This is a genomic window from Agrobacterium sp. ICMP 6402, from assembly GCF_009498615.1.
Lineage (GTDB): Bacteria > Pseudomonadota > Alphaproteobacteria > Rhizobiales > Rhizobiaceae > Agrobacterium > Agrobacterium burrii.
In genome coordinates, this window is sequence record NZ_QSNV01000001.1 from 638,185 (window position 1) to 694,888 (window position 56,704).

Here is a 56,704-nt window from a genome sequence, read left to right on the forward strand (position 1 = left end):
CAGACCGTTCTCCCGGCGTCTGGCCCAGGCGGCGATGGCGATATCGGGGCCGATACCGGCTGGATCTCCCTGTGTCAGGGCAAGCGGCAGGGATGCATGTGTCACGGAAAGACCCGGCTTTCGTATCAGTATCAGGTGTTGACGATCTGCGCCTTCTTGCGCAGCTCATCCATATATTTCTTTTCGTTCGGGTTTTCGCCGTCCTTGGCCTTCATCAGGTCTTCGGACTTGAACACCATCTCCGCCGCATAGTCGTCGGAAACCTGACGCTGCTTGCAGATGGCCAGATATTCGACACCCTTTTCGGTCACGCGGGTGCCGGTGGTGCCGCCTTCCTTGGTTTTTTCCACCAAAGCCTTCCAGTCTTCCGGAAGTTCAGGCGCGAGAATGCGGCCAAGATCCTTGATCGCCACGTCGCGCATGGTTGCTGCGAAGGTCATGGCCTGGTCGCAGCCGGGATAACGCTTGCGCGAGGCTTCAGCCTCGGACTTGCGCTTGCCGGTAATGGAATTGCGTTTGGATTCCGGGATGACGAAAATGACCTGCTGGAGGAAATATTCCGTCGTGACCGGCTTGTCGCCGCGTTCCTTCAGGCGGGTGACGAGATCCTGGTTCGACATCTTGCCACGCGCACCGTAACGGGCGTTGACGAGGCGCGGCCAGCTCATCTGCACGGCGATGAAGGCTTTGAAATGGTCAGCGCCGACGCCCGCCTGTGCGAGCACCTTCGACAATTGATCCGGTTTCATCTTGTTGTTGCCGGCAAAACGCGCAAAAGCGGCATCGACCTCATCGGTGCTGACCGACATTTTCACACGGCCGATTTCCTCGCGTTTCAGCGCCTCATCGACCAGCTGCTCGCGCGCCTTTTCGTTTAGATTGCCGGACTGGCGCTGCAGCTTCAGGAAGGCGACGCGTTTGGCGATATCGTCATTGGTGATGGGTGTCTTGTTGACGACGATCTTGACCGTGGCGTCGGCGAAAGCCTGGCCGGTATAGGGCACGGCGGCCATGGGAACGGCAAATATCGCAAAGGCGAAAGCAGCGCCACGCAAAGCCGTCTTTCCGAAATTCATCATGTCCTTCTCCCTTTCGTCGGGCAGGGGCCTGTCTCCCTGTCCCGCCAGTCTGTTCTGCCTGACGGTGGAAATTTCGCATTCCCCGGCCTGTCAGACCTGCATTTGCGCGTCCGCGCCGCGATTTTGCCACGTATATATCATCGCGATCCGCAGGACGGCAATGTCTCGGTTTGTTGAAAGAAAACCCGATAGGGGTTTATACCCGGCCGACACTGGCGTGTTGTTGCGGCGAAACCGTGACTTTTACTGGCCGAACGGCAAAAAGGCGGGTCACGATGCTGCGTGACCCGCCTTTAAACTCAGTAATTATTCGGCTTCCAGCCGATATCCATATCGGCCCAGTCCTGGTTGGCGGAACCAATGCTGACATCACCGAGCGTGCGGAACGCCAGACGGGCGTTGATCGACCAGTCATTGGCGGCCTGCCGAGTGGAATTGATGTTGCCCTCGTTGGAATAGCTGACTGTCAAGATCGTGCATTCGTCCTGGTAGGCAATGCCGACGCGGCGCTCGGCGGCAAATTTTCCGTTCAGATCATAATTGATCGAGCCGAACAGCGACCAGTTGTCGTCCATACGCAGCATGCCGGAAGCCTGAACGATGTCGCGGTCTCCGGTATAACCGTATTTTGGCTGCGCCTTGAGTTGGGTATAGCTGACCTTGCCGGTGATGCGGCGGTCAGAATAGCTGAGGCCGGTCTCAGACCGGTTGATGTCGAAATCGTCCTTGTCGAGACGCAGGCTAGACGACAGCGAAAGGCCGATCGGCGCATCGAAGGCAGCCATGGCGACGTAATCCGACCGGTCGGACTCCAGACCTGAGTCAGCACCGACATTAGCCAGATCATAGGATGCGAAGGAGTTCTCGCCCGCCAGATGGAAAGACTGGCCGACAACGGCGCGAACGCCGTAGCCGTTGTCGAAGGTGCCGTTATAACGGAAGCCGAGATTGGCACGGGTGCCGCCTTCGATCCGGTCGAAACCGGAAAACTTGTCGCGTTCGAACAGATTGGTCGCGTCGAATACGAATGCCTGCGCATCTTCGTTGGGGAGACGGCCGGAATATTGTTCGTTCGGACGCACAAAAATCTGCGCGATCGGTTCGATCACGTGGCTGCTGTTGAGCGCCGTGAAGAGCCACGGATAACGCACTTCCAGACCGCCGGTGACCATACCGCGAAACGCCACGTCGTCATGCATCATGCCTTCGTAGGCGTAGGACGTACCGCCCGATGTAAAGCTTGAGGGCGACATGTCCGTCCACAGCGCATCGCCGCGCGCGGCCAGAATTGGCGTGATCTGCAGGCCGCTATCCATCGTGAAGGTGCGCTTCCACTCGGCCTCGGTGGAGAGACGGGTATAGTCGCCCTTGAGCCCGTTGAAACGCGAGTAGCCTCCAAGCGCGTAAGCGTCCTGTTCCAGGCGGGTGATACTGGTCAAATTAGTGGTCAGCGACAGTTCGCCGCCATAGATCGGATCCGGCACGAAATAACGATAGTCAACGACTGGATGGACGATGGCCTGCCGACGTTCCTCGGCTTCATTATTGTCCGTGTCCTGAACGTTGAAATAATAGCCGCGTGCATCGAAACTGTTCCGCGCGCTCTCACCGCTCAGGTAAATCTGATTGGTCTGAACGCTACCCTTGTAACCTGCGAGATTATAGGTGCGTGAAAAGTTATTATCGGTCTGCACCATGGCATCCCAGCCGAAGGCCCAGCGGGGATTGATTGTGAAATCACCCTTGCTGGCGATCATGCCGCGATTGTCGTTGAGCGCGTCGCTGGTTCCGGCTGTGAAAGTATCGGACTTCTGCTGGCTGATGCCGGCGATCGTCATCGTGTGCATGCCGGTTTCGAAACGCTGGCGCAGTTCAGCCTGCAGAAGCAGACCCTGCGTCGTATAATAGGTCGGCGTAACCGTCACATCCGCTGTGTCGGAGAGAACCTGGAAATAGGGTACGCCGATGCCGAAACCGAGATTGTCGGTAATGCTCATCTGCGGGAACAGGAAGCCGGACTTCCGCTTCACCGTATTGTCGGGAACCGTCAGGAACGGCACATAGGCGACCGAGTAGCCGAAAAGCTGCAGGCGGGCTTTTTCCAGCCGGATCGTATGGGTCTTGCCGTCCTGGACGACGCGCTCGGCCTTGACCTGCCAGAGCGGCGCCTTTTCAGGCTTTGCGGCGCAGGGCAGACAGGCGGTGTAGACGCCGTTGTTAAGGACCATCAGGTCGCCTTCGAGGCGTTCGGCACTTTCACCCGCGATGCGGGTATTATCAGGGGTCTCGACGCGCAGTGCGTTGACGAAGCCCTGACCGAAATCGTCGGTAACGTCCATTTCGTCGGCATAGATTTTGTTGCCGCCGGGCTCGATCAGCTCGATATTGCCATGCGCGATCACGCGGCCGCTCTGCTGATTATATTCAACTTGCTGGGCCACCATGCGGTAGCCCGAATATTTCATGCGAACCACGCCCTTCGCGATGACGCGCTGGGAGTCGCGATTATAGGTCAGTTCATTTGCTGTAAGCAGGAGTTTCGAATCGTCTTGGCTTGCAGACGCAAGCATCCCGCCCTGGCCAAAAGCGACCGGGCTTGATGCCAAATACGCGCACACAGCGGCACCCGTCAGAAGGGCCGTCCAAAGCCGCCTGATATTCCCGCGGTCATATACCGCCACTAGCCGTCCTCCTGATGAAGCAGAATGGTTGCCCCCAAAGCCAACGCCACGACGACTGGAACCCAGACCGCGACGGTGGGAGGGACAACACCACCACTCCCGAATGCCCTTACGAGCACGGTTACTACATAAAGCACGAAGCCGGAAACGATTCCACCCAGAATCACGGAGCGCGATTGGGCGAAGCGGCTGAACTTTAATGAAACGGTCGCGGCGATCAAGGTCATCGCAACCAGAAGCAGGGGCGTCGATAGCAGGAAATGATACTGCGTCTCAAGCGCTTTTGAAGACAGTCCAAAAGACTTTGCAACTTCGATCTTGTGAGAAAGATCAAAGAAAGCAACGGTTTCCGTCTGAGTCATACGTTCTTGCACGAATTCCCGTCTCAGATTGGTACTGATCCGCGTGCTCTCTTGCCGAACTGGCACATGTCCGGCGCGCGTTTCCGTCACGCCGTTAAGAAGCCAGTAACCATCTTCCAACTTTGCCGACTTGGCATCCTGCCGCGAGACGATGTTTCCGTCCTTGTCGAGGTGGATCAGAACCACGTCGAGCAGCATCGTTCCGTTGTCCTCGAAGCTCTTGGCGCCGATGATCGTGTCCTGGCCGCCGCTCGCCTGACGCATCCATGGAATGATCTGCTGCTGGCGCCCTCCATTGGCTTCGTTGCGCCATCCCGCTTCCATAGCCAGCGACCGGTTCTGGCCCCATGCGGCGATGGGGTTCAAAACGACGACGGACAGAATGCCGAGAAGGACGGATCCGAGGACGAAGGGAAGGATGAATTGCCAGGCGGAAACACCTGCTGCGCGCGTGACGACCAGTTCGTAACGTCGATTGAGCGAAATCAGTGTCGTCATGCCCACGAAAAGGGCGATGAAGGGAACGGTCTGCTGCAGGATCAGCGGCAGGCGAAGTGCTGTCAGGCCAAGTGCGCCCGGAACGGAATAGCCCGGCACGCTGGACATGCGCCGCGCCGTCTCGCTGAAATCCGCGAGATAGATGATCGACGATACGCCAAGCACGAACCACACGGCCGTCATTAGATATCGTTTGAGGAAATACCGGGCGAGGGTGTTGAAAATCATGCGTTGCCGCTCCCCGAATTGCGTGCCAGCCGGCTGGAGAACAGACGGCGCATCCGGCTCGCCGCATCCGCGATAATCTTCGGCATCTTCGGTTTGCGACCGGTCACCAGAATGAAGGCGGCCGCAGCGCCGCTGAGACCCGGCACGGCATAGACCAGCGGAATGAAGGCCGCGCTCTGCTTGACCTGATTGGTGACGTAAAAACCGAGCCAGCGCAGCATGAAGGCCGTCACCAGCGCGGCGACCATCGGGTGCATGCGCGCCTCGCGATGCGAACGGGCATCGGCGGCGATGACCAGCGAGATCAGCGCGAAGGCAAAGGCAAACATCCAGTCCGACAGGCGCTTGTGCAGCTCGCTGCGGAAGTTTTCCGGCGACCGCTTGTAGCTCGCATTGTTTTCATCTGGCGACAGAAGGAAGCCGAGGCTGGCATCGCCCGGAGACAGCGAGGGTTCGGAATCCTGCTTTTCCGACATGGTCGAAAGGTCGAAGGCATAGGACAGGAACTTGACGATCGACACTTTGCCATCTGGCGTCTTCTGCTGCACTTCGCCGTCGCGCATGGTCAGCGACGTGCCGCTTTCATCGATCATGCCTTCCTTGGCATAATAGATGAGATCGAAATTCGGATCGCGCCGGTCGGCGACGAAAAGGCCCTTGAGGATGCGGCCCTGTCTTTGGGCGATCTGCACATAGAGACCATCCTGAATGGTACGGAAGGTCTTTTCTTCGATCACCGAGGACAGGAGGTCGGCATAGGCCGCGGCCACCATCTGCCGGGCGGAGTTACGCGCCGGCGGCTCGATGAAATTGGTGATGGTGAAGGAAAGCGCGCTGAGAACAGCGGCCAGAATGAGAACCGGGCGAAACATCACCGAACGCGGCGATCCGGCCGCATCGATGATCGCAAGCTCGGAGTCATTGTTCATCGCCGTGAATGTCTGGGTGATGCCGATGACGAGGGCGAAAGGCAAAACAACGGGGATCAGCGTCGGCAGGATCAGGGTCGCGAGCGCCATGAAGGAGCCCATCGACTGACCGGTGTCGGTGACGAGATTGATTCTCTGGAGAACCTGGATGGTCCAGATGATGGCGAGCACCGGCAACAGCGCGACCAGAAACATCTGCGTTGTCCGCCGCAGGATATAGTTCTCGAGAAGCTTCATACGGCCCTGTTCGACATTGTTTTCCCGTGCGATTGCCCGCCGGATTTCCGCTTATCTAATCGCATCGTTTGCAATTGGCTATTCCGGCGTGCTCACAAATATGTTTTGCACGACGATTTTTCCATCGCCTGTGTCTTTTTGTGGAACAAGCTGTCGGTTTCATGACGTAATCGGCCCATCCGCAAAAATGTCATTCCTTTAACGAATGTGGACCTTTAAGGAATGTCTGCCTTTAAACAATGCAGGCCTTAAAAAATGTAGGGTTGCGCCGGGGGCTGAAAAGGCCATGATCGTGCGCATCATGAAATTTGACCATGAAGAGCAGGAAAACATGTCCGCCAAATTCGATATTTCTTTCGCCAATTCCGCTTCGCTTGAAAACTCTCTGGCCGTTGTGCTGCAAGCCTTCGGTGAGGCGCAGGCTGCCGCCGGTGCTTCCGAGGCCGATCCGGGTGGAGTGATCGAGAGAGCGGCGAAGATTGCGGGATTTGCTGCCAAATCCATGACGACACTCGATGTGATCGCGCCGCAGGGCTCGAGCGCCGACCGATTGCTCATCATCGGCCTTGGCAAGCCGGCGAAACTTGTTGCGCATGACTGGCTGCGTGCCGGCGGCACTGCCGCCGCCAATTTCCGCAAGGCCGACAAGGTCGCCATCTATCTCGACGCTCCGGGCGTCGAAATCAGCGCGCAGGCCGCTGCGGATTTCGCACTGGGCCTTCTGCTGCGCGCCTATAGCTTCGATGCCTACAAGACCAAGAAAAAATCCGATGACGAAAAGACACCGAAGAAAGTCGATGTCGTCATCGTCACCGCTGCTCATCAGGAAGCGGAAAAGGCCTTTGCCGTCTCCGAAGCCGTTGCGGGCGGCGTTCTTCTGGCGCGCGACCTTGTCAACCTGCCGCCGAACGTTCTCGGCCCTGTCGAATTCGCTGAAAAGGCGGAAGAGCTGCGCAAGCTGGGTGTCGATGTCGAGATTCTCGGCGAAAAAGACTTGAAGAAGCTGGGCATGAACGCGCTTCTCGGCGTGGCGCAGGGCTCGGCCCGTCCGCCCCGGCTTGCCGTCATGCAGTGGAATGGTGGTTCCAAGAAGGATGAACCCATTGCTTTCGTCGGCAAGGGCGTCGTTTTTGATACCGGCGGTATTTCGCTGAAGCCCGGCCTCAACATGGAGGACATGAAGGGCGACATGGGTGGCGCCGCAGCCGTCACAGGCCTCATGCATGTGCTTGCGGCCCGCAAGGCGAAGGCAAATGTCATCGGTGTCATCGGTCTCGTGGAAAACATGCCCGATGGCAACGCCCAGCGTCCGGGCGACATCGTCACTTCCATGTCCGGCCAGACCATCGAGATCATCAATACCGATGCCGAAGGCCGCCTGGTTCTGGCGGATGCGCTCTGGTACACCAAGGAACGTTTCAACCCGAAATTCATGATCAACCTCGCCACCCTCACGGGTGCGATAACGGTTGCGCTCGGCAATCTTCAGGCCGGCCTTTTCTGCAATGACGACGAGCTTGCAACGCGTCTTGCCCAGGCCGGTGATGTGACGGCCGAAAAACTGTGGCGCATGCCGCTCGGCAAGGACTACGACAAGATCATCGATTCCAAATTCGCCGACATGAAGAACAGCTCGGGCCGTCTGGCCGGTTCCGTCACGGCCGCACAGTTCCTGAAGCGCTTCGTGGGTGAAACGCCGTGGGCGCATCTCGATATCGCCGGCACAGCGATGGGATCGCCCATGACCGAGATCAACCAGTCCTGGGGATCGGGTTACGGCGTGCGGCTTTTGAACGAACTCGTTCGCGCCCACTACGAAGATTGATGCGAGCGGAGTTCGAAGTCTGCGGATGACTGAAATTCTGTTCTACCATCTGACGGAATCGAAGCTCGAGGATTCGTTGCCGCCTTTGCTCGAAAAATCGCTGGAACGCGGCTGGAAGGTCGCGATCCAGACGGTGGACGAGGCTCGCCGCGATTTCCTCGACACGCATCTGTGGACCTTTCGTGACGACAGTTTTCTGCCGCACGCCACCGATACATCTTCGGCACCGCAAAGCCAGCCGATTCTCCTGACAGCCTCGGACGTCAACGACAATGGGGCAAATGTCCGCTTTCTGGTGGACGGCGCCGAACCGCCGGCGGTGGAGGCCTATGAGCGCATCGTCTTCATGTTCGACGGATACGATGCCTACCAGCTCGAAATGGCGCGAAACCACTGGAAAAGGCTGAAGACCGAAGGTCATGCGCTGACCTATTGGCAACAGTCGCCGGAGGGGCGCTGGCAGAAAAAGGCGTAGTCGCCGGCACGGCAGGCCGGCTTCTCTCCGCCTTCCGCAAACCTTTAGATGTCGATGGCCAGGAGGTCGCAGCGCGCCCCAGCATCGGTGGCGCGATTGCCCCGCAGACGGGTGCGGATCGCGCGACGCTGTTATGCCGCGTCGATGAGGCAAGCCAAAAAATCAGGGCGCGGCCGTTTTGTCAGCCGCGCCCTCTGAGAAGTTCTGAAAACGACCGTATTGTCAGTCGTAGAAGGAATCCACGAATTTGTGGCGGCCAAGCAGGAAGGCGTCGGCCACATGGGTTAGTGGCGCCAGATCCACATCGGAGCGGCCGGCCTTGATGATTTCCGCGAAACGCTCGTAAAGGGCGGGATATTCCCGCTCCGGCTCGGAGAGCTTCTCTTCGCCGTTGATGGAGAGCTTGGCGCCGCCTTCCGATAGCACCATTTGTCCGCCGGCCGTTTCGGCGACGATATCCCAGCTCTGCTTGCCGGTCTGGCGCCAGTCGAACTCGGCCCGCAAAGGCATTTTCGTCACGTCGGAAAAATGCAGGTCGGCAGCGATCGGCGCGTCGCGGTTTTCCGGGAATTCCAGCGTCGCCTTGGTCAGGAACAGCGCGCGGGGCAGGATATGGGTGATGATGGAAAGGGCGTTGATGCCGGGGTCGAAGACGCCAAGGCCACCCGCCTGCCAGATCCACGCCTGGTTCGGGTGCCAGTGGCGCACATCCTCTTTCCAGATCACATGCACGCTGTCGATTGTCGTTGAAGCCAGAAATGCCTTGGCTGCTTCCACAGCCGGCGCGTAACGCGAATGCCAGCTTGCAAACAGCGAAAGCCCCTTCGAATCCGCTAAGCGCGCGAGATCCTGCACTTCAGAAAGCGTAGCACCCGGCGGCTTTTCAAGGAAAACATGCTTGCCGGCATTCAGAGCCGCATAGGCTGCCTCGTAACGAAACTGCGGCGGCATGCACAGGGACACGGCCTCGATCTGCGGAACCGCTTCCAGCATTGCCTCGATAGTGCCATAGGAGGCGACGCCATCCACGGTGCCATGACGGCTCGCTGTGGCGATCAATTCGAAATCCGGATTGCCCGCGATGGCTGGAAGGTGCTGGTCGCGAACGATTTTGCCGACGCCGACGATGGCAAGCTTGGTGGCTGACATGGAGAGGTACCCGTGTGCGTGCTTCATGAGATAAAGTGTGACTTTACAAGTTTTTAGCAGAAACGGCCGAAGGGGCAAGGTGATCGTCCCGATCGGGAATGGCTTTTTTGATGAACAACATCACAAAATAAAATATCGAATATGCTGTTTCGGAATAAAGTAGTATTTAGGATATGAAATAATATTTTGAGTTTAAATCGTAAAATTCGTTTTTCAATATTTTTTAATGGTAGTTTTGTAGTTGTTTTTCATCGATATTAGGTTGCGAATTTTATTTTTTCTTATGGGTGTTTTGAAGAGCGTTTGGATGATATTTTTACTTAAAGAGGACCGGTCTTCTGGGTTCATTCGCAAAGTCAATGAAAGCAACCATCGGTTCAATACATATGGATTAATTTTCGGAATGGTTGTCTATAATCTGTACCTGTTTGTCGATACGAACTGGGTGCCGGAGATTATCTGGCTGGATGTTGTCGTCCGGTTGTTTGTTGTCACACCGCTCCTGTTCCTTTATTTCCCGGCGCGGCATTATGCAGTGCTGCTGCGTCCGGATGCGATTGCGCATGAAGTCCTTCACGGGTTGGGATGTATGCTGGTCGTCGCATCGCTGATGTTCGTCTATGCCAATGCGCGCACCGCGTCGGCAAGCGAATATTACATGGGTGTCATCACTGTCATACTCTATATGAACACGGTGCATCGCAAGCCGCTTCCTCTCGCTGTCATGGGAACGGTCGGCTGCTTGGTCGTCTTCATCATCGGCATGCAATATGTGACGGTGACGAGCGAGGCGGCGAAGCTGCCGGCGATCCTGTGTTCGGTCGGGATCAGCGCCGTCTCGCTGTTTGCGGCCTATCGCATCGAGCAGGTGGAGCGGCGGGACTATCTGGCCTCGCTGCGCGAAAAGATGCTGCTTCAACAAATTCAAAGCGCCAATCGGGACCTGCAGCAGCTTTCCAATACCGACCAGCTGACAGGCATTTGCAACCGCCGCAGCTTTGACGAGGCGGCACGCGAGATTTCCGCCAGCAGCAAGCCTCGGGCGCTCATTCTTCTCGATGTCGACTATTTCAAGAACTACAATGATTCAGAAGGGCATGTGGCTGGCGATGACTGCCTGCGCGAGATTGCCGGCAGGCTGCGCGCCGCCCTGCGCAGGGATGATGGTGACAGGAGTTTCGTTGCGCGTTATGGCGGCGAGGAATTTGTGGTCCTGCTCGACAATTGCGTCGTATCCGCAGCCCTTGCCGTTGGTGAAAGGCTAAGATCGGCGGTGTCGGGCGAGGCGATACCTCACCCCAACCGCCCGGACGGACAGACCGTCGTCACGGTCAGCCTCGGAATAGCCGTTTCCACCGATGGCCTGGAGACAATACAGGGCATGCTGAACCGCGCGGATGAAGCACTGTACGAGGCGAAGCGCCGGGGACGCGACAGGCTGGTGCTGGCCGCCGCGCAGGCCGGGGCGATTGCCGCTCCGGAGAATTTTGCCGGGATGCGAACGGTAGCGGCGATATAGGCCGGCCGTGGCGGCGGACGACGTATTATAGTTCGTCCTTCGCAGATACGGGAATTGTGAAAGGCCAACGCCGGAATTCCGGCGGCGAAACAAATAATAACCGGGGGTTTGCAGATGATGGAATTGATCGCCGTTCAGGCAGCGGCCGCTGCCGCCGAGCTTCCATTCCTGCTGCTCCAGGCAGCTGCGGTGATCGGCATGGTATCCGTGCTGATCCTCATGCGCCGCAACATCGCCCTCGATGACCCACGTTATAAGATCTATTACGGTATCATTTTCGGCGTGGCCGGATTTCTGCTGACGCTTCTGGTTTCCGAGTTCATCAAGCTGCCTTCCAAACCTTATATCCGCTCGGATCTGCTGTTCCTTGCCGGGCTTCTGGGGTCATGGCAGGGTGGGGGAATAGCGCTGCTTCTTGTTGCTGTCGGTCGCTACGTAATCGGTGGCCCGGTGCTGTTTTTCGCCGCTTTTCAGGACATGGTCGTCATCTCGGCTTTCGGGATATTGATGTATGGCTGGATGCGCCGCCGGCGTCTGACCGAACTGGGGATGCGCGATATTTTCGCCGTTTTTGGTGTGCGGTTTGTCGCCGTGCTGTTTGCCATCTCCGTATCGTTCGGTCTGGGTCTTATCGATCAGGCGCTGTTTTTGAGCGCCGTCGGCCGCCGCACTCTGGGGGCGGTCGTTGTTGGTCTGCCGATGATCACCTGCCTGTTTCTTGTTCTGCGCAGCGAGGCGCGGGCGCGGGAAGAAGTGAGGAAGCGCGATATCGCGGCACGGACAGATTCCCTGACCGGCCTGCCCAACCGTCGCGCCCTCAAAGACCATATCGAAACGATGGCACGGCGGGAGCCGCCCGTGCCGCACGCCCTCCTTCTCATAGAAATCGTCAATATTGCCGATGTCGCCGCCTGCGAAGGCGAGGACTGGGCCGATCTTTTCTGGCCGCGACTGGCGCGGGAAGTATGTGATGGTGATAGCAGCCTGCTGTCGCACTCCAATGCGCCGCGCAGCTTCATGTTCGGTGATACGACGCTTGCGGTGGTTATCGAGGGGGTTTCGCTGGAAAAGTCGGAAAGCGCGCGACTTATGATGCATCTCCATGACGGGCTGAGCGCATTTTGCCGGTCCGCGGAGGCGGGGCCGGTGCCGCATCTGAAGATCGGCGCAGCCAATCTGGATAAGCTTTCCCGGCAGAACTTAGCGTCCTTTCTCAGGCATCTCAGCCTGGCGCTGAGGAGAAGCGAAAATCCGGTGCAGATTTTCCCCTTCTCCTTCGCCGAAAAAGCCACCCGCGACGAGGGTGTGCGGCAGATGCTGGTCCATTGGATCAAATCCGGCAGGCCGCCAATATGCTACCAGCCGAAATTTGAAATGCACAATCGCCGCATGATCGGTGCGGAGGCGCTTCTGCGGGCAACCGATGCGCGCGGGCAGGCGCTTTCGCCCTATTACGTGCTGGAGATTGCCGAGCGCCACCGGCTGCTGGTGGAATTTGAGTGGTCAACGATCGAGGCGGTCGTCTGCGACCTCAGCGATCTGCGGAACCTTGAGCCGGATTTTCATCTGGCGGTGAATATTTCCGCCTCGTCATTTTCGACCCCGCGTTTCGGAGACCGGGTCGTGGCGTTCCTGAGTGAAATGACGGTGCCGCCGCATCGGCTGTCGATCGAGGTGACGGAGATGAGCCGTGTACCGGCCATCGACGTCGTGCAGCAGAATTTCGACAGGCTGAGTGAAGCAGGCGTGCGGCTGTCACTTGACGATTTCGGCACCGGTTATGCCGCGCTCACGCTGCTTGCGAGGTTCCCCTTCGAAGAGGTCAAGATCGACCACTGGATGACGTCCCGGCTCGATCAGTCACGCTTCAAGGACGCGATCGCTCTCGCCTTTGAAAGCGCTGAGCGTTACGGCGCCAAGCTGGTGACGGAAGGCATAGAAACGGAGGAGCAGAGCCGGCTTCTCATGCAGATGGGCATCCGTTTCGGTCAGGGTTATCTCTATTCGCCCGCCGTACCGCTCGATCGTTTGCAACCCCGCAGGGAATGCGCCTAGAGGGTTTCCGACAGGGCTACAACGCAGCACTATGTGATCCTATTCCAGCGCGAGCGGCAGGCGAGCCTGTTTCAGCCGGATTGAATGTTTGGCCAGTCTGTGCTGAGAGGTTCTATGACGAACCAATGTTCCGGCCGTGTTTTCCGGTCGAGCGAGCGAAGAGATGCTTGAAAACAACGACGCATGGAACAGGCGATCCGGGCATTCCGGCCAATCTACGCCGGAGGCAATGAGGGCAGGCGCGGGCAGCGTCACGCAGTCGCTCCGCACGATCGCCGATGCCATATCCGGCCGCCGACCAGCGTCAGGTGATCCGCGCTCTCCGGCCGCCTGGCCGTTTTTCCGGGTGCTCGCGGTCTGGGCATTGTTGATGGCGGCGGTCATCTCCGCTCTGGCGGCTTACCAATATGTCAGCCTGCTTGGCGAACTGGAGCGGCAGAGCGACGCCTTGCAGGCTGAGGCTACGCGCCGGGCGGATCAGCACGATGCCCATGTGACGGCGCTGTCGGCGGTGGCGCAGGCGGAGCAGGGGCCGGACGACGGCCTGCTGCTTGCGATTGCTGCGCCGATCCTGCAATTTTACCCGCGCATCGATGAGGTCCAGCTGGTTTCCCTCAATGAGGGAGATCCCGCCATCGGCACCCGGCCGTTGGAAAATGAACTGGCTACGGATATTCGCAAGGCGGCATCGGCTTTCACGGGCAAGCCGGCATTGCTGGCAAGTGCGCTGAGGCCTGGCCATTACCTCATCGTCAAGCGCAGCCCCAATAGCGAGACGGCACGACAGGCGCTGGTGCTGGCCGTCGATGCGGCACGGCTGCTGGCATCCGATGCCCCCTTCTGGTCGGCGCAACGGGCAGTGACCCGCCTGAAAATGCCGGATGGCACCCTGTTATACGGCCCGCCGCAACTGCCTGTAGAACCGCAATATGCCCGGCAGCTGAGCAGTGCCAGCCAGCCGCTGCTTCTGGAGGTGGCGCTTCCCATCACCTGGCGGGAACTTTTGCCGGGCCGCGCCCTGCTGGCGGCGCTGGCCGGTGCCAGCATCATTTTTGTGTTCGGCATCGTAATGGCAAGGCAGAGAACGCGTATACGCGCCGCCGAAAGGCGGGCAGAACTGAGCGGCATGGAGGCGAGGCTGACCCACGCCTCACGGGTCAATGCGCTTGGAGAGATGGCGAGCGGCCTTGCCCATGAACTGACCCAGCCCCTGACGGCAATCCTGGCGCAGGCGCAGGCCGGGCGACGGCTTCTTGCCCGTGAGGATATCGCAACGCTTTCCGGTGCGCTGGACGATATGATCGAGCAGGCGCGATGCGCCGCCAACATGCTCGACCGTTTCCGCAACTGGTCGCTGCCGCACCGCCATCCGGCCACGGCGCATGACCTGCGCGTTGCGCTGCGTAATGTCGATGCACTTTTGACCGGCGAGGCGGCGCGCCAGCAGGTTGTCATCGATATCCGGCAACCGGAGGTGCCGCTTCTGGTTCGGGTTGATCCGGTGGAAATGGAGCAGGTGATGTTCAATCTGCTGCGTAATGCCCTTGATGCGCTGGCCGGTGCCGACGAGGGCAACGGCGTAATCACAGCAACGCTCACCCGCAAGGGCGATCTTGCCCTGTTCGAAGTCGCCGATAACGGCCCCGGCGTGGAGCCGCAATTGCGCGACCGGCTCTTTACCCCCTTTGCAACCACAAAAAACAACGGCATGGGACTTGGTCTCGCGCTCAGCCAGCGGCTGGTGGAGCGCGCCGGCGGCGAAATCCTCTTCATCGAGCAGGAAAACGGCGCCTTGTTCCGTGTTGTCCTGCCGGTCACCACGGAGGCGATGAAACCGTGACGCTGCCCGTCTATCTCGTTGACGACGACGACGCCGTGCGCAAGGCGCTGATATTGCTTTTGTCCACGGTCGGCATCAAGGCGAAGGGATTTGCCGACCCAACGGGTTTTCTTGGCCAATTACCGGGGCTTGAGCCGGGCTGCCTGATCTTCGACATTCGTATGCCCGCCATTACCGGCCTCAAGCTTCAGGAAAAGCTGGTGGAGCAAGGCATCGACTGGCCGGTCATCATCATTTCCGGCCACGGAAATATCGAGGCCTGCCGCCGCGCCTTCCGCAATGGTGCCGTGGATTTCCTGTCGAAGCCCGTGGATGAACAGGATCTTATCGATGCGATCCAGAAGGCGCACCAGACGCTGGCCCGCACACTGGATGCACGGGCGTTGCAGGCGGAAACGGTGGCGCTTCTGTCGCTTCTGACCGCGCGTGAGCGTGAGATACTCGAGCGCATCGCTCTCGGTTTCACCACCCGCCAGATCGCTGACGGGCTTGGCCTGTCACCGCGCACGGTTGACAGCCACCGCGCCGCCATTGGCCTCAAGCTCGGCACGACCTCACAGGCGGAAATGACAAGGCTCTGGCTGGAAGCCGGCGAAGATCGGTAGAACTACCGACCGCCCGGCAAGGCTTACGGATTCGCAGCCTTGCTTCATTTTCCTAGATTGCAGTCCTCATCAGCCAAGAGGACCTTTTCATGATCCGCAATCTTCTCATCGCATCCGTTCTGCTCGCTCCTGCCGCCGCATTGGCCCAGACACTACCGACCGCTCCTTACCTGCCGCTCGAAATGGCTGAAAAGGCGGCCAAAGCAGCGCTTCAGGCTTGTGTCGCTAAAGGGAGCGCCGTCACCGTTGCCATCGTCACCCGCGACGGCGCCACCAAGACGGTACTGAAGGCGGATAATTCCGGCCCGCATACGGTCTCCAGCGCGACCGGCAAGGCTTTCGCCGCCGCATCGCTCGGTCGTGATATTGGCGAGATCGCGGATTTCATCGCCTCCAAGCCTGCCAATGATGGTCTGCGCAATATGGACGAGCGCATGGTCATCCAGGCTGGCGGTCTGCCGATCAAGATTGGTGAGGCTCTCGTCGGCGGCATCGGTGTCGGCGGTGCGCCCTCGGGCGCCATTGATGCAGAATGCGCCCGTGAAGGCCTCAACGCCATCGGCGCCAAGTAAGCAGCCTCAGATAAATCCGGCGGCTTCTTGGGAAGCCGCCGCTTTGCACGTAGGCACTGTGCCGTCGCGCATCACCCCGCCATTGCTTCCTCATATTCGCCGGAAAGCATCAGCCATTGCTCTTCGGCGTCGGAGAGTTTGGCAGCGGCCTCACCACGTTCCTTGACCTTCTGTGCAGCCTTGGCGGGCGCTTTTTCGTAAAGCGCGGGGTCCGCCAGTTCGTTGTCGAGCGCCTGAATCACTTTCTCAAGCTTCGCCGTCAGGGATTCGATTTCATTGATCTTTTTCTTCAGCGGCGCAAGCTGGGCGCGCTTTTCCGCATTCGCCTTGCGTTGATCTGCCTTCGACGCCTGATCGGTCGTGGCCTCGGTCTTGTCTTCCTTTTTCTTGCCGGAGGAAACGACGATGTCGCGATATTCCTCCATGTCGCCTTCAAAGGTTTTGACGGTGCCGTCGGCGACCAGCCACAGGCGGTCCACTGTCGCTTCGATGAGATGCCGGTCGTGCGAGATGAGGATGACCGCGCCGTTATAATCGTTCAGCGCCTCGATCAATGCGCGGCGGCTGTCGATGTCGAGATGGTTCGTCGGTTCGTCGAGGATCAACAGGTTCGGCGCATGGAAGGCGGCAAGCCCCATCAGCAGACGGGCCTTTTCACCACCGGACAGATCCTTTGCTGCCGTCGCCATCTTTTCCGTTGCAAGGCCCATCTGCGCCACGCGTGAGCGCACCTGCGCTTCAGGCGCCAGCGGCATCAGCTTGCGCACATGTTCGACCGGCGTTTCGTCCGGCACCAGATCATCCAACTGGTGTTGCGCGAAGAAACCAATCTTCAGGCCGGAGGCGATACGAAGATCGCCCGCCTGCGGCGCAAGCCGGCCGGAAATGAATTTCGCGAAGGTCGATTTGCCGTTGCCGTTGGAGCCGAGCAGCGCGATGCGGTCGTCATTGTCGATGCGCAGATTGAGCTGTTTCAGGATGGGTTTGCCCGGTTCGTAACCTACAGCACCGCCATTGATGGCAACGATGGGCGAGGCGGGCTGCTTTTCCGGCTCGGGAAATATGATTGGCTGGACGTGGTCCTCGATCACGGCGGCGACGGTGCCCATGCGCTCCAGCGCCTTGATGCGGCTCTGCGCCTGCCGCGCTTTGGTGGCCTTGGCGCGAAAACGGTCGATGAAGCTCTGCAGATGTTTGCGCGCCGCGTCGCTTTTGACCTTGGCCTTCATCTGCAATTCGTCGTTCTCGGCCTTCTGGCGCTCGAACTGGTCGTAACCGCCGCGATAGAAGGTCAACTTCTTCTGGTCCAGATGCACGATGGAATTGACGGCATTGTTCAGAAGATCGCGATCATGGCTGATGATGATGACAGTATGCGGATAGCGGCGAATATATTCCTCCAGCCACAACGTGCCTTCGAGGTCGAGATAGTTGGTCGGCTCGTCGAGCAGCAAAAGATCTGGCTCGGCAAACAGCACGGAGGCAAGCGCCACGCGCATGCGCCAGCCGCCGGAGAAGGAGGAGGCGGGGCGAAGCTGCGCCTCGTGGTTAAAGCCCAGACCGGCAAGAATGCTGGACGCGCGGGCTTCGGCCGAATGCGCGTCGATATCGACGAGCCGCATCTGGATTTCGGCGATCCGGTGCGGATCGGTCGCGGTTTCCGCTTCGGCCACAAGGGCGCTGCGTTCCTTGTCGGCGGAAAGCACGATTGATATCAGCGATTCTTCCGTTCCCGGCGCTTCCTGCGCCACCTGGCCGATGCGCGCCTGTTTGGGAATGCTGACCGAACCGCTTTCGGCCGAAAAATCACCGGTAATCACCTTGAACAGGGTGGATTTGCCGGCGCCGTTGCGGCCAACGAGACCCACCTTCACGCCGGCGGGCAGCGCCACGCTGGCATGGTCGAGAAGCAGGCGCCCGGCGATGCGGGCGGAAAGATCGGTAATCGTAATCATGGCGCCGTTTTGGCCGAACTGCGTGTCCAAGGCAAGAGCGCGCGCGCCACATCGGATCAGATATGGCGTTTGAAGCGTGTTGGTTTAAACGGAATTGTTGGACGTGCACGCAATCTTTGGTTTTGCGCGTTTTTCGGGCGCAAAACCGCGATTCATTTTCACTGGAAGTGCTTTAACAGCCGAGCTGCGCCAGGTAGCTGCTGCGGCTGTGCTGGGCCAGATCCCGCGAATAACCGACAACGCAGTTGCGCGTGCCGCAGCGTGCGGAAAGCAGGGCAAGTTCGGCATGGCTGAAAAATTCCGCGGGTGTGGCGGTGCCATCCACCGCCGCAACGCCGATCGAAACTGTCAGATGTTCGCCTTCGCTGGTCACGAAGCGCAGCGCCTCCACACTTTGCCGCAGCCTTTCGGCAATCGCTTCTGCGGTATTTTGCGAGACGTTGGCAAACAGAAAGGCAAATTCATTGCCGCCGATGCGGGCAACGAAATCGTCCTTCTTGATCGTCTTACGGAAGAGCGCCGCAAATCGCCGGAGCGCCTTGTTGCCGGCGCTCGCGCCGTATTTGCCGTTGATTTCGCGGAAGCGATCAATGTTGAGCAGCATCAGCGAGGTGGCGGATGCCGCCTGATCGCCGGCGAAAAGGTCTCCGAGTTTTTCGAGGAAAGCGGCGCGGTTGGGAAGCGCCGTCAATGCGTCCCGCAGGGAACTCGCCTGCAGTTCGGCCCGGCGTTTTTCAACCTCGCGGATCTTCATCAGCCCCATGGCGATGAAGTGCCGCAGGCTCGTCTGTTCCTCGTGAATGTCGCCCATCAAGCGGGCGAGCCGCTCGGTTGCCGGCCGCTCCTGGTGATCTTCCTCAGCAAGGCTGGCGATAAATGTTTCGGCGCGCTGCACGCCGGCTTCCAGCCGCGCTGAGATCTGCTTCAGCGTTTCGAAGGCCTCGTTGGCCATCTCCTCGGCTTCGATCTTCGAAAACCCCGGCAGATTGTGTCTATGGCCGATAATATCGATTTCATGTTGCTGTGGCGCGTTGCCAAGGGCCAATATATCGCGCCCCATGGCCGGATTGTGCCCCGACAATATTTCATAGATCAATTCATAATTGCGAGGTAGCGGCGCAATATTCATCTTGGCGATAAATTGCGTGATCTTGGTAACGACAAGACCGTTTTTTGATTGTTCGCGTTTTTTATCGCCAGCAGATGTCGTCACCGTCAGCCCCAAAAAGATAGTATTTATGAATTCATCGAAATATTCAGTTTCCGAATGCGGCTATTCCTACACGCCACGGTTTAAAATAGACTAAACTCTTGGGATGTTTTCGTTGCCTTGATGCTGAAATTCACGTTTGACGGGGCGGCGGGCGGCTTTTGATCGATAATATGACTAATGCTGATTTGATTTCAGGCCATTGCCGTTCTTATATCGCTGCATCGATATAGCCAAAGAGGGTGTTGCACATGACGAACTCCAGAACCTTGTACTCGCTGTGCGGAAGCGACATTTCCCGGCCGTTTTCTCCCCATTGCTGGAAAACCGTGCTTTCGCTGGCGCATAAGGGGCTGGATTTTGAGGAGCGCCCCTTGCCCTTCACGGTCATACCGACGGTTGAGGACGGTTTTTCGAGGACTGTGCCGATCCTGCGCGACGGCGAGCAGCTGGTGAGCGACAGTTTCGAAATCGCGCTTTATCTGGATGACGCCTATCCGGAGCGGCCGTCGCTGTTTGACGGTGAGGGCGGCAAGGCAATGGCCCGCTTCGTTGAAAGCTGGTCGCAGACGGTGCTTCACCCCGCTATTACCCGTATCGCGCTGCTGGATATCCACAATATGCTGGATGAGCCGGATCGTCGTTATTTCCGCGACAGCAGGACGAAAGCGCTCGGCCGCCCGCTTGAGGATGTCGCAGCGAACCGCGAAGCGGAAATCGCTGCCTTTCCGGCATTGCTGGCGCCGATCCGCCGCATGTTGGGCTTCCAGCCCTTTATCGGCGGCACGTCGCCGCTTTTTGCCGATTACATCGTGTTCGGCGCGCTGCAATGGGCAAGGATCACCACCGGCGCTGATCTGTTTTCCGATAATGACCCGGTGCGGGACTGGTTCGAAGGCTGCCTTGATCTCTACGACGCAAGAGGCCGCAGTGTGACAGCGGCGTGAAATGTCTCACGCCGTCATCGCAATATGGTCGATCCCCCTTGTTTTCGGGCCTTTGGGCGGGTAAAGACCGCCCACTTTCTATATAGGAAAAGGAAACGGACACATGGCGATTGAACGCACATTTTCGATGATCAAGCCGGACGCAACCAAGCGTAACCTGACGGGCGCGATCACCAAGGTATTTGAAGATAACGGCCTGCGCATCGTCGCCTCCAAGCGCGTCTGGATGAGCAAGCGCGAAGCCGAAGGCTTCTACGCCGTTCACAAAGAGCGTCCTTTCTTCGGCGAACTCGTTGAAGGCATGATCTCCGGCCCGACCATCGTTCAGGTTCTGGAAGGCGAAAACGCCATCCTCAAGAACCGCGAAATCATGGGCGCCACCAACCCGGCCCAGGCCGCTGAAGGCACCATCCGCAAGTCCTTCGCGCTTTCCATCGGCGAAAACTCCGTTCACGGTTCCGACGCTCCGGAAACCGCCGCACAGGAAATCGCCTACTGGTTCGCCGAAACCGAAATCGTCGGCTGATTCAAAATATCAACGGCTTGAATCGCCCTCTCAGGCGATTGCGCGAAGCCGCTGAAAAGACTCAAGGAAACGGAGCCGAAAGGCTCCGTTTTTTTTTGTTCAGGATGCCGGGCACCCCTGGACCGGCCGCATATCCGTCGTGCCGTCAGGTTTAAACACCTCCGGATTGGGCGTGTAGAGCGGCCCGACCACCAGCGGTTTGGCGGGAAGAAGCGACTGGTCCGTGTCGGAGTGGATCGTGGTCTCTATCGTCTGCAGAATATCGCCCTCCGGTCCCTTGATGCGAATGGTGACTTTGTAAGGCCGATCCTGCTTGACGCACTCGACCGGCGGGCTTTGAACGGCGATCTTTTCGTCCGCTGGAAAAATCCTGTCGCTCGTCGTCAGGTCAGGACCACCACGGGGGTTTTCGAATGAGGCCTCCACCGTGCTGCCATCGGCGATGGGCGCGACGCGTTGCAGGGTCACCAGATAGGTGGCAATCGCTACGCGGTAATTGAAAACGAACATCCGGCCCGAAATCTTGGCGACCTCACGCGGTTCGTCGCGCTGGCAGCCGGAAAGACCGAGCGCGGCCACAACCGCCAGCAATGGAAGGGCAATCCTGTTCATGTCTGCGCCTCCTTTGTCCGGTGGTAATGCCGGCTGGCTTTTTGCCGGTTGCCGCACACCGCCATGTCGCACCAGATCCGGCTTCTGTTCTTGCTGCGATCGATGAAGAGCCAGCCGCAATTACCACAGATCCGCAGCCGTTCCCGTGTCTCCACCGCAAGCAGCGACAGCGCGGAGTGGGCAGTGGCGTTGCCGAGACTTTCGGCCGAGGGAAAGGCGCGCAACGCCGTGCCGCAGGCGAAAAGAAGTTCCGCCAATCTGGCGTCATCATCGCCAGCACCCATGATCGACGCGCGAAAACAATCGTCGATCGCCTCTCGAAGTTTGAGAAGGACTGGCCGTTGCTCCGCTTCGGGTGCGTTGAGTGCGGGAAACCTGTCACGCTCCGCGCCAAGCCGCGTCGATGCCTCGGCAAAAGTGGCGATCTGTTCGGGCGCCGCAAAACGGTCAACCGATTTTGCGGCGTCTGAGCGCAGGATCACACTATTGGCGACATCAAGCGCCAATGCGCCGCCTGCGAAACGGTGAGCTGTCCAGCGAAAGGTCATGCCACATATTATAACTGTCAAAATGTATTTTAACAGTTATAATAATCGTGGGAGGATGCGCATGGCTTATTTCCTGCAACAATTGCTGAATGCCGTGCCGGTCGCAGCCCTCTATGCGGTTCTGGCCTTTGGTTATGCCATCGCCTTCTCGGTCACCAAACGTGCTGATGTCACCTATGGTGCCATATTTGCCTTCGCCGGTCAGACCTGCCTGTTATTTGCCGATTTCGGCTGGAACCGCCTGTGGCTGGTCCTGCCGGCAACGCTTGCGCTTGGGGCAGGGGCGGGCGTTTTCGGCGGTTTGTGGGCAGCCGGTGTCGTCGGCAGGGCGGTGATGCGACCGCTGGCGAAAGCCTCTCCCAATGCGGTGACGGTCGCCTCCATCGGCGTGCTGATTGCGCTTACCGAAAGTGCAAGGCTCGCCGCCGGCACAAGGCAATTATGGCTGCCGCCGCTTCTGTCGCAACCGGTGCGCTTCTGGAGCGATGGCGGCTTTGCCGTGACCCTGACGCCGATGCAGATGCTGAACACCGCGGCCTTTGGACTGCTCATCCTCGCAGGGTCCGTTTATCTCGGCCGTTCCGCTTTCGGCAGACAATGGAGGGCCGTATCGGATGATCCGCTTGCGGCATCGTTCTGCGGCGTCAATGCGGGCCGGGTATTTCTGCTATCCTATTGCGCGGCAGGACTTGTCGCCGCCATTGCCGGGGTGCTCGCCACCTTTTATTACGGCACCATGGATTTTGGTGCCGGTCTGGTCTTCGGCCTCAAGGTCGTGCTGATTTCGGCGGCGGGCGGTTATGCCAGCCCACTTATCTGCGGTTTAGGGGCTGCTGCCGTGGGATTTGCGGAAACCCTGTGGGCCGGTTATGGCCCGGTCGTCTGGCGCGATGCGGCGGTGCTGGCGCTTCTGGTCGGCTGGCTTATTGTCATGCGCAGCAGGGTTGAAGCACCTTGAAGCATTTTCAGAAAATGTGTGTCCCGCCTTTATGGCCGGCAGTGCGAGAAAAGACGACGCATTAGCGCCACTTGTCCTTCGCCGCATCGTCGGTCGTCTTGGCTGATACCCAGTCTCGCACTGCTCCATCCTTGCCATGTTCCTTCTTCCAGAACGGGGCGGAGGTCTTCAGATAGTCCATCACGAAATTTGCGCCGTCGAAGGCCGCCTGCCGGTGGCTGGAAGCAGCGATGACGAGAACGATATTCTCGCCGGCGGCAATCTTGCCACGGCGGTGGATGGCGGTGAGGCCGAGAAGGCCGAAGCGTTCGATGGCGAGTTCGGCGATGCGGGTGATTTCCGCTTCCGCCATGCCGGGATAATGTTCAAGCTCCAGCGCCGCTAGCGTCCCGCCATCGTCCCGGCAAAGACCGGTGAAGGCGACGACCGCGCCGATACTTTTGTTGCCTTGCGTCAGCCGGCGGCTTTCCTCAGCGGCGTCGAAATCCTGTGCCTGCACGCGGGCTGTCGGCTGCACGGCTGGCTGCATCGATTTATCCCCCCGTCATCGGCGGGAAGATGCCGATCTCGCGTGCATCAGCAATGCTTTCGTCATGCTCGACATGTTCCTGATTGACGGCAACGCGGATTACATCCGGAAATTCGAAGGCCGCTTCGTAATTTTCGCCACGGGTTGCGAGCCAGGCGATCAGTTCGCCGGCCGTGGTGACGGAGGAGGGGATGTCCAGCTCCTCCTCATCGGTGCCGATCTTCTCGCGCACCCAGGCGAAATAAACGATCCGCGTCATCAGTCTTCGTCCACGATGTGCTTGAGACCAGCCTTGAAGTAGTCATAACCGGTATACATGGTCAGTGCAGCCGCAAGCCAGAGAAGCGTAATGCCCATCTCGGTCGTATAGGGCAGGACCTTGTCGCCCGCCGGACCTGCCAGCAGAAAGGCGATAGCGACCATCTGGATCGTCGTTTTCCACTTGGCGATGCGCGTCACGGGAACGCTCACCTTCAGCGCCGCCAGATATTCGCGCAGGCCGGAGACCAGAATTTCACGGCAGAGAATGGTGATGGCGGCCCAGAGCGACCAGCCGGCAATGGTGCCGTCCGCAGCCATCAGAAGCAGGACGGAGGCGACCAGCAGCTTGTCGGCGATCGGGTCCAGCATCCGGCCGATATTTGAGGTCTGGTTCCAGATGCGGGCCAGGTAACCATCGAGAAAATCGGTGAGCGAGGCGATGATGAACAGCCACAGCGCCGTCCAGCGCGCGAAATCCGAGCTTTCCAGCTTGCCCTCGATGAAGAAACACAAAACGATGACGGGAACCGCCAGAATGCGGGCATAGGTGAGGAGGTTGGGAATGTTGTATGCGCGCGAAGCCATGGGAAACCTGTCAGTCAAAGATCAGCTGTCTTGATGCCGCCCCTGACGCATAGGGTCAACACGTGATTATGTTTTTTTAGCAGTTCGCCACGACAGCGCAGTCTCAATCGCTGCTACTCTCGTGGAAGTGATTGTAGATTTGCCGCGCCACCGCCTCGGAGATGCCGGTGACGTTCATCAGATCGTTGAGTCCGGCGCGGGAAACCGCCTTCGCTGTGCCGAAATGCTGCAGCAGGGAGCGCTTGCGGCCCGGCCCGATCCCCGAGATTTCATCGAGCGGATTGCGCACCATCTCCTTCTTGCGTCGCGCCCGATGAGAACCGATGGCGAATCGGTGCGCTTCGTCGCGCATGCGCTGCACGAAATAAAGCACGGGATCGCGCGGCGGCAGGGAGAAATCGTTGCGTCCATCGGCGAAAAAGCGTTCGCGTCCGGCATCGCGGTCCACACCCTTGGCGACGCCGATGGCGGTCACACAGTCACGAATGTCGAGTTCATCGAGGATCGCCCGCACCGCCGACATCTGCCCCTGGCCGCCGTCGATCAGGATCACGTCGGGCCAGGCGGGGAACGGCATGTCGGCCGCTTCTTCCGGTGTCGGTGTCCGCTCGCGGTCGGGCTTGCCCTCTTCCTTCAGCAGGCGTGAGAAGCGGCGGGTCATCACCTCGCGCATCATGCCGAAGTCGTCACCGGGGGTGATGTCGGTCGATTTGATGTTGAACTTGCGATACTGGTTCTTCACGAAACCTTCCGGCCCCGCCACCACCATGCCACCCACGGCATTGGTACCCATGATGTGTGAGTTATCGTAAATCTCGATGCGGCGCGGCACGTAGGGAAGGTTGAAGGTTTCCGCAAAACCCTTCAGCAGCCGTGCCTGCGACGAGGTCTCCGCCAGCTTGCGGCCATGCGCCTCGCGGGCATTGGCAAGAACATGGTCGGTAATATCCTTCTTCTCGCCGCGCTGCGGCACGCTGATCGTGACCTTATGCCCGGCTTTTTCGCCAAGTGCTGCGGCCAGCAGTTCCTGCTCTTCCACAGTTTCGGACAGCAGGATCTGTTTCGGCACCGGCTTGTCGTCGTAAAACTGCGCAAGGAATGCATTGAGGATTTCCGCCCCCAGCAGAGATGGGTCCGCCTTCGGGAAATAGGCGCGGTTGCCCCAGTTCTGGCCGGTGCGGAAAAAGAACACCTGAATACAGGAGATGCCACCTTCGTGGTGGATGGCGAAAACATCCGCCTCCTCGATGCCGGCCGGATTGATGCCCTGATGGCTCTGGACATGCGAAAGTGCCGCCAGCCGGTCGCGATAAACGGCTGCGCGCTCGAAATCGAGATCTTCGGCCGCCTCGTTCATCTGCCGCGCAATCGCGGTCTTGACGCTCTGGCTCTTGCCGGACAGGAAATCCTTGGCTTCCTTGACGAGCTCCGCATACCCCTGATCGCTGATCTCGTGCGTGCAGGGGCCGGAACAGCGCTTGATCTGGTGCAGAAGACAGGGCCGCGTGCGGGTTTCGAACACGCTGTCGGTGCAGGTGCGGATCAAAAAGGCGCGTTGCAGCGAATTGATCGTGCGCCCCACAGCACCGGCAGAGGCGAAGGGGCCGAAATAATCGCCCTTTCGCGCCCGTGCACCCCGGTGCTTGAAGATCGCCGGGGCGCGATTGTCTCCGGTGATGAGAATATAGGGAAAGGATTTGTCGTCGCGCAAAAGCACATTAAAGCGCGGCCGCAAGCGCTTGATGAGGTTGGCTTCCAGTAGAAGCGCCTCTGTCTCCGTGCGGGTGGTGACAAACTCCATATGGGTGGTGAAACGCACCATCTGGGCGATGCGGTTGGAATGCACGCGGCCCTGCGCATAGTTGCCCACACGCTTCTTCAGCGAGCGCGCCTTGCCGACATACAGAACGTCACCCGCCTCGTTGAACATGCGATAGACGCCCGGCGAGTTGGGCAGGTGTTTGACGAATTCGCCGATGAGGTCCATGCCCTTCAGGCCGGATTCGTTCTTCCAGCCCGCATTCCAGTCCATGCCCACGGCGTTGCGCGGAGCCTCAGCCACTTCTGTCGTGGCAAGGCTTGCATCGTCGTCTTCGTCGTCGGTTTCATCGAAGAGAATACCGCCATCAGGCAGCTTCTTTCCGTTCATTCATTAATCTCCGCCACGTCAGGGGTTTCCCAGCCCAGGTGCTGGCCGCCGTCGAGCGCGATCATTTGTCCGGTGACCGACGGCGTATCGTAAAGAAAGCGAATCGTCCGCCCGAACTCATCCGGCGCAGGACCACGCTTTAATATAAGGCCGTCGATCTGCGCCTGAAAGTCCTCGGGCGCCTGTCTTTCGCTTTTGAAGGTGGGACCCGGCCCGATGGCGTTCACCCGCACACGCGGCGCAAAGCTCTGCGCCATCGTTCGTGTCGCTGTCCAGAGGGCGGATTTCGAGAGTGTGTAGGAATAGAAACGTGGTGTGAGCGCCAGCACGCGTTGATCGATGATATTGACGATCAGACCGGATTTATCCCTAGGCAATTGCTCAACGAAGGCGGCGGCAATAAGCGAAGGCGCCCGCACATGCACGGAAAAATGCGCATCGAAGATCGCCGGATCGGGTTTATCTGCGCTGTCGTCCAGAAAAATCGAGGCATTGTTGACGATGACGCCGATAGGGCCGAGCGCGGAAGCGGCCTGTTCGACAAGCGCCATTGTTGGCGCAGATTGTGTCAAATCCGCCTGCACGGCAACGGCTTTGCCACCGTTTTGCCTTATTTCGTTAGCGAATTCCTCGGCCTGCGCCATCGATTCATTGGCATGGACGGCGATCGCAAAGCCATGGGCGGCCAGATCGGTGGCGATTGCCCGCCCAAGCCTTCGGGCGGCTCCGGTTATCAAGACTGTCTTTTGTATATCTTCTTTCACGGCGGACCTGCATTTGCTCATACACGCCCTATGTGCTGGATATAAATGCAAATCGCAAGCTGTCCGTCTGCCCTAAAAGAATTGGGCGATTTTTTATTCGCAATGCAATTTTGATTTAATTTGAATATAACTAAGTTTAAAGCCGATCTATTGTTGGTTAGGCTTCTGTTAGGGTTAATAAAACCCTTGTGGCAATTAGGCAACGTCTAATTCTAGTCACGTCTCTGCCCCAAACAATTCACATTTTGGCTCTTTGATCTCCGCATTCTCCCATCAAGTTCAGTTTCCAGAGGGGCGATTAACCCGACGATTTTTACACCGCGTCTGAAAACAATGTTTTGAGTGCAGAGCGGTCCTGAAAGGAGAATAACATGCGTATTTTCGTAGCAACCCTTATGGCTTCGACCATGGCCGCTGCCGGCTTTTCGGCTGCGCACGCCGCTGACGCCGTAAACGAAGTGCCGCAGGCACCGGTGTCCTACGACCAGCCCGCACCGGTCAAGGATTGGTCCGGCGCTTACCTCGGTGGTACGGTCAACTATGACTGGGGCCGTTTCAGCTCCAGCAATGACGGTCGTGACGCCAAGGGCTTCGGTGGCGGTCTGTACGGTGGTTACAACATGCAGAGCGGCCAGATCGTTTACGGTGCCGAAGCAGACGTCAACCTCGGCGACGAGAAGGGCTCTGCCGGTACGGTTGCTGGCAACGCCATCGAAGGCAAGCAGGGCGTCAACGGCTCGCTGCGTGGCCGCGTTGGTTACGACATGAACCCGTTCCTGCTCTACGGTACGGCCGGTCTTGCTGTCTCCGACAACAAGGTCCGTGACGCGACCTCCAAGGACAGCGCCACCGCCCTCGGTTACACCGTTGGTGCCGGTGTTGAAGCCATGGTAACCGACAACATCACCGCCCGTCTGGAATATCGCTACAGCGACTACCAGAAGAAGGATTACGGTCTCGACTCCGGCGCATTCTCGCGCGGTTTCGACGATCACTCCGTCAAGGCCGGTATCGGCGTCAAGTTCTGATCCCCAGCGGATCGGTAAAGGAAAAGCCGGGGTTTACGCCCCGGCTTTTTTGTTTTTGCAGTCTGTTACGAGTGCGCCCGGCGACGTGGCCGGGCACTGTTCCGCTTCGCCTCAGGCGGCTGCCTTCATTTCCGCGTAGGCTTCGAAACGCTTGCCGAAAGTCTCCGGCCATTGCGACAGAGCATCGCGTCCTTCGGCCCATTCACCGGCGAAACGCAGGTCGAGATAACCGATCATCGCCGCCAGCGCGAAATGGCCGCCATGCAGCTTTTTGCCGGTCTTGGGCAGGTTCGCGTTCAGATGGTCGAGACCCTTCACCACTTTTTTCCACTGCTTGTCGATCCAGGGCTGGTGGATCTTGTCTTCCGGGCGAAAACGACGCTCGTAAACGATGGCGAGCAGGCAATCCATGATGCCGTCGCAGAGCGCCTCCAGAATTTCCACGTCCGTGCGCTTGCCGTTCTTTTTCGGGTAAAGCTTGCCGCCCGAAAGCCGGTCAAGATAATGCATGATCGCCACGCTGTCATAGACGGAGCCGCCATCATCCAGCAGCAGGACGGGGATTTTGCCGAGCGGATTGTTGTCCATCAGCGTCGCGGGCTCTGCATTGGTATCGACGCGCACCGAGGTAACGTCGATGTCGAGATGGCGGGCGGCCATGCGCACCTTGGCGGAATAGGGGGAGGCGGGTGAATAGAGCAGTTCCATGGTGGGGTCCTGTGGGTTGATTAGCGTATGGGAATGATTTCGGTGGAGCCGGCGCGGCAACCTTTGCGGTCAAGCTCGGGGCAGTCGCGGAATGTCATGTCCGTGTTAAGGCAGATGCGGACTTCCTCGAGGCGCTTGCCGTCACAGCTGATCGAGATGCCGCGTTTCGACAGGCCGGGATTGGCGTCGGTGAAGGCGGTTTCGATGGCGTCGGCGGAGAGGGTGGCGGCTTGCGCGCCTGAAGCGATCTTCTCCGGCAGCCTGACGGCCTCGAAGGCGGCCCGCGTCGCCGAGAAATAATCTTTCTGCGACAGGCCTGAACAGGAGCCGTGTTTACGCCACTGGTGGCCGATCAGCCCCATCGACGGCATGATGTCGAACATGGCGCGGCCGATCGCGTCAGGCACGCGGTCCGGTTCGCTGCTTTTGCAGAATTCCGGATAGCCGTTTTCGTTTTGCGGCCAGAGCCCATGCACGACAAAGCCGTAACGCCTGTCGCTGCCGCATTGCTGGCGATTGCCGGAACCTTCCGAACTGGCACAGAATGCCGGCGACCAGGATAATGACAGCACGTAAAAATCAAAACCCGTGCCGCGGGGGACGGTGTTTTTGCCCGTATCACGGCTGGACGTTTCCCGCTGGGAGCGCCCGGCGGGTTGCGACGGGGGATACATGGTCCAGTCATTCGAGGAATTGTTTGGGGCGGGTTTTTCCTGCGAAAACCAAAGGGCCGCAAGCGACAGGAGACCGAAGGCGATGAAACCGGCATAACGCTTCATTCCGTGCACGCTCTCCGGAAAATGGACGACCTCATATCGCCTGCCGGCGACAAATCGGTCTTACATAAATTTGTGAACGAGGCAAACGGGCAAAAAGGTTGAAAGCTTCGCCGCATAACGAATAGACTCCAGCGAATCTTCCCCGAAAGACGGAAGAAGGCTGGGGTGAAGCTGGAGGAAATAGGCGGCATGACCGCATGAGATTTAAGAAATATATCTGGCCTGTCGTTGGTCTGGCGACGATCGGGTTTTCAGCCTGGCTGCTTTATCATGAGCTGCGCGGTCTTTCGCTCGATGATCTCTGGGAAAGCTTCATGGCCATCCGCGTGCGAGACTGGGTTTGCTCCGGCATGGCCACATTGCTGGCCTATGCCGCGCTTGCCGGCTACGACCGCATTGCGCTCCAGCATCTCGGCCGCAAGGTGAACTGGTTCTTCATCACGCTCACCTCGTTTACCACCTATGCGCTTTCCCACAATGTCGGCGCCTCCGTGTTTTCCGGCGCCGTGGTGCGCTACCGCGCCTACACGTCCAAGGGCTTGAGTGCTGCCGAGGTCGGCGTTCTCGTTGGCCTTTGCTCCTTCACCTTCATCATCGGAACCATCATGCTCATCGGCCTGGTGCTGCTTTACGAGCCTGATATCACTGAACGCTTTACCGGCATCCTTCCCGTCGAGGCCTCCACAACAACAGGCATCCTGCTGCTCGTTATTGTCGGCCTTTACGTGCTGGGTAGTCTCCTGAAGCTGAAGCCGCTGAAAATACGCTCGTTTTTCCTGCCTTATCCGGCACCGAAACTGGTGGCGCAACAGCTGGTCATCGGTCCGATCGAGCTGATCGGGGCGGCGGGCATCATCTATTTCGCCTTGCCGGAGGCCGGAAACCCCGGTTTCATGATTATCCTCGGGATTTTCCTGATTTCCTTTTCGGCGGCGCTGATTTCCCATGCGCCGGGTGGGCTCGGCGTGCTGGAACTGGTCTTCGTCACCGGTCTGCCGGATATGAACCCGGCAGACGTGATCGCCGCACTGCTGGTTTTCCGGCTGTTCTATCTCATCATTCCCTTCATCATGGCCCTGTTCGTGATCCTGTTCTTCGAGCGATCACAGCTGGCCCAGGCGCAGAAGCGGGAAGGGCTGAGGTAACCTCAGTCCTCCTCCGGCTTTTCCTCGCCGCGCAGCCAGAAGGCGCGGTGCGAAGCGTAACGGTCCTGCGCCATCACCGTTTTCAGGAAGGGCAGGAGCGTGTGCAGCTCGTCCTTCAGCGTATAGGGCGGGTTGACGATGATGAGGCCGGAACCGCTCAAACCCTCCAACCGGTCGCTTTTGACGGAAAGTTCGGCGCACAGCATTTTCGGAATGTCGAAGGATTGCAGCCGCTCGTGGAAATCCTTGATCGGCGCGCCCTTTTTCAGCGGATACCACAGGCAATAGGTGCCGGTGGAAAAACGCCGATAGGCCTTGTTCAGCCCATCGGCCAGCCGCTGATATTCGTTTTCAAGCTCGAAAGGCGGATCGACAAGGACAAGGCCACGCTTTTCCTTCGGCGGCAGATGCGCGCCAAGCGACAGCCAGCCGTCCAGCTCGGTCACCCGGACCTGGTAGTCCCCCTCGAAGAGACGGGATAAAGCGCGGCTGTCATCCGGATGCAGCTCCATGGCCGAAAGCCGGTCCTGCGGACGAAACAGCATGCGCGCGAGTTTTGGCGAACCGGGATAGAATTGAATGCCGCCATCGGGATTAAGCTCCCTGACTGCGGCGAGATAGGGTTCCAGCAGTTCGGCGATGGGGGCGGGCAGGGCGGTCTCCATCAGCTTGCCGATGCCGGTCTGCCATTCACCGGTCTTCTGCGCCTCTTCCGAGGTGAGGTCGTAAAGGCCGATGCCGGCATGGGTATCCAGCACGCGAAACGCCTTGTCCTTGTTCTGCAGGTAACGGACGAGACGGGCGAGAACGGCATGTTTGAGAACATCCGCGAAATTGCCGGCGTGGTAGATGTGGCGATAGTTCATGGGATGTGTCTCGCTTGCCGATGGTGATGATGAATATTCTTGATGGACGTCACTTCGGCCTTTTTGCCGCATCATTGATGCAATATACAAAAGCCATGAACGTTGCGACCCCGATCTCCGCTGAAAAAGCCATCAACAAGGCCGAAGTCCGTGTCGGCCACACCGTCTGTCCGCATGACTGTCCGAGCGCCTGCGCGCTGGAGGTCGATATCAATGCGGAAGGCCGCATCGGCCGGGTGCGCGGCGCCAATAGCAATACATACACCGCCGGCGTCATCTGCGCCAAGGTGGCGCGGTATTCCGAGCGCATCTATCATCCCGGCCGTTTGCTGACCCCGAAGCGCCGCAAGGGCGCCAAAGGGGCAGGCGACTGGCAGGAGATTTCCTGGGAAGCCGCGCTGGACGAGGTGGCCGATGCTTTCGTCAAGGCGGAAGCCCGGCATGGTGCGGAGGCCATCTGGCCGTATTTCTACGCCGGAACCATGGGGCAGGTGCAGCGCGATTCCATCGAGCGGCTGCGCCACGCCAAGAAATACTCCGGCTTCTTCGGGTCGATCTGCACCAACATGGCCTGGACGGGTTACGTGATGGGCACCGGTGCGCTGCGTGGTCCCGATCCGCGCGAGATCGGCAAGGCCGATGTGGTCGTCATCTGGGGCACCAATGCGGTTGCCACGCAGGTCAATGTCATGACCCATGCGGTCAAGGCCCGCAAGGAACGCGGCGCAAAGATCGTCGTCGTTGATATTTACGACAATCCGACGATGAAACAGGCGGATATGCGCATCGTCCTCCGCCCCGGCACAGATGCAGCGCTCGCCTGCGCCATCATGCACATCGCCTTCCGCGATGGTTACGCCGACCGCGACTACATGGCGCGCTTTGCCGATAATCCGGCCGGGCTGGAGGCGCATCTGAAGACAAAGACGCCGCAATGGGCGTCGGAGATTACAGGTCTTTCCGTCGACGAGATCGAGGATTTCGCAAGGCTCGTCGGCACGACGAAAAAGACGTTCTTCCGGCTGGGTTACGGTTTTGCCCGCCAGCGCAACGGCGCGGTCGCCATGCACGCCGCCCTGTCGATCGCCACCGTGCTCGGCTCCTGGCAATATGAGGGTGGCGGGGCGTTCCACAATAATGGCGATATTTTCCGGCTCAACAAGGCGGAGCTGATGGGCAGTTCTTACGCCGACCCCGATGTGCGCCAGCTCGACCAGTCGCAGATCGGCCCCGTGCTGACGGGAGATGCGCATGCGCTGCGCCACGGCGGCCCTGTGACGGCGCTGCTCATCCAGAACACCAATCCCGTCAATGTCGCGCCCGAACAACGGCTGGTGAAGCAGGGTTTCCTGCGCGACGATCTTTTCGTTGCCGTGCACGAGCAATTCATGACCGAGACGGCTGATATGGCCGATATCGTGCTGCCAGCCACCATGTTCCTCGAACATGATGATATCTATCGCGCCGGTGGCCAGAACCACATTCTGCTCGGCCCGAAACTGGTCGAACCGCCGGAAACCGTGCGCACCAATCTCTTTGTCATCGAAGAGCTGGCAAAACGTCTCGGCGTCGACCACATGCCCGGTTTCGGCCTTTCGGCCCGTGATCATGTTGACCGTATGCTGAAAGTCAGCGGCTGGGGTGACTTCGACACGCTGACGGAGGAGAAGTGGATCGATGCGCAGCCGCCTTTCGAGGTGGCGCATTATCTCGAGGGCTTTGGTTATGGCGACGGAAAGTTCCGGTTCAGCCCGGACTGGGCAACGGGGCCTTCTCCGAACAAACCGCCGAAAAATATCGGCGTCATGGGGCCGGTATCCGAATTTCCGAAATTCCCGGATCAGGTGGATGTCATCGAGACCGCCGACAGGGATCATCCCTTCCGACTGGCGACATCGCCGGCGCGCAATTTCCTGAACTCCACCTTCGCGGAAACCAAAACCTCCGTGCAGAAGGAAGGCCGCCCGGAATTGATGATCTGCTCCGAGGATGCCGCCGGTCACGGTATCGCCGATGGCGACATCGTCCGCATTGGCAACGCACGCGGCGAAGTACGTCTCCACGCAAAGATTGTTGAGGGCGCCAGATCAGGCGTGCTGATTGCCGAAGGGCTGTGGCCCAACAAGGCGCATCTGGATGGCGAGGGCATCAATGTTCTCACCGGCGCCGATGCCGTTGCCCCCTATGGTGGAGCGGCTTTCCATGACAACAAGGTGTGGCTGCGCAAAGACTGACGGGACATGGAATGAGCAAGTTCGACGATGTGAAGATTGAAATTCTGAAAGACGAGACGCTCTCGAAGAACTGGTATCATCTCCGTAACATCACCTATAATTACACCAATTCGAAGGGTGAAACGAAAGTCATCCGGCGAGAGGCCTATGATCGCGGCAATGGCGCGACCATCCTGCTTTACGATCCGCGCCGCGAGACGGTGGTGCTGGTGCGGCAGTTTCGCGTACCGACCTACGTGAACGGCTACCACGGCTGGCTTCTGGAGGCCCCCGCCGGCCTGCTGGATGGCGACGACCCGGCCGAGGCCATTCGCCGCGAAGTGATGGAGGAAACCGGATATGTCGTGAAAGACGTGCGGTTTCTGTTCAAGTCCTTCATGTCGCCCGGTTCCGTGACCGAAATTCTGCACTTTTTTGCCGCCATCATCGATTCCTCGGATCGGCTGGAGGAGGGCGGTGGTGCCGCACACGAGGACGAGGACATCGAGGTTCTGGAGTTTTCACTGGCGGATGCCATGAAGATGATAGAAACCGGCGATATCTGCGATGGAAAGACGATCATGCTGCTGCAATGGGCGGCCCTGAACAAATCGTCCCTCACCCAGTGATGGGATTGCCTACGGAGTGATTATGGACCGTTCATTGAAAATGGCTGCTGCGGGCGAGGCGGACAGAATTCGGCTGGTGGAAAAGAGACGGTCTGGAAGGGCTTCGTGCATATGCAGAAGCTTATTTTCGATCAGCGCATGCCGGATGGCAAAACGATCCGCATCGTCCGCGAAGTGCACGACCACGGCAGCGCCGCGGCCATTCTGCTTTACGATAAAAAGCGCGACAGCGTGGTGATGGTGCGCCAGTTCCGCCCCGCCGCCTTCGTAAACGGTGATCCAAGTTTCATGATCGAAGTGCCGGCAGGCCTTCTCGATGACGACAATGCGGCCGACGCCATTCGCCGCGAGGCGATGGAAGAATCCGGCTACGCGGTCGAGAAGGTCGATTATCTCTTCGACATGTATGCCAGCCCCGGAACATTGACGGAAAAGGTCAGCCTCTTCGTCGCGCGCATCGATCTCGACGTGCGGGCCGGCAACGGCGGCGGGCTGGAAAGCGAAGGCGAGGATATCGAGGTTCTGACTTACCGTCTCGACGAAGCCTTCGCGATGATCGCGTCGGGCGAAATTACCGATTCCAAGACGATTATTCTTTTGCAGTGGGCGATGTTGAACCGCACGCAGCTCTGACTACGCTTACACGAAAGAGACGTTTTCCAGCTTTGCGGCTGCCGCAAGCTTCTTGTCATGTGTTGCAAGAGGTACCTTGTGCGAAATCGCAAGCGACAGATAGGCGGCATCGCAGGCGGAAAGTGAATGTTTTTGTGCCAGGCGGATGATTGATACATGATCGACGCTTGAGGACAATGTGAGCGGAAGGCTCGCAAAACGCAGCAGAATTACAAATATCTCGTCCGGGGAAATACGTTTTCGACGTTCGGCCGAAAGCAGGATGTTGCGCAACTCGTGAGACAGAAGATCCGGCGCGAAAGCGTCCTGCGTTTCCAGTCGTGCCAATGCCTCGTCGGCAACCATGCCATTTTCGTCAGGCAGGAACCAAGCCGCGACAACCGATGCGTCAACCACGAAGGCCACTATCTGCGACCTTCCTCTTTCCACACTTTGATCTCGTCCGTGGTCGTCTTTTTTCGCTGTGACCGTTCTGTCCGTATCGCGGTGATGAGTTGCTGGCGAGACTGAGGGTCGTTGGCTTTTACGAGGCGAGCCACAGCCTCGTTCCCGCGCGCGATAATCACCTCTTCTCCTGCCTCAACCCTGGCAAGAAGCTCCGAAAGATGAGTTTTGGCTTCGCCGACTTTGATCGTGATCGTCATGGAGCGACACCCTTATTCATGTTGGACGATAATAGGTCTCGTCTTCTGCTTGGCCAAGAAGGGCGGCGATGCTCTCCGCGGCTAAGGCCTGTTCATGTCAGAACCGGCCCTTGATACCAGCGCCTACGAAAATAGACTGCAGATCGCCACCGCCGGCATTCTTTTCCGATGTCAGGTTTCCGGCGCCTGCGCCGCTATAATGCGTGTCTCCGCGCCCCAGACTGGTATATTCATAGGCGCCATCTATATAGATTGAAGCATTCTGGGTCAGGTCATAGGCAACACCCGCCTTCACCCCGAACATGCCGGCAACGTCGAATTTATCGGTAAAGCGCATGTCGCGCAGCCAATGGTCGTCCGTTGCCTTTGCAGACACCATTGCGCCGCCTTCGAGGCCCGCATTGAGTGACCAGTTGCCGAATCTCTGCCCGCCGGTCAGATTGCCGTAGAAAACTGGTATCTGCTGGCGGTACGTAATGACTTTTTCGCCATCAGCGAAATTGATGCGTCCATCCCTTGGCGAGAAGAGGCTGTAAACGAAACTGCCGCCGTTGGCAGTCCATTGCACATCCGTATAGCGAAGACCCACACCTGCGCTCAGATATTGCTGCGGATCGTCCAGCAGCATGCGATTGACTTCGAGGCTGCCTGAGAAATAGTGGTCAAGCCGTGTGTCGTCGTGCTGTGAGCGACTGGCCCAGTTGTTCTTGGAGGTGTCACGGGAAAACGGTCGATACCAGTCATAGTCGGTCATGTAGCCATCGCCTTCGAAGGCGACGCGGCCTTCCGCCTTGACGCGCCAGCCGGGTGCAAGCTCAAGTCCGAGAGAGCCGCGCAACGCCATGGCGTTTTTCGTTTCCCATTCCAGTTCGCTTAACTTGCTGCCGCCGATATGAACGGTTTCCGTTGCCCGAAGATTGAGAACACCGGCGTCCAGCGAGGCGGTAATGCCACTTTGTTCGGCGGCGAGCGGCAGGCTGGTGCTCATCAGCAAAAGTGCCGAAAGCGGCAGGGAAAATCTCGAAAATAGCATAATCGCTCCTCAATGACCGGAGGGCCTGAAATACGAGGCCGTTTGCGGGCATTAAAGGTGATTATGGTAAATGATCGGTTTATTTTGCGGAGAATACCACTTTAAGTATCGTTGTACTTTAGTGATGTCTTTATCAAAAAGTGGAAATCAGACTGGAATACTCGGATTTACTTTCATTGCCAGTGAAGACGGCTTTGCCGCCTTCCATCCGCACGTTGCCTTCTGCAAGCCGCTGCAGGGCGAGTGGGTAAAGCTGGTGCTCGATGTTCAGGAGCCGCGCTGCCAGCGTCTCGGTCGTATCGTTGGAAAGGACCGGAACAGCGCCCTGAGCAATGGTCGGACCTTCATCCATGCCTTCGGTCACGAAATGCACGGTGCAGCCGGAAATCTTCATGCCGCTGTCGATGGCGCGCTGATGGGTGTTGAGACCCGGAAAAAGCGGCAACAGGGAAGGGTGGATATTGATGATGCGGCCCTCATAGGGAGCGATGAAATCCCCTGATATCAACCGCATGTAACCGGCAAGGCAAATGATATCCGGCGCGATTTCGCCAAGTGCGGCCAGAATGGCGCCTTCATGCTCGGCCTTGCTGGCATAGGTCCTACGCTCGAAGACGAGCGTCGGAATGCCGAGATCCTGGGCTTTTTCCAGCCCGCCCGCAGAAGCCGTGTCCGAGATCACGCAGACGATTTCAGCCGGAAAATCCGCCGCCTGGCAGGCTTTCGCCAGCGACACCATATTGGAGCCGCTGCCGGAGATGAAAACGACGACACGCTTGCGGCCAGACGAGAAGGCGGCGCGCATCATAGGTTAAGCGCGCCCTTGTAGATCGTGCCATGTGCGCCCTCTTCACGGGCAACCATGCGGCCGAGCGGGAAAACCGTCTCGCCTTCCGCCGTCAGCGCGTCGGTGACCTTGCCGGCATTTTCAGCCGAAACCACCACGATCATGCCGACGCCGCAATTGAAGGTGCGCAGCATTTCCTTGGGCTCGACGCCGCCGGTCTTTGCCAGCCACGAAAAGACGGCCGGAACCTTGATCGCGTCGAGATCGATCTCGGCGGCGAGATGTTTGGGCAGAACGCGCGGAATATTCTCCGGGAAACCGCCGCCGGTGATATGCGCCAGAGCCTTCAAAGCGCCGGTCTCGCGGATCGCCTTCAGAAGCGGCTTCACATAGATGCGGGTCGGCGTCAGCAGTGCTTCCCCGAGCTTCTTGCCTTCGGCAAAGGGGGCAGGCGCATCCCAGCCAAGGCCGGAAACCGAAACGATCTTGCGCACCAGCGAGAAGCCGTTGGAGTGAACGCCGGACGAGGAAAGTCCGAGAATGACATCGCCTTCGGCAATATCGCCGGCCGGCAGAAGCTGGCCGCGTTCGGCCGCACCCACGGCAAAGCCGGCGAGATCATAATCACCGTCGGAATACATGCCGGGCATCTCAGCGGTTTCGCCACCGATCAGCGCACAGCCGGATTCGCGACAACCGGCGGCGATGCCGGAAACGATGGCGGCACCTTGATCCGGATCGAGCTTGCCGGTCGCGAAATAATCGAGAAAGAACAGCGGCTCGGCGCCCTGCACAACGAGATCGTTGACGCACATGGCGACGAGATCGATGCCGACCGTATCGTGATAATCCGCGTCGATGGCGATCTTCAGCTTGGTGCCGACGCCGTCATTGGCGGCCACCAGAACCGGATCGGTGAAACCCGCCGCTTTGAGGTCGAACAGGCCGCCGAAGCCGCCGATTTCGCCATCCGCGCCGGGACGCCGTGTCGAGCGCACCGCCGGTTTGATCTTTTCGACCATTAGATTACCGGCGTCGATATCCACACCTGCGTCACTATAGGTAAGACCGTTCTTGCCCGACTGGCTCATGGCTCTCGTCTCCGCTGGTTCCTTTGGCGTCGCCATTCGCACGGGACGGGGCCTGATGCAAGGGTTTGAGTGGCAAAAGCTCCGGTTTTTAACGGCTTTGGCAGGGCTTGCGACGCGAGACGCTCACGATGCCGGCGAACCAACGCGACAGACAAGATTGAGCAGGCCGTCATTGGACGTATCGGAGTTTTCCTCGATCGCCCGGCCGTTCTCACCGTAACGGGCAACAACTTCGAAGCCCGCCGCTTCCAGCTGGCGGGTTTGGGCGGCAAGGTCGATGAAATAAAACAGGCCGCTCCAGCGATGCGCCTGATCCACCAGAATGGCATATTCCGGCGTCTGCCGGGTGGCGGGTTGCAGCCGCAGATAGTTGATCCAGCTTTGCGGATGCAGGGAATTCACCATGTCACGCGGATGCCAGGATCGCCGGTGCAACGGCATGCCGCCGGCCCGCTTCCATTGCCGGTTATGAAACGAAAAAATGAAATAACCGCCGGGCGCCAGAATGCTGCTGATGGCATGGATGATGGCAAGCCGGTCCTCATGGCCGAAGGCGCTTAAAATCGCGAGTGCGCCGAGCACGCAGTCGAAACGCTCCGCACCGAATTGGCCGATCGCACGCACATCCATGTCAAGAAAGGTGGCGGTCGGAAAATTGCGCCGCGCGAGCGCGAGCATGGGTTGCGAACGGTCGATGCCGATATAATCGCCCACCAGCGGCAGAAGCGGTTTCGTCGTCCGGCCGGTGCCGACCCCGAGATCAAGCAGCCGTTTGCCGGCATAGGCATGGCGAAACTGGTCGAGAATGATGCGTTCGGCCGGGTAAAGCTGCTGGTTGTCGTACCACGCGGCAATATCGGGGTGATCGAAAAGACCGGCATTGTGTTCCGCGATGCCATTTTCACTGCTGCCTTGCATCGTGCCTCCGGCCCTCGGGCATGACAGAGAGTTGCGGGCTTGCCCGACTATTATTTGATATTTGTCTAATATTGTCTGCCGGTCAACCTGCCGTTGCGGCCCGATACCCCGGAAAGACGGGATTTTGCCGGCCGGAGGAGCTTGTGTGGGAAAAAGATGGCCAAGCGTGCAGGTTCCCGCGGCCTCAGCGCAGCCGCATCGGTCTTGACCATGTGCATATGCGCATCCTATCTCCATCCTGGGCGGTGACGGCACGGCGACAAGAGGATGAATGAATGCAACCCCATGTGAGCGGTATGAACCTGCGCCGGCAGGTGTTTTTCTGGATTGGCGTGCTTGCCGTCTTTGTCCTTTTCCTGATGGTTTTCAGCTCCATTCTGCTGCCTTTCGTGGCGGGCATGGCGCTTGCCTATTTTCTGGACCCGGTTGCCGACTGGCTGGAGCGTCGCGGTCTCAACCGGCTGATGGCGACCGTCGTCATCCTCGTTTCTTTCGTGCTGATCTTCGCGTTGTCGCTCATCATCATCATTCCGCTGATTGCCGCCCAGGCCTCGGAATTCATCACCCGCATCCCGCAATATATCTCGTCCTTGCAGCAGCTGATTGCCGGCGCCGATACCAACCTTTTGCCTGACTGGGTCAGCAACCAGATCGAATCCGTGAAGGAGAATTTCTCCAAGCTCCTGGCCGAAGGCGCCGGTTTCATCGGCACGCTACTGACGCAAATCTGGAATTCCGGCAAATCGCTGGTTGATGTCGTGTCGCTGCTGGTCGTCACCCCCGTCGTCGCCTTTTACCTGCTGCTGGACTGGGACCGGATGATCGACAAGGTCGACAGCTGGATACCGCGAGACTACGTGCATACCGTGCGCCAGATCGCTCGCGACATGGACAAGACGATTGCCGGTTTCGTGCGCGGGCAGGGGTCGCTCTGCATCATTCTTGGCTTTTATTACGCCGTTGGCCTGTCGCTGGTGGGCTTGAATTTCGGTCTGCTGATCGGCCTTTTCTCCGGCCTCATCAGCTTCATTCCCTATATCGGTTCCATGGTCGGCCTCATCCTTGCCGTCGGTGTCGCCATCGTGCAGTTCTGGCCGGATTACATCTATGTGTTTCTGACACTCGCCGTGTTCTTTTCCGGCCAGTTCATCGAAGGCAATATTCTACAGCCGAAACTTGTCGGCAAAAGCGTCGGTCTGCATCCGGTGTGGCTGATGTTCGCCCTGTTCGCCTTCGGCGCACTGTTCGGCTTCGTCGGCCTTCTGGTCGCAGTTCCGGCGGCGGCCGCCGTTGGTGTGCTTGTCCGCTTTGCATTGTCGCGGTATCTTGAAAGCGATCTTTACCACGGACACGCTGCCAACCTTCCCTGGGATGCCAATCCTACCCTGGAAGAAAAGGAAACGTCCTCCGCCAAGGTGGATGGTCAGGGCTGAAGATGACTGACCCAATCAAAACCGACAACGCCCGGTCGAAGGCCGAGCAGCTGCCGCTCGCATTCTCACACCAGGCCGCCTCCGGCAGGGACGATCTCCTCTTGTCCGCGTCGCTTGCGGCCGCCGTCAGCCTTGTCGATGAATGGCCGAACTGGCGCGCACCGGTCGTCGTGCTGGCCGGGCCGCCCGGCTCGGGAAAATCGCATCTCGCCAATATCTGGAAAAACATCGCCGGGGCGCGGGATATCCACCCGCAGGCCGGCGGCGATGCTGCCCGCGCGGCCGAGAGCGGACCTGTTCTTTTCGAGGATGCCGATCGGCGCGGTTTTGACGATACTGAACTCTTCCATGTCATCAACAGCGTGCGCCAGCACGGCACGACGCTTTTGATGACAAGCCGGCAATGGCCGGCGGCATGGCAGGTGACGCTGCCGGATCTGCGTTCGCGCCTGAGGGCCGTGACGGTGGTGGAGACGGGCGAGCCGGACGAGGGGCTGCTGGCGCAGGTGCTGGTAAAACTCTTCGCCGACCGGCAGCTTTACATGGATGACAAACTCATAGGTTACATCGTCAATAGAATGGAGCGCTCGCTCGATACGGCGCAGACGATTGTGGACCGCATCGACAGGCTGGCGCTGGCGCGCGGAACGAGAATAACCCGCCCGCTGGCGGCGGAAGTCCTGAATTCGATGGACAGCGCAGCGGCGGGCAACGGGCTGGACGTCGATTGACTGTCACAGTTCCGTCGTCAAACTGTTATACGGGCAAGAAGGACGATCACGCGATGCAACAGGATCACGGGACGGAAACAGGTCAGGGGATGGAACAGGGCATGGACGCAGTAGCGCAGGACAACTTCGACAAGGTTCAGCCGGTGACCGAGGGCGAGAACCTCTGGGACAGCCCCGCCCGTTTCATCAACCGTGAATTCTCGTGGCTCCAGTTCAATCGCCGTGTTCTCGAAGAGACGTTGAATACGGATCATCCGCTTTTGGAGCGGCTGCGTTTCCTCTCCATCTCGGCCGCCAACCTCGATGAATTCTTCATGGTCCGCGTTGCCGGCCTCGAAGGCCAGGTTCGCCAGAAGATCACCGTCCGGACACCGGATGGCAAGACGCCCGCCGAGCAGCTGGAAGATATTCTGAAGGAAATCGACAATCTGCAGATGGAACAGCAGGCCTCGCTCGCCGTTCTGCAGCAATATCTCGCCAAGGAAGAAATCTTCGTCGTGCGGCCTGCCGCACTGTCCGATGCCGACCGGACCTGGCTGGGCACCGAATTCGAAGAACGTATTTTCCCGGTGCTGACGCCGCTGTCGATCGACCCGGCGCACCCGTTCCCCTTCATCCCCAATCTCGGCTTCTCAATGGGCCTGCAGCTCGACAGCGTCAACGGCCGCGAGCCGATGACCGCGCTGCTGCGCCTGCCGCCCGCACTAGACCGCTTCGTGCGCCTGCCGGATGACAAGAACGCCATTCGTTACATCACACTTGAAGATGTGGTCGGCCTGTTCATCCACCGGCTTTATCCCGGTTATACCGTCCGAGGCTTCGGCACCTTCCGCATCATCCGCGACAGCGATATCGAGGTGGAAGAAGAGGCGGAAGATCTGGTCCGTTTCTTCGAAAGCGCGCTGAAGCGCCGCCGTCGCGGTTCCGTCATCCGCATCGAGACCGACAGCGAAATGCCGCAGTCGCTACGCCAGTTCGTGGTGCACGAGCTTGGCGTGCCGGACAATCGCGTCGCCGTTCTGCCGGGTCTTCTGGCGCTCAACACCATTTCGGAAATCGTGCGCGCGCCGCGCGACGACCTGAAATTCGAGCCTTACAACGCCCGGTTCCCCGAGCGTGTGCGTGAACATGCCGGTGATTGCCTTGCCGCCATCCGCGAAAAGGACATGGTGGTCCACCACCCCTATGAAAGCTTCGACGTGGTCGTGCAGTTCCTGCTGCAGGCGGCGCGTGACCCTGACGTTCTCGCCATCAAGCAGACGCTTTACCGTACCTCCAACGACAGCCCGATCGTCCGTGCGCTGATCGATGCGGCCGAAGCCGGCAAATCCGTCACAGCGCTGGTGGAATTGAAGGCGCGCTTCGACGAAGAGGCCAATATCCGCTGGGCGCGCGATCTGGAGCGGGCCGGCGTGCAGGTGGTGTTCGGTTTCATCGAACTGAAAACCCATGCCAAGATGTCGATGGTGGTGCGCCGCGAAGACGGCAAGCTCAGAACCTATTGCCACCTGGGCACCGGTAACTATCACCCGATCACGGCCAAGATTTACACTGACCTTTCCTTCTTCACCTGCAACCCGAAGATCGCGCATGACATGGCGAATATCTTCAACTTCATCACCGGTTACGGTGAGCCGGAAGAGGGCATGAAGGTGGCGATTTCGCCCTATACGCTGCGCTCGCGCATCGTGAAGCACATCAATGAAGAGATCGAGCATGCCAAGCGCGGTGCGCCGGCGGCGATCTGGATGAAGATGAATTCGCTGGTTGATCCCGAGATCATCGATTCGCTTTACCGCGCCAGTGCGGCGGGTGTGGAAATCGATCTGGTGATACGCGGCATCTGCTGCCTGCGCCCGCAGGTAACGGGACTGTCGGAGAATATCCGCGTCAAATCGATCGTTGGACGCTTCCTCGAACACAGCCGAATCTTCTGCTTTGGCAACGGTTTCGGCCTGCCATCCGACAAGGCGCTGGTCTATATCGGCTCGGCTGACATGATGCCGCGCAACCTTGATCGCCGTGTCGAAACGATGGTGCCGCTCACCAACCCCACCGTGCACGAGCAGGTTCTTTCACAGATTATGCTGGGCAATCTCATTGACAACCAGCAGAGCTACGAGATACTTGCGGACGGAACGTCGAGGCGCATCGAGGTGCGTAAAGGCGAAGAACCGTTCAACGCGCAGCACTATTTCATGACCAATCCCAGCCTTTCCGGACGTGGTGAAGCCTTGAAATCCAGTGCGCCCAAATTGATTGCCGGGTTGATTTCTTCCCGCAAGAAACAGGCTGAATGACTCGATCAGAAGCACAGGGGCGGCTGACCGGCCTTGCCCCCGTTTCCGTCATAGATATTGGTTCGAACTCCGTTCGTCTTGTCGTATATGAAGGTCTCTCCCGCGCGCCCGCGGTGCTGTTCAACGAAAAGGTCCTCTGCGGCCTTGGCAAAGGACTGGCGCTGACGGGCCGCATGCATGAGGAAGGCATCAGCCGGGCGCTGATGGCCCTCAGGCGCTTCCATGCGCTTTCCGAGCAGGCGCAGGCGCAGGAGCTTTACGTGCTGGCGACTGCGGCGGCACGTGAAGCGGAAAACGGCCCGGATTTCATCCGCGAGGCCGAAGCCATTCTCGGTTGCGAGATCGAAGTACTGTCAGGCGAAAAGGAAGCGCTTTATTCCGCCTATGGCGTCATCAGCGGTTTCCACGATCCGGATGGCATTGCCGGTGACCTGGGCGGCGGTTCGCTCGAACTTATCGACATCAAAGGCAAGAGCTGCGGCGAGGGCATCACCCTGCCGCTTGGTGGTCTGAGGCTTTCCGAGCAATCGGATGGCTCGCTGGAAAAAGCCGTGACCATTGCCAGAAAACACGTCAAATCCTTCGCCAAGCTGCTGACGGCGGGCGAGGGGCGCACCTTTTATGCCGTGGGCGGCACCTGGCGAAACATCGCCAAGCTGCACATGGAGATCACCGGTTATCCGCTGCATATGATGCAGGGCTATGAATTGCCGCTGGAGGAAATGCTGAATTTTCTGGAGGAGGTTATTCTCTCCAGAGACAGCAAGGATCCGGCCTGGCAGGCAGTTTCCAAGAACCGCCGTTCGCTTCTACCCTTCGGCGCCATCGCCATGCGCGAGGTTCTGAAGGTGATGAAGCCGGCAAAGATCGCCTTCTCGGCGCAGGGCGTGCGCGAAGGTTATCTCTATTCGCTGCTGACGGAAACGGAGCGGGATTCCGATCCGCTGCTGGTCACGGCCGACGAACTTGCCATTCTGCGCGCCCGCTCACCGGAACATGCGCGTGAACTGGCGGACTGGAGCGGCCGTACCTTTCCTGTCTTCGGCATCGACGAGACGGAAGAGGAAAGCCGTTATCGGCAGGCGGCCTGCCTTCTGGCCGATATCAGCTGGCGCGCCCATCCGGATTATCGCGGCCTGCAGGCGCTCAACATCATCGCCCACTCTTCCTTCGTCGCGATCACCCATCCGGGCCGGGCTTATATTGCGCTCGCCAATTATTACCGTTTCGAGGGATTGAACGACAACGGCACCACCCAGCCGCTTGCCGCCATGGCGGGCGACCGGCTGCTGGAGCTCGGCAAGTTGCTCGGCGGCTTGCTGCGTGTCGTCTATCTGTTCTCGGCCTCGATGCCGGGCGTTGTCGACCACCTGAAATTCCGCAAATCCACCAATCCCGATCTCGATCTGGAATTCGTGGTGCCGCACGACTATTGCGATTTTGCCGGCGAGCGTCTGGACGGGCGTTTGCAGCAGCTGGCGAAGCTGACGGGCAAGCGGCTGGCGTTCGTGTTCGAGTAAAAAGAGTTTTATTTTGTGACAGGCGTTGGTGACGGCGACCAGTGCTCGCAAAAGGCTTCGATATCGCTTGACTGAAAATCGGCAAGCCGCGCCATGATCGTCTCGAACGGCCAGTCCCACCACGCGATGGCGGCAAGCTGCTCCGCGATGGATCGGGAAAATCGCTCGCGAATGACTTTCGCGGGAACACCGCCAACGATGGTGTAGGGCGGCACGTCCTTGGTGACGACCGCACCTGCCGCCAGCACGGCGCCGTCTCCAACCTTCACACCCGGCAAGACGATAACTCCGTGTCCTATCCAGACATCGTTACCGATAACGACGCGGTCCTGCTTTCGCCGGTCGAAAAAAGCCTTATCACGAACGGCATCCGCCGAGTAATATTCCGGGCAATAGCTGAAGCGATGCATGGAAGGCCGGTCCATCGGATGGTTGGGAGCGCCTATCCGGACCTCCGCGGCAATGGCGCAAAACTTTCCGATCGTCGCATCACCAACCATGCAACGGGGTCCCAGATATGAATAGTCGCCGAGATCGGCATTGTTCAGGATTGTATCCGCCAAGATTTCACAGCATTTGCCGATGCCTGAATCCCTGATGCTCGCTGTCGAATGGATAACGGTTTCTGCGATCTTTGGGCGATTGAATTGTGCGGTCGAATCCATTTCAGTCTCCGGATTTGCGCCTGCCTATCCGGAGATGATGAAGGGCTTGTGACGGTAGATTTCCAGAGGAGCCCGGTTGCGCCGGCTGCTCCTGTTAAAGATCAATTCTGTGCGTCACTCGTGTCGTGCAAAACCCTGTCTTCAGACAGAAGTCAGGCAGAAGGCATGTGCCGTCAGTCGAGAGTTTCATCCGTCTTCGCCTGACTCTTGCTCCAGTAATGATCGGATATGTTCTGCGCATTCCGGATGATGTGGGATGCGACTTCAGGGTCCCCGCCTTCGAATGTTTCTCCGTCGGCTCCGCATATCCGCAGGAAGAGCTGCTGATGCGCGGTAGCGACAAAATATTCATAGGGGGGAGGCTCAATATCGGAGCCAATGGCCTGGAGTTCTTCGGCGGCCTTCGTGCTGGCGCGCTCAAGCGCCGCGTAAATTGCAGCCATCATCGCTTCTTCTGTTTGTTCAAATATATCCTGAGCTTGCTGTTCGGCAGGTGTCAGGATGGGGCAGCTGTCATTCACGGGGCATTTCTCCTCTTGGCGCGCCTCGTTTCGCTGCCCGATCATATCTCATGGATTGTGTCCGCATTGCGGGAAAAGCCGGGATCAATACATTTTTAAGTGGATTAACCGTGCCCCAGCGCCTTCCTGATGCAGGCGCTGAGATAGGCATATTGTAGTGGCGTGATCTTTGTCATCGCTTCGGTGCGGGTGGCAGGCCTGTCCTGATAACCGACGGGGATATCAAACTGGGCGAAGGTGAAATCCCAGCGAATGTCATCGACGATATTGTAGAAATGGTCGGCGCCGCTGACGGCCGTTTTGGCGATCTCGCCGCCGAAAATATCCTGAACTACCAGCGCGGTGACGCTGCCCTGTCCCCGGGCGGGGTTTTCCCGCGACCACAGGCTGCTGGTCTCGCCCGACCAGCTTTTCCTCAGCGCGTAATAAAGTCGTTCGGCATGATCCTGCATGAAGGGGGTCTTTCCCGTTTCGGAGCCGGGTTCCGGGTCAGGCATGAATAGAAAAAAGCGGAGCGCCGCGCCTTTTCTGGAGGCTGCAAGGACGCTCCGCCCTGTTGAATATGCGCCGGAGCGCGGGCGGTGCCGGAAACGAATTCCGGCACCGTTTTTCTTACTTGGCGTCGAGCAGGTCCTTGACTTCCAGCAGGACGAATTCGTTATCGTCCGCCTTGTCCAGCGCACGGCCGGCCGAGAAGGGCAGGTTGTTGTCGTTGCCGACGATGATATGCGTGGCGTCGACGCGATCGACATTCTCAATGGTCACGAACGGCATGTCGTAGAAACCGTTGCCGCCGCCCTGACGCTTCTTGTTGTCAGGATCGGAGATCTTCAGAAGATCGATATAGCCGATCTTGCGGGCGGCCTTGCCGACATTGGCGTCGTTGAATTCGATCTTGTAGATACGCTTGACCTTGGAAGCCCGGGCAAAACAATCCGCAGCTGGAGCCTTCGGGTCGGCGCAGGCCTTGTCGGCGGTGCCGGCACCATTGTCGCGCTCGATGACGAGGGCGGTCGCGTCGTCCAGCATGTTGAAGTCGCCGATCGCCTCGCCGCCTTCCGCCAGCGGATAAAGCCAGGTGCGGCCGGTCCACTCTTTCTTGGCGGTGTCGAGTTCGATGATCCGCAAGCCGGTCGAACCGTCTTCGGTTTTCTCGACCTGGCCATCGGCAGTGTAGAGCGGGCCTTCCAGCAGACCGTAGAGCTTCGAACCGTCCTTGGAGAGCGCCATGCCCTCATAACCGCCGGAGCGCTTCAGATTGAAGGCAGGCATTTTCTGCGTCGGGTTGCCGGGCAGGGCGAGAGTCGGGTGATCGGGAGACTTCACCTCGATGTCGCCGGCCTTGGTGGCGATGACGTCGGTCAGCTTGCCTTCACGGGTGAATTTCAGGATGTAAGGACCGAATTCCTCGCCCACCCAGAAACCGTCGGCAACCGGCTGAATGGATTCGACGTCGAAATCGGCGCCCGTCAGGTAACGCTTCGCGGTGCCTTCCAGAACGATCGGGAACGGCGCCTTCATGTCCGGGTCGGAGAGGAACACGGTTTCAAGCGCGTTGACCTTGCCGGCGTCCCAGTCGAACTTCAGATGGTGAAGCATCAGCATGGCGTCGCTGGAATTCAGCTTGGAACCGAAACCGTTGTCGGAAAGGCTCCAGAAGCTGCCATCGGCCATGGCCTTGATGCCGGAAAAGCCCTGCATCGGCTGGCCGTTGAACGGCATGGAAAGACCGGTCGGGCGAACGCCGTCCTTGCCGGGCACGGTGCCGAGACCCTCGGCGCGCTTGCGGTCGGCCGTCGTGAACTTGGCGGAGGTCTTGAGATACTCCGGCGCATCGGCAGGCGCTGCGATGATGGTGTTGGCCGGCAGAATGGCGTGAGAGACCAGCTTTGCCGGAAACTCCTTCTCAGCGGCGTGAGATGCAGTGGCGAGCGCGAGAACTGCGCAGGATGCGAAAAGAATGTGCTTCATGGATAAGACCCCTCGATACCTGTTGAAGACAGGATTGAGGCGATAGGGTCGTCGCATGACAGAGAGGTGATCGTCGTTTGAAGCTTTGATGAATTTTGATTACGGCTGCTGCATCTAAACAGAATGGCACGGCTTCTTCCAACCAATTGCCCTTAGGCGGCAGGGGCCTGATATTGGCTGAGCGTGCATACACCCAGTGTCTGGCCACGGCCCTTGACCGCATGTTCACCGAGATATTCGCTGCGCACACCCTTTGGAAGCACCAGCTGATGGGCAAGGTCGGCGGAAATCAGCACCGGGTGGCCGAGCATCTTGCTGAGTGATTCGAGACGCGAGGTGGTGTTCACCGTGTCGCCGAAATAGGTGATCTTGTGGTGATCCACGCCGATTTCCGCTGTTATGACCGGCCCGCCATGGATGGCGAAGCGCAGGCGCGGCACTTCGCCGAATCGGGAAATCCACATGTCGCGTTTTTCCTCGATGGTCGCCAGAATGTCGAAGACACAGCGCACGCAGGCCGCCCGCCTGATCGCCATGTGATAGGGCCAGGTGATGATGGCGGCGTCGCCAATATAATCATCGATGACGCCGCCATGTTTCCTGACAGGTGCGGCATAGCTCGCGAAGATTTCGCCGAGGAATTCCTGGGCCTTCAGGTCGCCATTGGTTTCGGCGAAGGAAGTGGAGCCGACGAGATCGATGAAGATGAAGACGCGGTCTTCGCTGACCGGCCGGCGATAGCGCCCGAGAATGAGGTCGATGAAGATGTCGCGGCCGAGCAGTTCGCGCACGCGCATGATGAAAACGATGATGCCGCAGACGATGAGGGTGAAGACGAGCGTCTGAACCTCGGCATGCACCGCCCGTTTCCAGGTGCCGGGAAATATCCCGCTCAGCCACAGGATGGTGCCGCCAAGCCCGAAGCCGCAGAAAACGAGAACGGCATAGATGATCAGACCTACGGCTATATAGACCGGTGTCGGCAATGCGCTGACCTGCCGGGAGAGGCCAGGCATGATGTACCCGCGCTCAAAAGCGAGAATGGGCGCGCAGGCAAACAGCGCATAGGTAGCGCCGATCAATGCCCCGCCGCCATATTCCAGAAAGGCGTAGGCCACCCCGGCGCCGGCCACGGCAACGAAGAGCACCACGTAATCCAGAATGGGCAGCAATTTTCTCATGTCGGTTCTTGGGTCTCGGGAAGGGAAGGCTTGGCCTCGGGAAGGAAGAACTGGCCGCTCCCGCCGGCGAAGCTTCTGTTGCGGTCATATGCGACATTAATGTGGAAAATGCGCTGCAAAAAGTGACCTTTCGGTAAGGTCACATGAAGGATTGGAAAGGTTGTTGCCCTGTTGCCGCAAAACGGGTGCTCAGGCGGCATTACGTCTAATATGATGTTCTGTAATAGACCGTTTCAAGCGGGGATTGCGGCCGGTCATCCGACGAGCGGTTCGACCATTTCACCGGAAAGGCGGCGAATCGCAGCCGGTTGCCGTCGATCCAGGCGCGGTCGAACAGCGTTTCGCCCTTGCGGGCAAAGGTAATGGCCGCGCAGGTCCGCCCATCGACATCGAAGGGGATATTCTCCTTCCAGCCGCTCAAACCGCAGCCGGTTCCCTTCGGGTCGCCATTATAGTGCGCAACGACCTCGGTATCGTTCGGGGTCATGGTGATCGCGGTGACGGTGTGGGCAAAGAGCAGGCTGTCACGGTCTTTCAGCCCGCCATCGAGCGTGCCTTCGTAACGCACCTGCACCGTGGGCTGCTGGCAGCCATTGCGGGCATAAATCTGAGAGACGGCGTGCATGCTGCCGCCGCGAATGGTGATGCGGGTCACGATGCCGTGCCGGTCGTTCTTGCCGATCTTCAGGCAGTCGGTCGTCCATTCGCCCTGAAGATCGACCTTGCCGTCATCGGCGCGCACGGGAAAAGGGGCAGGGACGGGGAGATTACCTGCGACCGCCAGAAGGGCGGCCAGCAGCAGGGTGCGGGCAGGTTTCATGACAAGACCCTCAAAGCGCAATGATGTGCACAGAGATGAAACGCGATGCGGGCAAAATTGGGGTGAAAAGCGGGGGATTACTCCCCGCTCACCTCAACCTTAACCTCAACCGCCTCGACCTTCTTGCCGGCGAAACGCAGGGCAACTTCGCCATTGATGAGCTTCAGCGCCACATCGCCGAAAAGGTCGCGCCGCCAGCCGGTCAGTGCCGCAACGGTGGCTTCCTCGCCCTCGGAGGCGATCTTGTCCAGATCGTCGCTGTTGGCGATGACCTTGGCGGCGACGCCATGCTTGTCCGCCGTCAGCTTCAGAAGAACCTTCAGCAGCTCCACGGCAGCACCGGAGCCTTCCGGCGCATGGCTGTGACGCGGCGCCTTCGGCATTTCCTCTTTCGGGAGCGCCAGAGCCGCATTCACGGTTTCGATGATGGCCGTGCCGGAAGAGGAGCGTTCCCAGCCCTTGGGGATGGTGCGAAGCCGCGACAGCGCCTCTGTGTCCTTCGGCTGCTGCTGGGCGATTTCGAAAATCGCGTCGTCCTTCAGCACGCGCGAACGCGGCACGTTGCGCGACCGCGCCTCCCGCTCGCGCCAGGCGGCGACGAATTTAAGGATGGCAAGTTCCGTCGGCTTGCGCAGGCGCGATTTCAGCCGCAGCCACGCATCGTCGGGATGCATGTCATAGGTGTCGCGCGATTCCAGAATGTCCATTTCTTCGGTGAGCCACAGCGAACGGCCTTCGCGCTCCAGCTGCGACTTCAGCGCCAGATAGGCATCGCGCAGATGCGTCACGTCGGCCAGCGCGTAGTCCAGCTGCTTTTCGGTCAGCGGACGGCGGCTCCAGTCGGTGAAACGCGAGGACTTGTCGATCTGGACGTTCTTGATCCTCTGCACCAGCTGGTCGTAGGAGATCGAATCGCCGAAACCACAGACCATGGCGGCAACCTGCGTGTCGAAGATCGGGTGGGGAATGAGCCCGCCGAGATGGTAGATGATTTCGATATCCTGCCGTGCGGCGTGGAAAACCTTCACGACATTTGGATTGGCCATCAGCTCGAAAAGCGGCTGAAGGTCGATGCCCTTGGCGAGCGGATCGACCAGCACTTCAAGCGTCGGGCTTGCCATCTGCACGAGGCAGAGTTCCGGCCAGAAGGTCGTTTCCCGCAGGAACTCGGTGTCGATGGTGATGAATTCCGATTTCGCCAGTTCCGTGCAGGCTTCGGCGAGGGCGGCAGTCGTTTCAATCATTGCAAATGGCCACTCGTGAAAATTATCCGTCTTACTTTCCCTTTGCCGGGCGCATGTCAATACAAAGCCCGCCTTTGAAGGCTCAAGGATCGTTTTTCTCGGGTTGATCAGGCCCCGGCCCGTCGTTTTTGGGCGGTGGCGGGGCGGCGAGCTTCTGAAAATATGCGGATGTGCGCAAAAGCGAACGGAACCGCCAGTTTCTGTCCTCCACGGGCACACCCTCGCGCACCCGCAGCCTGTATATGGTATAGGCGATGAAAACGATCTGGATCGCCGCCGTATAGCTGAACAGCGCCTTCGGCCCGAACTGGTCGATCAGAACGGAAGCGAGCAGCGGCCCGACGGTCGCGCCCACCGACCAGAAGAACAGCAATCCGGCAGACACCATCGCATGTTCGCCTTCCTTGGCATGGTCGTTGCCGTGCGCTGAACTCAGTGAATAGAGCGGCAGGGCGAATGCGCCGAAAACAAAGACGCCGATGATGTTGCTCCACTCGTCGGTGCCGGCGAAGAAGGCGAGAAACAGGCCGACGATGACAGAGCCGGCAGTGGTGGCGAGAATGATGATGCGCCGATCGTAACGGTCGGAATAAACGCCGAGCGGATATTGCAGCACCACGCCGCCGATGATGCCGGCGCTCATGAAGGTGGCGATGGCCGTCACCGAAAGGCCGATCTGCTCGGCGTAAATCGGGCCGATATTACGGAACGCCGCCATGCTGAGGCCGACGGCGACGCAGCCGACAACGGCAAGCGGCGAGATGCGCCAGACGGCGAAAAGATTGAACGGTATCTGTTTCGGCGGCGCGGGGTTGGATTTATCGGCAAGCGAAATCGGCACCAGAGACAGCGAGAGCGCCATGGCGATCAGCGAAAACACCACCGGCCCCGCTATCCCCACGACCGGGATGATATATTGGGCAAGCGTGACAGAGCCGAGATCGACGAAACGATAGATGGACAGCGTGCGCGCCCGGTTGGAATTCGTCACCTGCGCATTGATCCAGCTTTCAATTGCGGCGAAAAGACAGGCGACCGCAATGCCGATGACAAAACGCATCAACATCCAGAACACGGGATGGATGATGAGCGGCATGGCGATCGACGCTGCCGACGCCACTGCCGCCATGGTGGCGAAAGTGCGGATATGGCCGATCTTGCGCAGCAGCCGCGTCACCGAAATGCAGCCGAGCGCAAAGCCGATGCTATAGGCGGCGCTGATGAGGCCGATGGTGCTGGCCGAGAACCCTTCGGAAAGGCCGCGCAGCGCGATATAGGTTCCCTGCAGGCCATTGCCGCCGATCAGAATGCCGGCGGTGACGAGAAGCGGGATAAGGGGTCTGATCTGGCTCATTGCGGGCCGACTCGGTTTGGCAGGCTGAATAAGCACTATCTAAAGCCAAGCCGGGGGAAAGGACAGTCAGGAGGCGACAATCTTGCGCTTTGCCTTGACAAATCAGGCTGGTCATGCGTTTTTCCGGCCAAATTCGACAGTGTGGCTGATCTGGCCCACGACACGTTCCAGGATATAAAAATGCATCGTTACCGCAGCCACACCTGTGCCGCTCTCCGCAAGTCCGACGTCGGCGAAACCGTTCGCCTTTCCGGTTGGGTTCACCGCGTGCGAGATCATGGCGGCGTTCTCTTCATCGACCTTCGCGACCACTACGGCATCACCCAGGTGGTGGCCGATCCTGATAGCCCGGCCTTCAAGGTTGCCGAGACGGTGCGCGGCGAATGGGTGATCCGCATAGACGGCCTCGTCAAGGCCCGTTCGGAAGACACCATCAACAAGGGCATGGCGACCGGCGAGATCGAGCTTTACGCGCAGGAAATCGAAGTTCTCGGTGTTGCCAAGGAATTGCCGCTGCCGGTGTTCGGTGAGCCGGAATATCCTGAAGACGTTCGCCTGAAGTATCGCTTCCTCGACCTGCGCCGCGAGACGCTGCACAAGAACATCGTTCGCCGCACGCAGATCATCTCTTCCATGCGCAAGGGCATGGGCGATCTGGGCTTTGCCGAATATACGACGCCGATCCTCACCGCATCCTCGCCGGAAGGCGCACGCGACTTCCTCGTTCCCTCGCGCATCCACGAAGGCCAGTTCTTCGCGCTGCCGCAGGCGCCGCAGCAGTACAAGCAGCTTCTGATGGTGGCCGGTTTCGACCGCTACTTCCAGATCGCTCCGTGCTTCCGCGATGAAGACCCGCGTGCCGACCGTCTGCCGGGTGAATTCTACCAGCTCGACGTCGAAATGAGCTTCGTGACCCAGGAAGATGTCTGGACCACGATGGAGCCGATGATGACGGCCGTGTTCGAACAGTTTGCCGAAGGCAAGCCGGTGACGAAACAGTGGCCACGCATTCCCTATGACGAATCGATCCGCAAATACGGTTCCGACAAGCCGGACCTGCGCAACCCGATCGTCATGGAAGCCGTGACCGAACATTTCGACGGTTCGGGCTTCAAGGTCTTTGCGAACATGATCGCTTCCAACCCCAAGGTTCAGGTCTGGGCGATCCCGGCCAAGACCGGCGGTTCGCGCGCTTTCTGTGACCGCATGAACGTCTGGGCGCAGAGCCAGGGCCAACCCGGTCTCGGTTACATCTTCTGGAAGGAAGAAGACGGCAAGATCGGCGGCTCCGGCCCGCTTGCCAAAAACATCGGCGAGGAACGCACCGAGGCGCTACGCCAGCAGCTCGGCCTGGAAGCGGGCGATGCCTGCTTCTTCGTCGCCGGTGATCCCGCCAAGTTCTACAAGTTCGCCGGCGAGGCGCGCACCCGCGCCGCCGACGAGCTGAACCTGATCGACCGCGACCGGTTCGAAATGTGCTGGATCGTCGACTTCCCCTTCTTCGAATATAACGAAGAAGAAAAGAAGGTCGACTTCGCCCACAATCCCTTCTCCATGCCGCAGGGCGGCATGGAAGCGCTGGAGGGCCAGGATCCGCTGTCCATCAAGGCGTTCCAGTATGACGCCGTCTGCAACGGCTTTGAAATCGCCTCCGGCTCGATCCGTAACCAGTCGCCCGAGCTGATGGTCAAGGCCTTCGAAAAGGTTGGCCTGAGCCAGACGGACGTGGAAGAGCGCTTCGGCGGCCTCTACCGCGCCTTCCAGTATGGTGCGCCTCCGCATGGCGGTTGTGCTTTCGGTATCGACCGTGTGGTCATGCTGCTGGTCGGCGCCAAGAACCTGCGCGAAATCACGCTGTTCCCGATGAACCAGCAGGCGCAGGACCTCCTGATGAACGCCCCATCGCCGGCAACGCCGACACAGCTTCGCGAGCTGGCGCTGCGCGTGGTTCCGTCCAAGAAAGACTGATCTGCCCCATAAGGGTTTTGAACAAAGGGGCTGGCTGCAACGCCGGCCCTTTCTGTTTTTGCAACGACCTCGGCAAAGTCACAATTTTACCGCGAGTTTAACGGAATTCCGAGCGTAATCAGCCGAAATCCGATCCCAGTATAGTTTCGCGCCCATTTTGGGAACGCAAGACTATCAGGGGTTTTAAACTTGGGACAGCGCCGGCCGAACTTCGCTTTCGGTTTCGGCGCGATCATATTTAGAAGGATTTCAGAATGGCACATGAAACGGAAAAAGACCTTGCCCCGGTGGGTGGGCAGATACCTCCAGCCCCGCCGCGCAACGGCCTCGCCGTCAGCCTGCGGTCGCCGGGCGCAAAGTTTCTGATGATCGGTTTCATATCCATGGTTCTGCTCGTGCCGCTCCTTCTTGTCTGGGCGCTGACAGAAGAGCGCGCCTCGCGTGCGGAGGACGTTTCAGGCCGTATCGCCAGCGGCTGGGGTGGCGATCAGGTGGTGAACGGCCCCTATCTTGCCGTGCCTTTCGATGTGGATCGCCGCCGCGAGGTGAATGGCCAGAGCATCGTCGACCGCACGACGGAATGGGTGCTGGTCATGCCGGAAACGCTTGATGTCGCGGCCGATCTGAAGACCGAGGAGAAGCGGCTGTCGATCTACAGCCTGCCCGTCTATAGTGGCAACCTTGTCCTGAATGGCCGTTTCGGTGCCGGCATCCTTCAGGATCTCGCCCGTTTCTCCGGCACGCCGCGTCTGGACAGCGCCATTTTGGTCCTCAGCATACAGGACATTACCGGTATAAGGTCGAGCGCCGGTGTCAGGATTGATGGCGGTCCGGTGTTACCGTTCGATCCCGGCATGCGTGATATCTCGGTAATAGCGCCCCGTACCGGTCAGGATCCGTCTATCAGATCCGATGCAGGCGTGCACAGATCGATTGAAAGAGACCTTCTCGCAAAAGGCTTCGACTTCGATATAGCGTTCTCGCTGAACGGTTCCGGCAGCTTTGCCGTTGCGCCTGCTGGCCAGACCACGCGTTTGTCGGCAAAGGCCAACTGGCCGCATCCCGGTTTTGAAGGCCTGTTCCTGCCGGAGGAAAAGACCGTCACCGCCTCGGATTTCACGGCCAATTGGACAATCCCCTATCTCGCAAGGGGCATTGACCGGGTAGCGGAGGGTTCGCGCCTGCCGCTGACGAACAGCCTGATGACGATCAACCTCGTCGAGCCCGTGAAGTTCTACCAGATCATCGCACGCACGCTGAAATATTCGATAGGCTTCATCTCGCTGGTCTTTCTTGCCGTCTTCATCGTCGAACTCAGGGGCGGCAGCAGCGTGCACTGGATACAGTACGTGCTGACCGGGCTCGCGCTGATCGTTTTTTACGTGCTGCTGCTGGCGCTCGCGGAGCATACCGGCTTCACCATC

Annotated in this window: 52 protein-coding genes and 2 pseudogenes (2 of these 54 running past the window's edge); 22 read left to right on the top strand and 32 right to left on the bottom strand. The window is 59.0% G+C overall.

What is annotated here, in order from left to right:
• The 5 genes from pdxA to lptF form a co-directional block, all read right to left on the bottom strand.
• Nucleotides 1-105, bottom strand: partial view of a 4-hydroxythreonine-4-phosphate dehydrogenase PdxA gene (gene pdxA / locus DXT96_RS03255; protein WP_174372780.1) — the 5' portion only. Its footprint begins 918 nt before the window's first position; the window shows 105 of its 1,023 coding nt (coding positions 1-105); its start codon is at nt 103-105; the stop codon falls past the left edge of the window.
• Between the two features lie 26 nt (nt 106-131).
• Nucleotides 132-1,079: a peptidylprolyl isomerase gene (locus tag DXT96_RS03260; protein ID WP_149897936.1), complete on the bottom strand. Its 948-nt coding sequence runs from the start codon at nt 1,077-1,079 to the stop codon at nt 132-134.
• 299 nt (nt 1,080-1,378) lie between these two features.
• The gene (locus DXT96_RS03265) at nt 1,379-3,760 is read right to left on the bottom strand and encodes an LPS-assembly protein LptD (protein WP_174372779.1); all 2,382 of its coding nucleotides are present in this window, start codon (nt 3,758-3,760) and stop codon (nt 1,379-1,381) included.
• Nucleotides 3,760-4,848, bottom strand: coding sequence for an LPS export ABC transporter permease LptG (gene lptG, locus DXT96_RS03270; RefSeq protein WP_046798818.1), 1,089 nt, complete (start codon nt 4,846-4,848; stop codon nt 3,760-3,762). The genes DXT96_RS03265 and lptG overlap by 1 nt, the downstream gene beginning before the upstream one ends.
• On the bottom strand, nt 4,845-6,014 hold the full coding sequence (gene lptF / locus DXT96_RS03275; protein WP_153513508.1) for an LPS export ABC transporter permease LptF: 1,170 nt from the start codon (nt 6,012-6,014) through the stop codon (nt 4,845-4,847). The genes lptG and lptF overlap by 4 nt, the downstream gene beginning before the upstream one ends.
• A gap of 331 nt (nt 6,015-6,345) precedes the next feature.
• Here lptF and DXT96_RS03280 point away from each other — a divergent pair, with 331 nt between their 5' ends.
• The 3 genes and pseudogenes from DXT96_RS03280 to DXT96_RS27125 all read left to right on the top strand — a co-directional run.
• Nucleotides 6,346-7,839, top strand: a complete 1,494-nt coding sequence (locus DXT96_RS03280) for a leucyl aminopeptidase (RefSeq protein ID WP_153514170.1) — start codon at nt 6,346-6,348, stop codon at nt 7,837-7,839.
• 25 nt (nt 7,840-7,864) lie between these two features.
• Nucleotides 7,865-8,314 (top strand): DNA polymerase III subunit chi, encoded by a 450-nt coding sequence (locus DXT96_RS03285; protein ID WP_153513509.1) that lies wholly within the window; start codon nt 7,865-7,867, stop codon nt 8,312-8,314.
• Nucleotides 8,311-8,512 (top strand): annotated as a pseudogene (locus DXT96_RS27125) (GGDEF domain-containing protein); the annotation flags it as partial. The gene DXT96_RS03285 and the pseudogene DXT96_RS27125, both read left to right, overlap by 4 nt.
• A 24-nt stretch (nt 8,513-8,536) precedes the next feature.
• On the opposite strand, the gene DXT96_RS03290 reads toward DXT96_RS27125, so the two are convergent.
• Nucleotides 8,537-9,463 (bottom strand): Gfo/Idh/MocA family protein, encoded by a 927-nt coding sequence (locus DXT96_RS03290; RefSeq protein WP_153513510.1) that lies wholly within the window; start codon nt 9,461-9,463, stop codon nt 8,537-8,539.
• A 403-nt stretch (nt 9,464-9,866) separates the two neighbouring features.
• Here DXT96_RS03290 and DXT96_RS03295 point away from each other — a divergent pair, with 403 nt between their 5' ends.
• From DXT96_RS03295 to DXT96_RS03315, 5 genes are all read left to right on the top strand, one after another.
• Nucleotides 9,867-10,982 (top strand): diguanylate cyclase, encoded by a 1,116-nt coding sequence (locus tag DXT96_RS03295; RefSeq protein WP_246670520.1) that lies wholly within the window; start codon nt 9,867-9,869, stop codon nt 10,980-10,982.
• 114 nt (nt 10,983-11,096) lie between these two features.
• Nucleotides 11,097-13,037, top strand: a complete 1,941-nt coding sequence (locus DXT96_RS03300; RefSeq protein ID WP_153513512.1) for an EAL domain-containing protein — start codon at nt 11,097-11,099, stop codon at nt 13,035-13,037.
• 163 nt (nt 13,038-13,200) lie between these two features.
• Nucleotides 13,201-14,877 carry a sensor histidine kinase gene (locus tag DXT96_RS03305; RefSeq protein ID WP_194287538.1) on the top strand — a complete coding sequence of 559 codons (1,677 nt, stop codon included), beginning with the start codon at nt 13,201-13,203 and terminating at the stop codon, nt 14,875-14,877.
• Nucleotides 14,874-15,482 (top strand): response regulator transcription factor, encoded by a 609-nt coding sequence (locus DXT96_RS03310; protein WP_371418777.1) that lies wholly within the window; start codon nt 14,874-14,876, stop codon nt 15,480-15,482. Before DXT96_RS03305 ends, DXT96_RS03310 begins: the two co-directional genes overlap by 4 nt.
• Nucleotides 15,483-15,571: 89 nt before the next feature.
• Entirely contained in the window at nt 15,572-16,054 is a 483-nt protein-coding gene (locus DXT96_RS03315; protein WP_153513514.1) for a heme-binding protein, read from the top strand.
• A gap of 71 nt (nt 16,055-16,125) precedes the next feature.
• Here the strand turns inward: DXT96_RS03315 and DXT96_RS03320 are convergent, their stop codons facing one another.
• Together DXT96_RS03320 and DXT96_RS03325 are read right to left on the bottom strand one after the other, a co-directional pair.
• On the bottom strand, nt 16,126-18,009 hold the full coding sequence (locus DXT96_RS03320) for an ABC-F family ATP-binding cassette domain-containing protein (RefSeq protein WP_149897925.1): 1,884 nt from the start codon (nt 18,007-18,009) through the stop codon (nt 16,126-16,128).
• A gap of 172 nt (nt 18,010-18,181) precedes the next feature.
• Nucleotides 18,182-19,222, bottom strand: a complete 1,041-nt coding sequence (locus DXT96_RS03325; RefSeq protein ID WP_371418778.1) for a GGDEF domain-containing protein — start codon at nt 19,220-19,222, stop codon at nt 18,182-18,184.
• A gap of 248 nt (nt 19,223-19,470) precedes the next feature.
• Between DXT96_RS03325 and DXT96_RS03330 the strand changes: the two genes are divergently transcribed.
• On the top strand, nt 19,471-20,166 hold the full coding sequence (locus tag DXT96_RS03330; protein WP_149897924.1) for a glutathione S-transferase family protein: 696 nt from the start codon (nt 19,471-19,473) through the stop codon (nt 20,164-20,166).
• A 103-nt stretch (nt 20,167-20,269) separates the two neighbouring features.
• Nucleotides 20,270-20,692 carry a nucleoside-diphosphate kinase gene (gene ndk, locus DXT96_RS03335; protein ID WP_149897923.1) on the top strand — a complete coding sequence of 141 codons (423 nt, stop codon included), beginning with the start codon at nt 20,270-20,272 and terminating at the stop codon, nt 20,690-20,692.
• A 99-nt stretch (nt 20,693-20,791) separates the two neighbouring features.
• On the opposite strand, the gene DXT96_RS03340 is transcribed toward ndk, so the two are convergent.
• Nucleotides 20,792-21,304 (bottom strand): hypothetical protein, encoded by a 513-nt coding sequence (locus tag DXT96_RS03340; RefSeq protein ID WP_149897922.1) that lies wholly within the window; start codon nt 21,302-21,304, stop codon nt 20,792-20,794.
• On the bottom strand, nt 21,301-21,852 hold the full coding sequence (locus DXT96_RS03345) for a CGNR zinc finger domain-containing protein (protein WP_153513515.1): 552 nt from the start codon (nt 21,850-21,852) through the stop codon (nt 21,301-21,303). The genes DXT96_RS03340 and DXT96_RS03345 overlap by 4 nt, the downstream gene beginning before the upstream one ends.
• Nucleotides 21,853-21,913: 61 nt before the next feature.
• On the opposite strand from DXT96_RS03345, the gene DXT96_RS03350 reads away from it, so the two are divergent.
• Complete coding sequence (locus tag DXT96_RS03350; RefSeq protein WP_153513516.1) at nt 21,914-22,810, top strand: branched-chain amino acid ABC transporter permease; 897 nt, start codon at nt 21,914-21,916, stop codon at nt 22,808-22,810.
• A gap of 61 nt (nt 22,811-22,871) precedes the next feature.
• Here DXT96_RS03350 and DXT96_RS03355 read toward each other — a convergent pair whose 3' ends face one another.
• The 5 genes from DXT96_RS03355 to DXT96_RS03375 all read right to left on the bottom strand — a co-directional run bounded on the left by DXT96_RS03355 (nt 22,872) and on the right by DXT96_RS03375 (nt 27,119).
• Nucleotides 22,872-23,339, bottom strand: coding sequence for a molybdenum cofactor biosynthesis protein MoaE (locus DXT96_RS03355; RefSeq protein WP_153513517.1), 468 nt, complete (start codon nt 23,337-23,339; stop codon nt 22,872-22,874).
• Nucleotides 23,340-23,343: 4 nt separating this feature from the next.
• Complete coding sequence (gene moaD / locus DXT96_RS03360) at nt 23,344-23,598, bottom strand: molybdopterin converting factor subunit 1 (protein ID WP_153513518.1); 255 nt, start codon at nt 23,596-23,598, stop codon at nt 23,344-23,346.
• On the bottom strand, nt 23,598-24,185 hold the full coding sequence (gene pgsA, locus DXT96_RS03365; RefSeq protein WP_149897917.1) for a CDP-diacylglycerol--glycerol-3-phosphate 3-phosphatidyltransferase: 588 nt from the start codon (nt 24,183-24,185) through the stop codon (nt 23,598-23,600). Before pgsA ends, moaD begins: the two co-directional genes overlap by 1 nt.
• Before the next feature lie 103 nt (nt 24,186-24,288).
• Complete coding sequence (gene uvrC / locus DXT96_RS03370; protein ID WP_194287540.1) at nt 24,289-26,334, bottom strand: excinuclease ABC subunit UvrC; 2,046 nt, start codon at nt 26,332-26,334, stop codon at nt 24,289-24,291.
• Entirely contained in the window at nt 26,331-27,119 is a 789-nt protein-coding gene (locus tag DXT96_RS03375) for an SDR family oxidoreductase (RefSeq protein WP_149897916.1), read from the bottom strand. Before DXT96_RS03375 ends, uvrC begins: the two co-directional genes overlap by 4 nt.
• 350 nt (nt 27,120-27,469) lie before the next feature.
• On the opposite strand from DXT96_RS03375, the gene DXT96_RS03380 reads away from it, so the two are divergent.
• A complete protein-coding gene (locus DXT96_RS03380) occupies nt 27,470-28,126 on the top strand; it encodes an outer membrane protein (protein ID WP_003502127.1) in 657 nt (218 codons plus the stop codon).
• Nucleotides 28,127-28,237: 111 nt separating this feature from the next.
• On the opposite strand, the gene DXT96_RS03385 is transcribed toward DXT96_RS03380, so the two are convergent.
• Both DXT96_RS03385 and DXT96_RS03390 read right to left on the bottom strand, forming a co-directional pair.
• Nucleotides 28,238-28,834 carry a glutathione S-transferase gene (locus DXT96_RS03385; RefSeq protein WP_149897915.1) on the bottom strand — a complete coding sequence of 199 codons (597 nt, stop codon included), beginning with the start codon at nt 28,832-28,834 and terminating at the stop codon, nt 28,238-28,240.
• A 20-nt stretch (nt 28,835-28,854) separates the two neighbouring features.
• Nucleotides 28,855-29,613, bottom strand: coding sequence for a ribonuclease (locus DXT96_RS03390; RefSeq protein WP_153513519.1), 759 nt, complete (start codon nt 29,611-29,613; stop codon nt 28,855-28,857).
• A 197-nt stretch (nt 29,614-29,810) separates the two neighbouring features.
• Between DXT96_RS03390 and DXT96_RS03395 the strand changes: the two genes are divergently transcribed.
• A complete protein-coding gene (locus tag DXT96_RS03395; RefSeq protein WP_149897913.1) occupies nt 29,811-30,758 on the top strand; it encodes a lysylphosphatidylglycerol synthase domain-containing protein in 948 nt (315 codons plus the stop codon).
• Nucleotides 30,759-30,760: 2 nt separating this feature from the next.
• On the opposite strand, the gene DXT96_RS03400 is transcribed toward DXT96_RS03395, so the two are convergent.
• Complete coding sequence (locus DXT96_RS03400; RefSeq protein ID WP_149897912.1) at nt 30,761-31,624, bottom strand: 23S rRNA (adenine(2030)-N(6))-methyltransferase RlmJ; 864 nt, start codon at nt 31,622-31,624, stop codon at nt 30,761-30,763.
• 29 nt (nt 31,625-31,653) lie between these two features.
• Here DXT96_RS03400 and DXT96_RS03405 point away from each other — a divergent pair, with 29 nt between their 5' ends.
• The 3 genes and pseudogenes from DXT96_RS03405 to DXT96_RS03415 all read left to right on the top strand — a co-directional run bounded on the left by DXT96_RS03405 (nt 31,654) and on the right by DXT96_RS03415 (nt 35,099).
• Nucleotides 31,654-33,858: a molybdopterin-dependent oxidoreductase gene (locus DXT96_RS03405; RefSeq protein WP_194287595.1), complete on the top strand. Its 2,205-nt coding sequence runs from the start codon at nt 31,654-31,656 to the stop codon at nt 33,856-33,858.
• 11 nt (nt 33,859-33,869) lie between these two features.
• Nucleotides 33,870-34,466 carry an NUDIX domain-containing protein gene (locus DXT96_RS03410; protein ID WP_153513520.1) on the top strand — a complete coding sequence of 199 codons (597 nt, stop codon included), beginning with the start codon at nt 33,870-33,872 and terminating at the stop codon, nt 34,464-34,466.
• Nucleotides 34,467-34,488: 22 nt separating this feature from the next.
• Nucleotides 34,489-35,099: pseudogene (locus DXT96_RS03415) on the top strand (NUDIX domain-containing protein).
• 6 nt (nt 35,100-35,105) lie between these two features.
• Here the strand turns inward: DXT96_RS03415 and DXT96_RS03420 are convergent.
• From DXT96_RS03420 to DXT96_RS03445, 6 genes are all read right to left on the bottom strand, one after another.
• Nucleotides 35,106-35,504 carry a type II toxin-antitoxin system VapC family toxin gene (locus DXT96_RS03420; RefSeq protein WP_149897909.1) on the bottom strand — a complete coding sequence of 133 codons (399 nt, stop codon included), beginning with the start codon at nt 35,502-35,504 and terminating at the stop codon, nt 35,106-35,108.
• Nucleotides 35,504-35,743 carry a type II toxin-antitoxin system Phd/YefM family antitoxin gene (locus DXT96_RS03425; RefSeq protein WP_149897908.1) on the bottom strand — a complete coding sequence of 80 codons (240 nt, stop codon included), beginning with the start codon at nt 35,741-35,743 and terminating at the stop codon, nt 35,504-35,506. Before DXT96_RS03425 ends, DXT96_RS03420 begins: the two co-directional genes overlap by 1 nt.
• A gap of 97 nt (nt 35,744-35,840) precedes the next feature.
• A complete protein-coding gene (locus DXT96_RS03430) occupies nt 35,841-36,776 on the bottom strand; it encodes an omptin family outer membrane protease (protein WP_153513521.1) in 936 nt (311 codons plus the stop codon).
• 133 nt (nt 36,777-36,909) lie between these two features.
• Complete coding sequence (purN, locus tag DXT96_RS03435) at nt 36,910-37,584, bottom strand: phosphoribosylglycinamide formyltransferase (protein WP_153513522.1); 675 nt, start codon at nt 37,582-37,584, stop codon at nt 36,910-36,912.
• Nucleotides 37,581-38,654 carry a phosphoribosylformylglycinamidine cyclo-ligase gene (gene purM, locus DXT96_RS03440; protein ID WP_149897905.1) on the bottom strand — a complete coding sequence of 358 codons (1,074 nt, stop codon included), beginning with the start codon at nt 38,652-38,654 and terminating at the stop codon, nt 37,581-37,583. Before purM ends, purN begins: the two co-directional genes overlap by 4 nt.
• Nucleotides 38,655-38,777: 123 nt before the next feature.
• Nucleotides 38,778-39,572 (bottom strand): class I SAM-dependent methyltransferase, encoded by a 795-nt coding sequence (locus DXT96_RS03445; RefSeq protein ID WP_153513523.1) that lies wholly within the window; start codon nt 39,570-39,572, stop codon nt 38,778-38,780.
• Nucleotides 39,573-39,847: 275 nt separating this feature from the next.
• Here DXT96_RS03445 and DXT96_RS03450 point away from each other — a divergent pair, with 275 nt between their 5' ends.
• From DXT96_RS03450 to ppx, 4 genes are read left to right on the top strand one after another with little or no spacing between them, the layout of a single operon-like run.
• Nucleotides 39,848-41,005 (top strand): AI-2E family transporter, encoded by a 1,158-nt coding sequence (locus DXT96_RS03450; RefSeq protein WP_153513524.1) that lies wholly within the window; start codon nt 39,848-39,850, stop codon nt 41,003-41,005.
• Between the two features lie 2 nt (nt 41,006-41,007).
• On the top strand, nt 41,008-41,736 hold the full coding sequence (gene hdaA, locus DXT96_RS03455) for a DnaA regulatory inactivator HdaA (protein WP_153513525.1): 729 nt from the start codon (nt 41,008-41,010) through the stop codon (nt 41,734-41,736).
• Nucleotides 41,737-41,789: 53 nt separating this feature from the next.
• A complete protein-coding gene (locus DXT96_RS03460; protein ID WP_246670521.1) occupies nt 41,790-44,036 on the top strand; it encodes an RNA degradosome polyphosphate kinase in 2,247 nt (748 codons plus the stop codon).
• Nucleotides 44,033-45,556, top strand: coding sequence for an exopolyphosphatase (gene ppx, locus DXT96_RS03465; RefSeq protein WP_153513526.1), 1,524 nt, complete (start codon nt 44,033-44,035; stop codon nt 45,554-45,556). Before DXT96_RS03460 ends, ppx begins: the two co-directional genes overlap by 4 nt.
• A gap of 8 nt (nt 45,557-45,564) precedes the next feature.
• Here ppx and DXT96_RS03470 read toward each other — a convergent pair whose 3' ends face one another.
• The 8 genes from DXT96_RS03470 to DXT96_RS03505 all read right to left on the bottom strand — a co-directional run bounded on the left by DXT96_RS03470 (nt 45,565) and on the right by DXT96_RS03505 (nt 53,312).
• Nucleotides 45,565-46,221, bottom strand: coding sequence for a DapH/DapD/GlmU-related protein (locus DXT96_RS03470; RefSeq protein ID WP_153513527.1), 657 nt, complete (start codon nt 46,219-46,221; stop codon nt 45,565-45,567).
• Between the two features lie 173 nt (nt 46,222-46,394).
• A complete protein-coding gene (locus DXT96_RS03475; protein WP_149897897.1) occupies nt 46,395-46,742 on the bottom strand; it encodes a hypothetical protein in 348 nt (115 codons plus the stop codon).
• 104 nt (nt 46,743-46,846) lie between these two features.
• Entirely contained in the window at nt 46,847-47,194 is a 348-nt protein-coding gene (locus tag DXT96_RS03480; RefSeq protein WP_149897896.1) for a hypothetical protein, read from the bottom strand.
• Between the two features lie 160 nt (nt 47,195-47,354).
• Nucleotides 47,355-48,713, bottom strand: coding sequence for an esterase-like activity of phytase family protein (locus DXT96_RS03485; RefSeq protein WP_153513529.1), 1,359 nt, complete (start codon nt 48,711-48,713; stop codon nt 47,355-47,357).
• Nucleotides 48,714-48,865: 152 nt separating this feature from the next.
• Nucleotides 48,866-49,894 (bottom strand): adenylate/guanylate cyclase domain-containing protein, encoded by a 1,029-nt coding sequence (locus DXT96_RS03490; RefSeq protein ID WP_149897894.1) that lies wholly within the window; start codon nt 49,892-49,894, stop codon nt 48,866-48,868.
• A 205-nt stretch (nt 49,895-50,099) separates the two neighbouring features.
• Entirely contained in the window at nt 50,100-50,714 is a 615-nt protein-coding gene (locus DXT96_RS03495; RefSeq protein ID WP_194287541.1) for a hypothetical protein, read from the bottom strand.
• Nucleotides 50,715-50,791: 77 nt separating this feature from the next.
• Nucleotides 50,792-51,958, bottom strand: a complete 1,167-nt coding sequence (rnd, locus tag DXT96_RS03500) for a ribonuclease D (protein WP_149897893.1) — start codon at nt 51,956-51,958, stop codon at nt 50,792-50,794.
• Between the two features lie 82 nt (nt 51,959-52,040).
• Nucleotides 52,041-53,312, bottom strand: coding sequence for an MFS transporter (locus DXT96_RS03505; RefSeq protein WP_149897892.1), 1,272 nt, complete (start codon nt 53,310-53,312; stop codon nt 52,041-52,043).
• Between the two features lie 180 nt (nt 53,313-53,492).
• Between DXT96_RS03505 and aspS the strand changes: the two genes are divergently transcribed.
• Together aspS and creD are read left to right on the top strand one after the other, a co-directional pair.
• A complete protein-coding gene (aspS, locus tag DXT96_RS03510; RefSeq protein ID WP_153513530.1) occupies nt 53,493-55,280 on the top strand; it encodes an aspartate--tRNA ligase in 1,788 nt (595 codons plus the stop codon).
• Nucleotides 55,281-55,534: 254 nt separating this feature from the next.
• On the top strand, nt 55,535-56,704 hold the 5' portion of the coding sequence (creD, locus tag DXT96_RS03515; RefSeq protein WP_153513531.1) for a cell envelope integrity protein CreD. It continues 276 nt past the right edge of the window; 1,170 of the gene's 1,446 nt are visible here — the first part of the coding sequence; it begins with the start codon at nt 55,535-55,537; the stop codon falls past the right edge of the window.

Bases quoted from the DNA above. Each gene is read 5' to 3' on its own strand.
- lptF (WP_153513508.1), bottom strand. From the start codon at position 6,014: ATGAAGCTTCTCGAGAACTATATCCTGCGGCGGACAACGCAGATGTTT.
- DXT96_RS03290 (WP_153513510.1), bottom strand. From the start codon at position 9,463: ATGTCAGCCACCAAGCTTGCCATCGTCGGCGTCGGCAAAATCGTTCGC.
- DXT96_RS03285 (WP_153513509.1), top strand. From the start codon at position 7,865: ATGACTGAAATTCTGTTCTACCATCTGACGGAATCGAAGCTCGAGGAT.
- DXT96_RS03260 (WP_149897936.1), bottom strand. From the start codon at position 1,079: ATGATGAATTTCGGAAAGACGGCTTTGCGTGGCGCTGCTTTCGCCTTT.
- DXT96_RS03460 (WP_246670521.1), top strand. From the start codon at position 41,790: ATGCAACAGGATCACGGGACGGAAACAGGTCAGGGGATGGAACAGGGC.
- DXT96_RS03480 (WP_149897896.1), bottom strand. From the start codon at position 47,194: ATGCAGGATCATGCCGAACGACTTTATTACGCGCTGAGGAAAAGCTGG.
- moaD (WP_153513518.1), bottom strand. From the start codon at position 23,598: ATGACGCGGATCGTTTATTTCGCCTGGGTGCGCGAGAAGATCGGCACC.
- DXT96_RS03485 (WP_153513529.1), bottom strand. From the start codon at position 48,713: ATGAAGCACATTCTTTTCGCATCCTGCGCAGTTCTCGCGCTCGCCACT.
- DXT96_RS03350 (WP_153513516.1), top strand. From the start codon at position 21,914: ATGGCTTATTTCCTGCAACAATTGCTGAATGCCGTGCCGGTCGCAGCC.
- DXT96_RS03280 (WP_153514170.1), top strand. From the start codon at position 6,346: ATGTCCGCCAAATTCGATATTTCTTTCGCCAATTCCGCTTCGCTTGAA.
- DXT96_RS03340 (WP_149897922.1), bottom strand. From the start codon at position 21,304: ATGAACAGGATTGCCCTTCCATTGCTGGCGGTTGTGGCCGCGCTCGGT.
- hdaA (WP_153513525.1), top strand. From the start codon at position 41,008: ATGACTGACCCAATCAAAACCGACAACGCCCGGTCGAAGGCCGAGCAG.
- ndk (WP_149897923.1), top strand. From the start codon at position 20,270: ATGGCGATTGAACGCACATTTTCGATGATCAAGCCGGACGCAACCAAG.
- DXT96_RS03305 (WP_194287538.1), top strand. From the start codon at position 13,201: ATGCTTGAAAACAACGACGCATGGAACAGGCGATCCGGGCATTCCGGC.
- purM (WP_149897905.1), bottom strand. From the start codon at position 38,654: ATGAGCCAGTCGGGCAAGAACGGTCTTACCTATAGTGACGCAGGTGTG.
- DXT96_RS03495 (WP_194287541.1), bottom strand. From the start codon at position 50,714: ATGAAACCTGCCCGCACCCTGCTGCTGGCCGCCCTTCTGGCGGTCGCA.
- DXT96_RS03400 (WP_149897912.1), bottom strand. From the start codon at position 31,624: ATGAACTATCGCCACATCTACCACGCCGGCAATTTCGCGGATGTTCTC.
- pgsA (WP_149897917.1), bottom strand. From the start codon at position 24,185: ATGGCTTCGCGCGCATACAACATTCCCAACCTCCTCACCTATGCCCGC.
- DXT96_RS03425 (WP_149897908.1), bottom strand. From the start codon at position 35,743: ATGACGATCACGATCAAAGTCGGCGAAGCCAAAACTCATCTTTCGGAG.
- DXT96_RS03430 (WP_153513521.1), bottom strand. From the start codon at position 36,776: ATGCTATTTTCGAGATTTTCCCTGCCGCTTTCGGCACTTTTGCTGATG.
- lptG (WP_046798818.1), bottom strand. From the start codon at position 4,848: ATGATTTTCAACACCCTCGCCCGGTATTTCCTCAAACGATATCTAATG.
- DXT96_RS03505 (WP_149897892.1), bottom strand. From the start codon at position 53,312: ATGAGCCAGATCAGACCCCTTATCCCGCTTCTCGTCACCGCCGGCATT.
- DXT96_RS03375 (WP_149897916.1), bottom strand. From the start codon at position 27,119: ATGAGCAAATGCAGGTCCGCCGTGAAAGAAGATATACAAAAGACAGTC.
- DXT96_RS03410 (WP_153513520.1), top strand. From the start codon at position 33,870: ATGAGCAAGTTCGACGATGTGAAGATTGAAATTCTGAAAGACGAGACG.
- uvrC (WP_194287540.1), bottom strand. From the start codon at position 26,334: ATGAACGGAAAGAAGCTGCCTGATGGCGGTATTCTCTTCGATGAAACC.
- DXT96_RS03470 (WP_153513527.1), bottom strand. From the start codon at position 46,221: ATGGATTCGACCGCACAATTCAATCGCCCAAAGATCGCAGAAACCGTT.
- DXT96_RS03405 (WP_194287595.1), top strand. From the start codon at position 31,654: ATGAATATTCTTGATGGACGTCACTTCGGCCTTTTTGCCGCATCATTG.
- DXT96_RS03330 (WP_149897924.1), top strand. From the start codon at position 19,471: ATGACGAACTCCAGAACCTTGTACTCGCTGTGCGGAAGCGACATTTCC.
- ppx (WP_153513526.1), top strand. From the start codon at position 44,033: ATGACTCGATCAGAAGCACAGGGGCGGCTGACCGGCCTTGCCCCCGTT.
- purN (WP_153513522.1), bottom strand. From the start codon at position 37,584: ATGATGCGCGCCGCCTTCTCGTCTGGCCGCAAGCGTGTCGTCGTTTTC.
- DXT96_RS03490 (WP_149897894.1), bottom strand. From the start codon at position 49,894: ATGAGAAAATTGCTGCCCATTCTGGATTACGTGGTGCTCTTCGTTGCC.
- DXT96_RS03380 (WP_003502127.1), top strand. From the start codon at position 27,470: ATGCGTATTTTCGTAGCAACCCTTATGGCTTCGACCATGGCCGCTGCC.
- DXT96_RS03320 (WP_149897925.1), bottom strand. From the start codon at position 18,009: ATGATTACGATTACCGATCTTTCCGCCCGCATCGCCGGGCGCCTGCTT.
- DXT96_RS03385 (WP_149897915.1), bottom strand. From the start codon at position 28,834: ATGGAACTGCTCTATTCACCCGCCTCCCCCTATTCCGCCAAGGTGCGC.
- DXT96_RS03315 (WP_153513514.1), top strand. From the start codon at position 15,572: ATGATCCGCAATCTTCTCATCGCATCCGTTCTGCTCGCTCCTGCCGCC.
- DXT96_RS03445 (WP_153513523.1), bottom strand. From the start codon at position 39,572: ATGCAAGGCAGCAGTGAAAATGGCATCGCGGAACACAATGCCGGTCTT.
- DXT96_RS03345 (WP_153513515.1), bottom strand. From the start codon at position 21,852: ATGACCTTTCGCTGGACAGCTCACCGTTTCGCAGGCGGCGCATTGGCG.
- DXT96_RS03355 (WP_153513517.1), bottom strand. From the start codon at position 23,339: ATGCAGCCAGCCGTGCAGCCGACAGCCCGCGTGCAGGCACAGGATTTC.
- DXT96_RS03300 (WP_153513512.1), top strand. From the start codon at position 11,097: ATGATGGAATTGATCGCCGTTCAGGCAGCGGCCGCTGCCGCCGAGCTT.
- DXT96_RS03390 (WP_153513519.1), bottom strand. From the start codon at position 29,613: ATGAAGCGTTATGCCGGTTTCATCGCCTTCGGTCTCCTGTCGCTTGCG.
- aspS (WP_153513530.1), top strand. From the start codon at position 53,493: ATGCATCGTTACCGCAGCCACACCTGTGCCGCTCTCCGCAAGTCCGAC.
- DXT96_RS03295 (WP_246670520.1), top strand. From the start codon at position 9,867: ATGGTTGTCTATAATCTGTACCTGTTTGTCGATACGAACTGGGTGCCG.
- DXT96_RS03395 (WP_149897913.1), top strand. From the start codon at position 29,811: ATGAGATTTAAGAAATATATCTGGCCTGTCGTTGGTCTGGCGACGATC.
- DXT96_RS03450 (WP_153513524.1), top strand. From the start codon at position 39,848: ATGCAACCCCATGTGAGCGGTATGAACCTGCGCCGGCAGGTGTTTTTC.
- rnd (WP_149897893.1), bottom strand. From the start codon at position 51,958: ATGATTGAAACGACTGCCGCCCTCGCCGAAGCCTGCACGGAACTGGCG.